The sequence below is a fragment of the Deinococcus aquaticus genome, assembly GCF_028622095.1.
Classification (GTDB): Bacteria; Deinococcota; Deinococci; order Deinococcales; family Deinococcaceae; genus Deinococcus; species Deinococcus aquaticus.
Genome location: NZ_CP115165.1, coordinates 2,619,053 through 2,675,362 on the forward strand (window position 1 = coordinate 2,619,053; position 56,310 = coordinate 2,675,362).

53 protein-coding genes, 1 tRNA gene and 1 pseudogene (2 of these 55 only partly in view) are annotated in these 56,310 nt (G+C 69.2%); 23 read left to right on the forward strand and 32 right to left on the reverse strand.

Features of this window, described 5'->3' with window-relative positions; all coding sequences use genetic code 11:
* The 6 genes and pseudogenes from M8445_RS12710 to M8445_RS18300 form a co-directional block, all read right to left on the reverse strand.
* Positions 1-730, reverse strand: partial view of a DegV family protein gene (locus tag M8445_RS12710; protein ID WP_273988161.1) — the 5' portion only. Its footprint begins 170 nt before the window's first position; the window shows 730 of its 900 coding nt (coding positions 1-730); the start codon lies at positions 728-730; its stop codon lies beyond the left edge, outside the window.
* A complete protein-coding gene (locus M8445_RS12715; RefSeq protein WP_273988163.1) occupies positions 727-1,611 on the reverse strand; it encodes an NAD(P)-dependent oxidoreductase in 885 nt (294 codons plus the stop codon). The genes M8445_RS12710 and M8445_RS12715 overlap by 4 nt, the downstream gene beginning before the upstream one ends.
* Before the next feature lie 130 nt (positions 1,612-1,741).
* Positions 1,742-2,299: a hypothetical protein gene (locus M8445_RS12720; protein WP_273988165.1), complete on the reverse strand. Its 558-nt coding sequence runs from the start codon at positions 2,297-2,299 to the stop codon at positions 1,742-1,744.
* Positions 2,300-2,339: 40 nt separating this feature from the next.
* Positions 2,340-3,284 (reverse strand): prohibitin family protein, encoded by a 945-nt coding sequence (locus M8445_RS12725; RefSeq protein ID WP_273988167.1) that lies wholly within the window; start codon positions 3,282-3,284, stop codon positions 2,340-2,342.
* Positions 3,285-3,329: 45 nt separating this feature from the next.
* Entirely contained in the window at positions 3,330-3,644 is a 315-nt protein-coding gene (locus M8445_RS12730; protein ID WP_337961623.1) for a YchJ family protein, read from the reverse strand.
* Positions 3,645-3,656: 12 nt separating this feature from the next.
* A pseudogene (locus M8445_RS18300) lies at positions 3,657-3,731 on the reverse strand (SEC-C metal-binding domain-containing protein); the annotation flags it as partial.
* Positions 3,732-4,004: 273 nt separating this feature from the next.
* Between M8445_RS18300 and M8445_RS12735 the strand changes: the two are divergent.
* From M8445_RS12735 to M8445_RS12760, 6 genes are all read left to right on the forward strand, one after another.
* Positions 4,005-4,811 (forward strand): TrmH family RNA methyltransferase, encoded by an 807-nt coding sequence (locus M8445_RS12735; RefSeq protein ID WP_273988169.1) that lies wholly within the window; start codon positions 4,005-4,007, stop codon positions 4,809-4,811.
* Positions 4,808-5,965: a hypothetical protein gene (locus tag M8445_RS12740; RefSeq protein WP_273988172.1), complete on the forward strand. Its 1,158-nt coding sequence runs from the start codon at positions 4,808-4,810 to the stop codon at positions 5,963-5,965. The genes M8445_RS12735 and M8445_RS12740 overlap by 4 nt, the downstream gene beginning before the upstream one ends.
* A gap of 166 nt (positions 5,966-6,131) precedes the next feature.
* Positions 6,132-6,305 carry a hypothetical protein gene (locus M8445_RS12745; protein WP_273988174.1) on the forward strand — a complete coding sequence of 58 codons (174 nt, stop codon included), beginning with the start codon at positions 6,132-6,134 and terminating at the stop codon, positions 6,303-6,305.
* A complete protein-coding gene (locus tag M8445_RS12750; protein WP_273988175.1) occupies positions 6,302-7,219 on the forward strand; it encodes an MBL fold metallo-hydrolase in 918 nt (305 codons plus the stop codon). Before M8445_RS12745 ends, M8445_RS12750 begins: the two co-directional genes overlap by 4 nt.
* The gene (purD, locus tag M8445_RS12755) at positions 7,219-8,466 is read left to right on the forward strand and encodes a phosphoribosylamine--glycine ligase (RefSeq protein WP_273988176.1); all 1,248 of its coding nucleotides are present in this window, start codon (positions 7,219-7,221) and stop codon (positions 8,464-8,466) included. The genes M8445_RS12750 and purD overlap by 1 nt, the downstream gene beginning before the upstream one ends.
* Before the next feature lie 49 nt (positions 8,467-8,515).
* Positions 8,516-8,597 (forward strand) — tRNA-Leu (locus M8445_RS12760).
* A gap of 301 nt (positions 8,598-8,898) precedes the next feature.
* On the opposite strand, the gene M8445_RS12765 is transcribed toward M8445_RS12760, so the two are convergent.
* From M8445_RS12765 to M8445_RS12775, 3 genes are all read right to left on the reverse strand, one after another.
* Positions 8,899-9,114 (reverse strand): hypothetical protein, encoded by a 216-nt coding sequence (locus M8445_RS12765; RefSeq protein ID WP_273988177.1) that lies wholly within the window; start codon positions 9,112-9,114, stop codon positions 8,899-8,901.
* A 420-nt stretch (positions 9,115-9,534) separates the two neighbouring features.
* Positions 9,535-10,317 carry an EAL domain-containing protein gene (locus tag M8445_RS12770; protein ID WP_273988178.1) on the reverse strand — a complete coding sequence of 261 codons (783 nt, stop codon included), beginning with the start codon at positions 10,315-10,317 and terminating at the stop codon, positions 9,535-9,537.
* Between the two features lie 195 nt (positions 10,318-10,512).
* A complete protein-coding gene (locus tag M8445_RS12775; RefSeq protein ID WP_273988179.1) occupies positions 10,513-10,914 on the reverse strand; it encodes an Hsp20/alpha crystallin family protein in 402 nt (133 codons plus the stop codon).
* A gap of 86 nt (positions 10,915-11,000) precedes the next feature.
* Between M8445_RS12775 and miaA the strand changes: the two genes are divergently transcribed.
* The 3 genes from miaA to M8445_RS12790 all read left to right on the forward strand — a co-directional run bounded on the left by miaA (position 11,001) and on the right by M8445_RS12790 (position 15,295).
* Complete coding sequence (gene miaA, locus M8445_RS12780) at positions 11,001-11,900, forward strand: tRNA (adenosine(37)-N6)-dimethylallyltransferase MiaA (RefSeq protein WP_273988182.1); 900 nt, start codon at positions 11,001-11,003, stop codon at positions 11,898-11,900.
* Positions 11,901-12,110: 210 nt separating this feature from the next.
* Positions 12,111-13,352, forward strand: coding sequence for a glucose-1-phosphate adenylyltransferase (gene glgC, locus M8445_RS12785; RefSeq protein ID WP_273988184.1), 1,242 nt, complete (start codon positions 12,111-12,113; stop codon positions 13,350-13,352).
* A gap of 164 nt (positions 13,353-13,516) precedes the next feature.
* A complete protein-coding gene (locus tag M8445_RS12790) occupies positions 13,517-15,295 on the forward strand; it encodes a WD40 repeat domain-containing protein (protein ID WP_273988185.1) in 1,779 nt (592 codons plus the stop codon).
* A gap of 141 nt (positions 15,296-15,436) precedes the next feature.
* Here M8445_RS12790 and M8445_RS12795 read toward each other — a convergent pair whose 3' ends face one another.
* Complete coding sequence (locus tag M8445_RS12795; protein WP_273988187.1) at positions 15,437-17,083, reverse strand: methylmalonyl-CoA mutase family protein; 1,647 nt, start codon at positions 17,081-17,083, stop codon at positions 15,437-15,439.
* A 151-nt stretch (positions 17,084-17,234) separates the two neighbouring features.
* Here M8445_RS12795 and M8445_RS12800 point away from each other — a divergent pair, with 151 nt between their 5' ends.
* Together M8445_RS12800 and typA are read left to right on the forward strand one after the other, a co-directional pair.
* Complete coding sequence (locus tag M8445_RS12800) at positions 17,235-18,188, forward strand: hypothetical protein (RefSeq protein WP_273988188.1); 954 nt, start codon at positions 17,235-17,237, stop codon at positions 18,186-18,188.
* Positions 18,189-18,411: 223 nt separating this feature from the next.
* Entirely contained in the window at positions 18,412-20,193 is a 1,782-nt protein-coding gene (gene typA / locus M8445_RS12805; protein WP_273988189.1) for a translational GTPase TypA, read from the forward strand.
* Between the two features lie 87 nt (positions 20,194-20,280).
* Here the strand turns inward: typA and M8445_RS12810 are convergent, their stop codons facing one another.
* Complete coding sequence (locus M8445_RS12810; RefSeq protein ID WP_273988190.1) at positions 20,281-21,039, reverse strand: class I SAM-dependent methyltransferase; 759 nt, start codon at positions 21,037-21,039, stop codon at positions 20,281-20,283.
* 103 nt (positions 21,040-21,142) lie between these two features.
* On the opposite strand from M8445_RS12810, the gene M8445_RS12815 reads away from it, so the two are divergent.
* Positions 21,143-21,673 (forward strand): GNAT family N-acetyltransferase, encoded by a 531-nt coding sequence (locus M8445_RS12815; RefSeq protein WP_273988191.1) that lies wholly within the window; start codon positions 21,143-21,145, stop codon positions 21,671-21,673.
* A gap of 36 nt (positions 21,674-21,709) precedes the next feature.
* Positions 21,710-22,606, forward strand: coding sequence for a hypothetical protein (locus tag M8445_RS12820; RefSeq protein WP_273990914.1), 897 nt, complete (start codon positions 21,710-21,712; stop codon positions 22,604-22,606).
* Between the two features lie 61 nt (positions 22,607-22,667).
* Here M8445_RS12820 and M8445_RS12825 read toward each other — a convergent pair whose 3' ends face one another.
* The 3 genes from M8445_RS12825 to M8445_RS12835 are packed head-to-tail and all read right to left on the reverse strand — an operon-like array spanning position 22,668 to position 26,427.
* Positions 22,668-24,881 (reverse strand): xanthine dehydrogenase family protein molybdopterin-binding subunit, encoded by a 2,214-nt coding sequence (locus tag M8445_RS12825; protein WP_273988194.1) that lies wholly within the window; start codon positions 24,879-24,881, stop codon positions 22,668-22,670.
* Positions 24,878-25,846 (reverse strand): FAD binding domain-containing protein, encoded by a 969-nt coding sequence (locus M8445_RS12830; protein ID WP_273988196.1) that lies wholly within the window; start codon positions 25,844-25,846, stop codon positions 24,878-24,880. Before M8445_RS12830 ends, M8445_RS12825 begins: the two co-directional genes overlap by 4 nt.
* Positions 25,843-26,427, reverse strand: a complete 585-nt coding sequence (locus M8445_RS12835) for a 2Fe-2S iron-sulfur cluster-binding protein (RefSeq protein WP_273988197.1) — start codon at positions 26,425-26,427, stop codon at positions 25,843-25,845. The genes M8445_RS12830 and M8445_RS12835 overlap by 4 nt, the downstream gene beginning before the upstream one ends.
* A 247-nt stretch (positions 26,428-26,674) precedes the next feature.
* Between M8445_RS12835 and recQ the strand changes: the two genes are divergently transcribed.
* Positions 26,675-28,936 (forward strand): DNA helicase RecQ, encoded by a 2,262-nt coding sequence (gene recQ, locus M8445_RS12840; protein WP_273988199.1) that lies wholly within the window; start codon positions 26,675-26,677, stop codon positions 28,934-28,936.
* Here the strand turns inward: recQ and M8445_RS12845 are convergent.
* The 6 genes from M8445_RS12845 to asnS form a co-directional block, all read right to left on the reverse strand.
* Complete coding sequence (locus M8445_RS12845; protein ID WP_380090379.1) at positions 28,923-29,186, reverse strand: DUF1622 domain-containing protein; 264 nt, start codon at positions 29,184-29,186, stop codon at positions 28,923-28,925. The genes recQ and M8445_RS12845 overlap by 14 nt on opposite strands.
* Entirely contained in the window at positions 29,183-30,229 is a 1,047-nt protein-coding gene (locus tag M8445_RS12850; protein ID WP_273988203.1) for a transposase, read from the reverse strand. The genes M8445_RS12845 and M8445_RS12850 overlap by 4 nt, the downstream gene beginning before the upstream one ends.
* A 2-nt stretch (positions 30,230-30,231) precedes the next feature.
* Positions 30,232-30,477 carry a hypothetical protein gene (locus tag M8445_RS12855; protein ID WP_273988205.1) on the reverse strand — a complete coding sequence of 82 codons (246 nt, stop codon included), beginning with the start codon at positions 30,475-30,477 and terminating at the stop codon, positions 30,232-30,234.
* A 108-nt stretch (positions 30,478-30,585) separates the two neighbouring features.
* Complete coding sequence (locus M8445_RS12860; RefSeq protein ID WP_273988206.1) at positions 30,586-31,380, reverse strand: Cof-type HAD-IIB family hydrolase; 795 nt, start codon at positions 31,378-31,380, stop codon at positions 30,586-30,588.
* Positions 31,381-31,474: 94 nt separating this feature from the next.
* Positions 31,475-32,377 (reverse strand): PhzF family phenazine biosynthesis isomerase, encoded by a 903-nt coding sequence (locus M8445_RS12865; protein ID WP_273988208.1) that lies wholly within the window; start codon positions 32,375-32,377, stop codon positions 31,475-31,477.
* Between the two features lie 226 nt (positions 32,378-32,603).
* Entirely contained in the window at positions 32,604-33,944 is a 1,341-nt protein-coding gene (asnS, locus tag M8445_RS12870; protein ID WP_273988211.1) for an asparagine--tRNA ligase, read from the reverse strand.
* Between the two features lie 38 nt (positions 33,945-33,982).
* On the opposite strand from asnS, the gene M8445_RS12875 reads away from it, so the two are divergent.
* The 3 genes from M8445_RS12875 to M8445_RS12885 all read left to right on the forward strand — a co-directional run bounded on the left by M8445_RS12875 (position 33,983) and on the right by M8445_RS12885 (position 38,234).
* The gene (locus M8445_RS12875) at positions 33,983-34,981 is read left to right on the forward strand and encodes a LacI family DNA-binding transcriptional regulator (protein ID WP_273988213.1); all 999 of its coding nucleotides are present in this window, start codon (positions 33,983-33,985) and stop codon (positions 34,979-34,981) included.
* A 245-nt stretch (positions 34,982-35,226) separates the two neighbouring features.
* Positions 35,227-36,696 carry a gluconokinase gene (locus tag M8445_RS12880; RefSeq protein ID WP_273988215.1) on the forward strand — a complete coding sequence of 490 codons (1,470 nt, stop codon included), beginning with the start codon at positions 35,227-35,229 and terminating at the stop codon, positions 36,694-36,696.
* 155 nt (positions 36,697-36,851) lie between these two features.
* Positions 36,852-38,234, forward strand: a complete 1,383-nt coding sequence (locus M8445_RS12885) for a GntP family permease (protein ID WP_273988216.1) — start codon at positions 36,852-36,854, stop codon at positions 38,232-38,234.
* Positions 38,235-38,480: 246 nt separating this feature from the next.
* Here the strand turns inward: M8445_RS12885 and tpiA are convergent, their stop codons facing one another.
* From tpiA to M8445_RS12905, 4 genes are all read right to left on the reverse strand, one after another.
* Positions 38,481-39,212 (reverse strand): triose-phosphate isomerase, encoded by a 732-nt coding sequence (gene tpiA, locus M8445_RS12890; protein ID WP_273988217.1) that lies wholly within the window; start codon positions 39,210-39,212, stop codon positions 38,481-38,483.
* A complete protein-coding gene (locus tag M8445_RS12895; protein ID WP_273988218.1) occupies positions 39,209-40,381 on the reverse strand; it encodes a phosphoglycerate kinase in 1,173 nt (390 codons plus the stop codon). The genes tpiA and M8445_RS12895 overlap by 4 nt, the downstream gene beginning before the upstream one ends.
* A gap of 101 nt (positions 40,382-40,482) precedes the next feature.
* Complete coding sequence (gene gap, locus M8445_RS12900; RefSeq protein ID WP_088247629.1) at positions 40,483-41,475, reverse strand: type I glyceraldehyde-3-phosphate dehydrogenase; 993 nt, start codon at positions 41,473-41,475, stop codon at positions 40,483-40,485.
* A gap of 345 nt (positions 41,476-41,820) precedes the next feature.
* Entirely contained in the window at positions 41,821-42,375 is a 555-nt protein-coding gene (locus M8445_RS12905; protein ID WP_273988220.1) for a YceI family protein, read from the reverse strand.
* Between the two features lie 122 nt (positions 42,376-42,497).
* On the opposite strand from M8445_RS12905, the gene M8445_RS12910 reads away from it, so the two are divergent.
* Positions 42,498-43,904 (forward strand): aspartate kinase, encoded by a 1,407-nt coding sequence (locus tag M8445_RS12910; RefSeq protein ID WP_273988222.1) that lies wholly within the window; start codon positions 42,498-42,500, stop codon positions 43,902-43,904.
* A 166-nt stretch (positions 43,905-44,070) separates the two neighbouring features.
* Here M8445_RS12910 and M8445_RS12915 read toward each other — a convergent pair whose 3' ends face one another.
* Entirely contained in the window at positions 44,071-44,775 is a 705-nt protein-coding gene (locus tag M8445_RS12915) for a phosphatase PAP2 family protein (RefSeq protein ID WP_273988223.1), read from the reverse strand.
* Between the two features lie 248 nt (positions 44,776-45,023).
* Between M8445_RS12915 and M8445_RS12920 the strand changes: the two genes are divergently transcribed.
* Entirely contained in the window at positions 45,024-45,221 is a 198-nt protein-coding gene (locus tag M8445_RS12920; RefSeq protein ID WP_273988224.1) for a hypothetical protein, read from the forward strand.
* A gap of 100 nt (positions 45,222-45,321) precedes the next feature.
* On the opposite strand, the gene uvrC is transcribed toward M8445_RS12920, so the two are convergent.
* Complete coding sequence (gene uvrC / locus M8445_RS12925) at positions 45,322-47,175, reverse strand: excinuclease ABC subunit UvrC (protein WP_273988226.1); 1,854 nt, start codon at positions 47,173-47,175, stop codon at positions 45,322-45,324.
* 140 nt (positions 47,176-47,315) lie between these two features.
* On the opposite strand from uvrC, the gene M8445_RS12930 reads away from it, so the two are divergent.
* The 3 genes from M8445_RS12930 to M8445_RS12940 all read left to right on the forward strand — a co-directional run bounded on the left by M8445_RS12930 (position 47,316) and on the right by M8445_RS12940 (position 49,406).
* Positions 47,316-47,729: an Rrf2 family transcriptional regulator gene (locus M8445_RS12930; protein ID WP_273988228.1), complete on the forward strand. Its 414-nt coding sequence runs from the start codon at positions 47,316-47,318 to the stop codon at positions 47,727-47,729.
* A 93-nt stretch (positions 47,730-47,822) separates the two neighbouring features.
* Entirely contained in the window at positions 47,823-48,695 is an 873-nt protein-coding gene (locus M8445_RS12935; protein ID WP_273988229.1) for an SDR family oxidoreductase, read from the forward strand.
* Positions 48,696-48,785: 90 nt separating this feature from the next.
* Entirely contained in the window at positions 48,786-49,406 is a 621-nt protein-coding gene (locus M8445_RS12940; protein WP_273988230.1) for a histidine phosphatase family protein, read from the forward strand.
* Positions 49,407-49,500: 94 nt separating this feature from the next.
* Here M8445_RS12940 and M8445_RS12945 read toward each other — a convergent pair whose 3' ends face one another.
* The 5 genes from M8445_RS12945 to M8445_RS12965 form a co-directional block, all read right to left on the reverse strand.
* Positions 49,501-50,709: a Gfo/Idh/MocA family protein gene (locus tag M8445_RS12945; protein WP_273988231.1), complete on the reverse strand. Its 1,209-nt coding sequence runs from the start codon at positions 50,707-50,709 to the stop codon at positions 49,501-49,503.
* The gene (locus tag M8445_RS12950; protein ID WP_273988233.1) at positions 50,706-51,740 is read right to left on the reverse strand and encodes a dipeptide epimerase; all 1,035 of its coding nucleotides are present in this window, start codon (positions 51,738-51,740) and stop codon (positions 50,706-50,708) included. Before M8445_RS12950 ends, M8445_RS12945 begins: the two co-directional genes overlap by 4 nt.
* On the reverse strand, positions 51,737-52,624 hold the full coding sequence (locus M8445_RS12955; RefSeq protein ID WP_337961596.1) for a C40 family peptidase: 888 nt from the start codon (positions 52,622-52,624) through the stop codon (positions 51,737-51,739). Before M8445_RS12955 ends, M8445_RS12950 begins: the two co-directional genes overlap by 4 nt.
* A 76-nt stretch (positions 52,625-52,700) precedes the next feature.
* Positions 52,701-53,729 (reverse strand): dipeptidase, encoded by a 1,029-nt coding sequence (locus M8445_RS12960; protein WP_273988234.1) that lies wholly within the window; start codon positions 53,727-53,729, stop codon positions 52,701-52,703.
* Positions 53,726-54,433 (reverse strand): HAD family hydrolase, encoded by a 708-nt coding sequence (locus M8445_RS12965; RefSeq protein WP_273988236.1) that lies wholly within the window; start codon positions 54,431-54,433, stop codon positions 53,726-53,728. The genes M8445_RS12960 and M8445_RS12965 overlap by 4 nt, the downstream gene beginning before the upstream one ends.
* 255 nt (positions 54,434-54,688) lie before the next feature.
* Here M8445_RS12965 and M8445_RS12970 point away from each other — a divergent pair, with 255 nt between their 5' ends.
* Positions 54,689-55,837, forward strand: a complete 1,149-nt coding sequence (locus M8445_RS12970) for an alanine--glyoxylate aminotransferase family protein (RefSeq protein ID WP_273988237.1) — start codon at positions 54,689-54,691, stop codon at positions 55,835-55,837.
* Between the two features lie 77 nt (positions 55,838-55,914).
* Here M8445_RS12970 and M8445_RS12975 read toward each other — a convergent pair whose 3' ends face one another.
* Positions 55,915-56,310 carry the 3' portion of a metallophosphoesterase family protein gene (locus tag M8445_RS12975; protein WP_273988239.1) on the reverse strand. 309 nt of this gene lie beyond the right edge of the window, so only the last 396 of its 705 coding nucleotides appear in the window; its start codon lies beyond the right edge, outside the window — the gene reads right to left on this strand; the stop codon is at positions 55,915-55,917.

Genomic DNA, 56,310 nt, shown 5'->3' on the forward strand with positions numbered 1-56,310 from the left:
GCAGGCCCACGCGCAGCGGCGTGCCCTCGCCGAAGCGGCGCGTGACCTGCGTGGCGACCGCCTCCATCCCGCCCCGGTACGAGCGGGCGCGGCCCACGTTCGTGTACGTGCCGCCCTGCTTGTCCACTGTCACCACGGGTTTGAGGTTCAGCAGGCCGCCCAGCGTGGCCTGCACCCGCCCGATCCGCCCTCCCCGGCGCAGGTACTCCAGCGTCTCGATCGTGAAGTACAGCTCGGTTTCCTCGTGCACGGCGCGCATCCACTCGCGGGCGGTCTCCAGCGTCTCGCTGCGCGCGGCCGCCGTGCCCGCCGCGTGCAGCTGGAAGGCCTGCGCGGCGCTGAGGGTGCCGCTGTCATGCAGGGTCAGGTTGAAGTCGTCGCCCAGCGCCTGACGGGCCTGCTCGGCGGCGTTCATGCTGCCGCTCAGGCCGGCGCTGATGGTCACGCCCAGCACGTCCCGTACGCCGGCGCGGCGCACGGCTTCCATCCAGTCCTGCGGGGTCGGCTGGCTGCTGGTCGGGTGGTTGGGGTTGCTTTCCAGCATCCGGAACAGGTCCGCGCGGCTGATCTCGTTCGTGCGGTAACTGGCGTCCCCGAACGTCACCGAGAACGGCGCGACCGGCACGTCGTTCAGCAGGGAAGGGTAGGCGTCCAGGCCGCCGTCCGTGACGATTCCGAAGCGGGGAGAGGCGCTCTGATTGGTGCCGGGGGTCATGCGTTCCTGTGTCATTTCAACTCCACGTCGTTCATCTGCTCGATCAGTTTCAGGGCGGCCGTGTGATCCTCGTCCTCGCCCACCACCCGTTCGGCGGCGCGCAGCAGGGCCGCCGTCTGGGCCAGCAGCGGCGCGCTGCCCCGCACCTCGCCCGTCAGGTCGGCGGCAATCCCGGCGTCCTTGGCCAGCAGGCCCAGCGCGAAGGTCGCCGGGAATTCGCGCGTCAGCACCCGCTGCCCGATCAGGTTCTGGCTGGCGTTGCTGCGCCCGCTGCTGGCGTTGATGACGTCCAGCGCCGCGCCCAGGTCCACGCCCGAGCGCGCCAGGACCGCCAGGCCCTCGCCGGTTGCCCACAGCGTGACGCCCAGCAGCGCGTTGTTGACGGCCTTCACCGCGAAGCCCGCGCCGCTCTGGCCGACATGCACGACCTTCCCGGCGAACGCCAGGTGCGGCCGCACCGCCTCCAGCGCTTCGGCGGGGCCGCCGACCATCACGGTCAGGGTGCCGGCCTGCGCGCCGGCCGTGCCGCCACTCACGGGCGCGTCCAGCAGCGTCACGCCCCGCGCGGTCAGCCGCTCACGCTGGGCGGGCGCGGCCTGCGGGTGCCCGCTGGTGCAGTCCACCCACACTGCGCCGCGTTTCAGGTGCGGCTCCATCGCGGTCAGGACCTCGCTGACCTCGGCGCTGGTGGGCAGGCAGGTGAAGATCACGTCTGCGCCCGCCGCTTCTTCCAGCGTCACGGCCCGGCTGCCGTGCGCCCGCGCGTGCGCCTGCGCTTTCGAGTCGGTGCGGTTCCAGACCAGTGCGGTCAGGCCGTGGGCCGCCGCGTACCGGGCGAGGTGGGCGGCCATCGGGTCGCCCATCGCCCCGAGACCCAGAAAAGCCAGTGTCGTCATACACGCAGGCTACGACCCCGCGCCGCTGCGGGCCGTCATTCTGAACCCGGTTCAATCTTGATCAGGTGCTCATGCAGCCCGCCCAACCCGCCTGCGTGGCTGGGTTACGCAGGCACCGGGCCGCCCGGAATCAGGGCTTCTGGCGCAGCCCGCTCCCGGCGTGCTCGCCTCCGAAGCGCTCCCGCAGAAAACGCCCCTGCGTCAGCAGGCGGTCGGCGGCCGCGTGATCGTGCCGCAGCGCCTCGCGCACACCGTCCTCCAGCAGCGTCAGTTGCTCGTCCAGCAGCACTTCCGGGGCCTGACCCTGGCGTTCCAGCGTCTGCCGGGCGGCGGGCGTCAGGTGCGCGTAGGCGCGCAGGGTATCTGGCAGGTAGGCGTCCCGCGTCTGCGCCAGCAGGAACGCCGTGCGCGTGTCGCCGCCCCCCGTCTTCAGGGCGTCCGTCACGCCCGACAGCAGCGCCCAGGCGCGCGTCCGGGCGGGTTCCGGCAGCGAGAGCAGTAGTGGCACCGTCAGGCCAGCGCCCGACTCCGGCTGCGCGGGCAACGCGGCGGCAGGGGAGGCCCCGGCCGCCAGTTCGCCGCGCCGCCCGGAGTCCTGTAGCGCCCGGCTTGCGGCGCGGTTCGTGGTGTTCACGTACACGACCGCCGCGACACCCGCGAAGATCACCATCAGAATCAGAACGACCATCATGCACAGGCTAACGCACGGGCGCCATCACAGGCGGCACTCATGGTTTTGCGGCGGCCTTGGCGGGCTGCGTGAGTGTCCCCACGTCCAGCAGGAAGTTCCCGGTGCTGGGCAGCATGACGGTCTGAATGCCGGGCGAGAGTTTCTCGGCGACCGTCAACTGAATCAGTTGCGGGTTCTCCCGTAGCGCCCGCCCGCGCAGCGACAGGGCCTCGGCCTCGCCGCGCGCCCGGGCGACCGACGCCTTGGCGGACCCCTCCGCCTCGACCACGGCCCGCTGGGCGCTGATGGTCGACTGTTGCAGGCGGTTGCGTTCCACGGCCACCTGCTGCTCGGCCGCCTGCTTCTGCTCGATGGCCTTGGCGATGCTGTCCGGAATGCGCAGCTCACGCAGCAGCACGCTGTCCAGGATCAGGTTGTTTCGCTCGAAAATCTTGCGGAGTTCCGTGGTGATGCTCGCCTCGACCTCCTGCCGCTTGGAGGAGATGATGTCGGCCGCGCCGAACTGCCCGATGGCGTCGCGGACCTTGCTGCGCACCTGCGGGCGGATCACGGTGCGCAGGTAATCCCGCCCGAGTTCCTTGTGCAGCGTGGCGGCCTTGCTGCGGTCCACCCGGAACTGCACGGTCACGTCCGCCGTGATGTCCAGCCCCTCCTTGCTGCGCGCCCGGATGGCTCCCTCGTCGCCGTCCTGCGTGGTGTGGGCCAGCGTGACCTCCTGAAGGCGGGCGTCGTACAGGTTCACGCGGTCCACGAACGGCACCAGCAGGTGAATGCCTTCCTGAAGCGGCCGCGACTTCACGCCGCTGAACGAACTGAACACCACGCCCACGTACCCGGCCGGAATGACCTTCACGCCCTGACTGACGATCACTGCCGCGACCAGCAGCCCCCCGACCACCAGCGCGGCCGGTCGCCCCGGCGGGCGAAGTGAAGTGCGCGGACGGTCGCGGGTCTCGGGGACGTTCACTCTGGGCTCAGTCATATCTCATGGTACGAGGCGACCCGCCGGGTCGTTCCCGCCCGCCCCTCAGGCCGGGTCGGCGTCGGCTGCGGCGGGGGTCACGCCGTCCACGTACACCCAGCGGCCGCCGAGCTGCGTGAACTCGCTGTTCTCCCGCAGCGTGTAGCGTTCCCCGTCCGGCAGGCGCAACTGCGCCGTGAACTCCACGTGATTCCCGGCCGAGCCCCGCACCCGCAGGCCCAGGTAGCGGGTACCGTCGCGCAGGTCCAGCGTGGCGGGCCGGGTGTCCGGGTGCCAGGTGTCCAGCACGTACGCGGCGTTACTCAACGCGTACGCCGAGTAGCGCGAGCGCATCAGCGCCTCGGGCGTGGGCGCGCGCATGCCCGCATGAAACGGCCCGCAGCAGTGCGCGTAACTTCGTCCGGACCCACACGGACAGGACTTGAACGGAGGGTACGCCAGCGCCATGCCCACAGGCTAGCGCGAAGTGGAGTCATACGGACGCCGTCCGTTTCGTTCACAACCCGCCAGGGCACCGGGTTGCCAACTCCACTCCCGAAGTCCGTTCTGCTCCTCCTCTGCGGGGCAGCTCTACGAGTCGCGTCCGCTCGGACCCAGCGGCTCTGCAAGCCGTTCAATCGGAGTCCGTCTCATCTATCCCGGGCGCCCGCCCGTGCCGCCCCCCCCATTCCCGACTGGCTTCCGGTGCAGCGTGGGTGCGGCGCGGCATAATGCCCGGTGATGACCAGGCCCGCACCGATCACCTCCCTTCAGAACAGCCATGTCAAGCGGCTGGTGCGCCTCCGTACCCGCCGCGAACGTGAACAGGAGGGCGTCATCCTGATCGAGGGCGCCCGCGAGATCGCCCGCGCCGCCGCGTCCGGCGTGCCCCTGACCACCCTGTTCACCTGCCCGGACCTGTTCAGCCCCGAAGCCGCGCAGGTCGCCCCCACCCTGACCAGCCTGCCGGAACTGGAGCTGTCCCGCGCCGCCTTCGAGAAGGTCAGCGGCCGCGAGAACCCGGACGGCCTGCTGGCCCTGGCCGCCACCCCCCGCGCCGCGCTGCCCGAACCCGGCGCCAACGCCGTGACCGTCGTGCTGCACGGCCTGGAGAAACCCGGCAACGTGGGCGCGATCCTGCGCACCGCCGACGCCGCCGGCGCGGACGCCGTGATCGTCCTCGGGCGGGGCGCGGACCCCTTCGGGCCGAACGTGATCCGCGCCTCGCAGGGCAGCGTGTTCACCCTGCCGGTCGCCGTGATGGACGAACAGGACGCCCAGGACTGGCTGGCCGCCCGCGCCTTCACGACCGTCGCCTGCACACCCGACGCGCCCCGCACCTACTGGGACGCCCCCCTGACCGGCCGGGTCGCGCTGCTGCTCGGCACCGAGCACGAGGGCCTACCCGCCCACTGGCGGGACACCGACCACTCGGTCAGCATTCCCATGAACGCCGCTCGCGGCGCGGACAGCCTGAACGTCGCCACCGCCGCCGCCCTGGTGCTGTTCGAGTGCGCCCGGCAGCGCCGCGCGGCGGTGAACGCATGACACCCGTCGCCTCCGACCCGTACCGCGACTGGCTGCGCCAGCGCCTCAGCGCCGAACTGGGCGTGCGCGAGGCCGACCTGGCCGTGCAGGGCGCCGTGCAGCGCCGCGGCTGGACCGCCGTGCGCGCCCTCGGCCCGCGCGACGTGATCGCCGTGCTGCAGGACGTGTACTCGCAGATGCGCGAGAACTTCGGGGACGCCCGCGCCGACAAGTGGCTCGAGGGCACCACCCTGGACCTCGCCAAGTTCGCCGAGTCCGTCCCGGTGCCCGCCCAGCCCACCGCGCCCGGCCCGATCGCCCCGGCGCCGTCGCCCATCAAGTGGGGACGCCGCGCGCACGACCTGCCGCTGCTGCTGGCCCGCTCGCACGCCGAGATCGCCAGCCGCAGCCTGGGCGCCATCCGCACCAACCCGGACCTGCTGAGCCTGGAACGCGCCGCCGAATGGGACGTGCAGGCCACGCAGGCCGAGGTCAGGCGCTGGGAGACCGAGGAGATGCTCAGCAAACTCCGCGCCGACCACGCCCGCATCGAGGTGGCCGATCAGGTCGCGGCGGCCGTCGCGCAGGGCGACCTGCTGCGCCTGACCGTCAAGGAACTCGAGGAAGCCAGCCGCAGCGGGCAGGTCGTCAGCCCGCAACTGGCGCACTCCCGCCTGATGGTCACGCAGACCCAGGCGTTCCTGGAAGCGTTCACGCCCCTGATCGACCTAGAGGACGCCGAAACGCCCCTGACCATGCTGGAACTCGACCTGGGCAACGCCCGCTACTCGCTGGGCGTGCCGCTGCACCCCAACGTGCTGCGCGCCCGCCACGCCCTGAACTACGCGCAGTGGCAGGCCGGAGAGGCCGGCGAGGCCAGCCCGCAGGTCATGCAGGCCCACCACAACCTGCACCTCGCGCAGGCCGAAGCGCAGGCGCAACTGGACGGCACCCTGAACGCCGCGCGCACCCACCAGGCCACCCTGCGGCAACTCGCCACGCAGGTCGAAACCCTGGAACGCCGCGCGCTGCAACTCACGCAGGTGGGCGGCGACCCCCTGAGCCTCGCCCGCGTCCGTCTCGAATGGCGGCAGGTGCGCACCGCCGCGCGCGTGCAGGCCCACCGCCTGGAGGAAGCCGTGCGCCTCCTCGAAGCCCTGGTCAGCGAGAACTGAACCGGACTCCGTCTGTTCTGCTCCTCCTCTGCGGGGCAGCTCTACGAGTCGCGTCCGTTCGGACCCAGCGGCTTTGCAAGCCGTTCAATCCGAGTCCGTATGACCCGGACCCGCTGCCCAGCCCACGGCCGCCCGGCCCCCGGGGGCAGCGGGTATTCTGCTGCGCATGGCACTCTGGCTTCTGTTTGGCGTGATTCTGCTCAGCGCTACCGGCATTCTCGCCCTGACCTTCGGTCCCCTGCGCGTGGCTGCGAACGTGCAGACCATCCGCATCATCGCGTACGTGCAGTACGTCTGCGCGCTGCTGCTGCTCGGCGCGCGCCTCAGCGGGAAGGCATGACGGACCTGAGCGTGCACGCGCTGGACCTGAACTTTCAGGACACGCCGGGCGTCATCGCGTCGTTCGTGTTCGACACCGGGGACGGCCTCGCGGTCGTGGATACCGGACCGACCAGCACCCTCGGCGCGCTGCGCGGCGGCCTGACCGGCATCGGGGCGACCCTGGCGGACGTGCGGCACATCCTGCTGACCCACATTCACTTCGATCACGCGGGGGCGGCCGGGACGGTCCTGAACCTCGTCCCGCAGGCCCACGCGTACGTTCACGCGCGCGGCGCGGCCCACCTGTCACGTCCGGAACGGCTGGTAGCCAGCGCCACGCAGATCTACGGCGACCAGATGGACCGCCTGTGGGGCGAGATGCAACCCATCGACCCCGCGCGCCTGACCGTGCTGGAAGGCGGCGAGACGCTACGCCTGGGCCACCTGGACGTGCAGGCCCTCGACACGCCCGGCCACGCCGTTCACCACCTGAGCTTCCACGCGGGCGAGCACCTGTTCGTCGGAGACGTGGGCGGCATCCGCCTGGACGCCGCGCAGACACCCCGCGCCCCCACCCCGCCACCAGACATCAACCTCGAAGCGTGGCGGGACTCTATCCGGATCCTGCGCGCCCTGGACGCCCGCACCCTGCATCTCGCGCACTACGGCAGCCACCCGAACACCCCCGCCCACTGGGACGACCTGCTGCGCAACATGGACACCGACGCTCAGCGCGTCGCCGCCGGACTGCAGGCTGGGCACGACCTGGACACCATCACCCGCACCTTCACCGAGGCCCTCATGAACGACCTGAGCCGCGAACACCCCGGCCTGCCCGCCCGCTACGACTTCGCCTGCCCCCCCTGGATGAGCGTGCAGGGCCTCGCGCGTTACTGGCAGCGCCGCGCCGCCCGCTCCGGAGGCGACCGCTGATGCGCGTGCTGGTCATCGGCGGCGGCGGCCGCGAACACGCCATCGCGCACGCCTGCGCCCGCCACGGCCACGAGGTCCTGTGCACCCCCGGCAACCCCGGCATCGCCGCGCACGCCCGCCTCATCGACAGCCCCCAGGACACCCCCACCCTGGCCCGCCTCGCGCAGCAGGAAGGCGCCGACCTCGTGATCGTCGGCCCCGAAGCGTACCTGGCCGCCGGCATGGTCGACGAGTGCGCCGCCCTGGGCATCCCCGCCTTCGGCCCCACCCGCGCCGCCAGCCGCCTCGAAGGGGACAAGGCCTGGAGTAAGGCGTTCATGCAGCGCCACGGCATCCCCACCGCCGCGCACCACGCCTTCAGCGACCTCCAGACCGCGCTGGACCACGCCGCGACCCTCACGCCCCCCATCGTCGTGAAGGACGCCGGACTGAAAGCCGGGAAGGGCGTCACCATCGCCCACACCCCCGAGCAGGCCCAGGCCGCCCTGCACGACATCTTCACCCAGCCGGGCGCGCAGGCCGTCACCGAGGACTTCATGACCGGCCAGGAAGTCACCATCCTCGCCCTGTGCAGCGGCACCCAGTACGCCCTGACCCCCCCCAGCCAGGACCACAAGACCATCCATGAAGGCGACACCGGCCCCATGACCGGCGGCATGGGCGTCATCTGCCCCTTCCCACTCGAACCCGGCCTGCTCGACGTGATCCGCCGCGACATCATCGAACCCACCCTGCGCGGCATGACCGAAGAAGGCCTGCCCTACACCGGCGTCCTGTACGCCGGCCTGATGCTCACCCCCACCGGGCCGAAAGTCGTGGAATTCAACGCCCGCTTCGGCGACCCCGAAGCCGAAACAGTCCTCCCACTCCTCACCAGCGACCTCGCCCAGCACGCCCTCGACGCCACGCGTGGCCAGCTTGATCCCACGCACGTCACCTTCAGCGAAGACGCCAGCGCCACCATCATCCTCGCCGCGCCCGGCTACCCCGCCGAACCCCAGAAAGACATCCCCATCACCCTCCCCGACCCCGGCCCGCACGGCATCATCCACCACGCCGGCACCCGCACCCAGAACGGCCAACTCCTCAGCAGCGGCGGCCGCGTCCTGGCCATCACCGCCACCGCCCCCACCCTGAACGCCGCCCTCGGCCGCGCCTACGCCCTCGCCGACCAGACCAACTTCCCCGGCGCGCAACTCCGGCGCGACATCGGCCGCCGCATCGGCGCGCACCCCGACCCCACCTGAACCCACGTTGACCACCGCCCCCCCACGCGCTACCATTCCCCACGCACCCGCCGGTGTGGCGGAATGGTAGACGCACTCGACTCAAAATCGAGCGGGAAACCGTAGGGGTTCGAGTCCCCTCACCGGCACCAATAGCAGAAAACCCCGTGTGAAACGGGGTTTTTTCGTTTCGTTGGTCACGTTGACGCCAGCATCACCCTCAAGGTCTACAGTCACGTCCTCACCAGCCAACGCCGTCGCGCCGCCACCGCCTGAACAGCCGACCTCTCAACTGGCCGCGCGACCCCCACCGCTGGCCGCGCGACCCCCACCGCCGTGCGGCCGGTCCTGCGAGTGGAACGAACCCTGACCGCCCCCCACCAGACCGGCTCCCTCAGTACCCAGAACGAAAAAACCCCGCCGAAGCGGGGCTGAACATGTCGCGCAGTGAACTTACTGCCCTTCTTCCAGAGCAGCCGTGTTGTACCGGTTCGAGAGAATGAAGAACGTCGGCGCCCACAGGCCCACGAAGATCCCATACCGTTCCCCGTGCGCTTTGCCGGCTTCGTCTTTGGCCTGCCCACCATGCGTGGCCCAGATGATGATTGATCCGATGATGGACGCGGCGCCGGCAACAAACAGGACATTCGAGATATTACGGTTGTTCATGGCTGGCCCTCCAAGGGTGCATGATCATGGGTCACGCCCGGCACTATGCCGCGCGCCCCCACCTGAATTTCAGTGTGCAAGGCCGCCCGCCCACAGTATGTGTCCAATCGTTCAGGATGAGCGGCCCGTATGCAAAAGCCCCACGCGACCGCGCCGCAGCAAGCCCAGACGCACACACCCACCCCAAGGCGTACCGCAACCCATACCGCAACCACCCACACCCACATGAAACATACGTCCAGTACAACAAATACGGACACGGGCAGAACGGAAAGGGGCACGGGCTCCCGGCTCAAAATCGAGCGGGAAACCGTAGGGGTTCGAGTTCCCTCACCGGCATCACCAGGAGAGAACCCTGTACTGAACGGGGTTTTTCGTTTCAGCTTGGAGTCCGTATCAGCCGCCCTCTGCTTTTCCTCGTTACTGTGCGGTTGCCTGTGCGTACGTTTCGTCCGGGACGGTCGGGAGGCATTCGAAACCGGGGTGCGCGAAGTAGTAGCCCTGCATGTGTGTGACGCCCAGTGCCAGGAGGCAGCGGGCTTCGTCGGCGCTTTCCACGCCTTCGGCGATCAGCAGGATGCCGACTCGGTCAGCGAACTGCGTGAGGTGACGGATCAGCTCTTCACGCCAGTGGTCTTCGTGGATGCCGCGCACGAGTTTCATGTCGATCTTGACGACGTCTGGGCGCAGGGCGAGCAGCAGTCCGGCGGTGGCGTGGCCGGCTCCGTAATCGTCGAGTGCAGTCTGGAAGCCGTGGCTGCGGTACGTTTCGATGATGGTGCGGACGTGCTGTTCGTCGGTGACGCTTTCGTGTTCGGTGATTTCGAACAGCAGGCGGTCGAGGGGAAACTGCGCGTCCTGGGCGGTGCGGAGCGTGGTGCGCAGGCAGGTGGCGGCCTCGTACACGGCGTTGGGCAGGAAGTTGATCGACAGTCGGGTGGTTCCGTGCTTGTGCAGGCCCAGTCGTGCGGCCGCGCGGATGGCGGTCACGCGGCACAGCTGATCGAAGTGGTAGTGCCCTTCGGGGGAGATCTGCTCGAACACCCAGGCGGCGGGCTGGCCCTGCGGTCCGCGGACCAGAGCCTCGTAGGCGTAGATTTCCCGGCTGGGAAGGTGAACGATGGGTTGAAAGGCCATGGCGATAGCCGGAATGCCCTGCTGCGGGGAGCGGCAGGAGTGGCAGGCGGCGGAATCGGGAACCATTCCGTACAGGCTACAGATCCTGCCTTCCTGAAAGATGACAGGAGGTCGTGCGGGGCGCGGGAATGAAGGAACGGTGACCTCCGCGCGGCGTGGGCAGGGCCGTCATGCGCTGCCTCGTGGGGGTTGCAGGGCGTCCGGCTGCACAGCCTTCACACGCCGCCTTGCAGATCCCCAACTTCACTCCCGAAGTCCGGATCAGTCGTGGTCGGCGGGTGCGTCCGTGGACTGCACGTTGATGGTCGGGTGGCGTTTCTCGAAGCGGACGCACAGCACGCCGCCCGCGAGGCTGGCCTGTCCGGTCTGCGGCAGCACGTCTTCCGGGAAGGTCAGGGTGCGGCGGAACAGTCCGGCGGGGCGTTCGCCGCGCAGCAGTCGGTGCGTCTCGTCGCGCTGTCCGGCGATGGTGACGCTGCCTTCCTCTTCGAGGAGTTCCAGGGTGTCGGGGTTCACGCCGGGCACGTCGAGGTACAGGATCAGGTGACTGTCGGCGTCGGCCCAGTCTGCGCTGGGGTTCCAGGGGCCGGTTCCGGTGAGGGTCTCGACTTCCTCGCGGAGGGTCATGAGGTGTTGCAGTCGCGCCAGCACGGGCTCGTTCATGTCCTTACGGTAGCATCCGCCTGCGCGGGTGGTCTGTGCGGCCGTTCCGGTCCAGCGCGTGGGGCGGGTCTGGTAGCATCCCGGTCGTGTCTTTCGTTCCGGTTCTGACGGCCCCCACGGCCAGCGGGAAATCCGCGCTGGCGCTGGCGCTGGCGCTGGAGTTCCCGCTGGAGATCATCTCGGCCGACGCGTTCACGGTGTACCGGGGGCTGGATATCGGCACGGCGAAGCCGTCCCCGGCCGAGCGGAACGCGGTTCCGCACCACCTGCTGGACGTGGTGGACGTGACCGGCGCGTTCGACGTGGCGCAGTTCGTGACGCTGGCCGAGGACGCCATCGCGGGTGTGCTGGCGCGCGGGCGGACACCGCTGGTGGTGGGCGGCACCGGCTTTTACCTCGCGGCCCTCACGCGCGGCCTGCCGCTCACGCCGCCCGGTGATTCTGCCGTCCGTGAGCAGGTCGAGGCGGACCTGTCCGCACGGGGTCTGGACGCCCTGCTGGTCGACATCCAGGCCCTGAATCCGGCCGAGGCGGCCCGCATGGAACGCAATCCGCGCCGGGTGGTGCGCGCGCTGGAAATTCACCGCCTGACCGGCCGCTTCCCCGGCGAGTTTGGGCGGCGTGCCCCCCGCTTCCAGTACGAGGTGACGGCCTTCACGCGCCCGCCCGCCGAACTGGAAGCGCGGATGCACGCGCGCGTGCAGGGCATGTTCGCGCAGGGCTGGGCGCAGGAGGCCGCGTGGCTGGCCGCGCAGATCAGCCCCGAGGGCACGCCGCGCCCGACCGTGTGGCAGGCCCTCGGGTACCGCGAGGCCCTGGCCGTCGCGCGCGGCCACCTGAGCGTGGAGGCGGCCGCCGCGCAGGTGGCCCTGGCGACCCGGCAGTACGCGAAGCGGCAGTTGACGTTCACGCGCACGCAACTGAACGCCCCGGCATTAAGCCCGGATGAAGCGGCGCGGCACCTCAGGTACCGGCTGGCCCACTAGGGTAGGCCCTGCCGGTCAGGCCGGTTCGGGCGGCCACCTCGGTCACGGCTCACGCTTGAACAGACGGTAAGCGCGCCCCTGCCAGCTTTGGCGGTACAGTAACGGCACAGCACACGGTTCCAGCGCGTTCCAGTTGTCCGGCACGTCGCCTTTGTGACGTGCCCGACCTGTTCACCTGTTTGGCCACCGGTTCTCTGGAGGGGGTATCGCATGAAACCACGTGTTCTCGGCATGATTCTCGCGGGCGGGCAGGGTTCCCGACTCGCTCCGCTGACTCAGAAGCGCAGCAAACCCGCCGTTCCCTTCGGCAGCAAGTACCGCATCATCGATTTCGCCATCAACAACTTCATCAACTCCGGCGTGTTCTCCGTGTACGTCCTCACGCAGTACAAGGCGCAGAGCCTCACCGAGCACATCCAGCGCGGCTGGCGTTTCGGGACGTTCCTCAGCGACTACTTCATCACCCTGGTGCCCGCGCAGATGTACCGCATCGAGGAACTCGGGCCCGTCTGGTACCGCGGTACCGCCGACGCCGTGTACCAGAACATGCACCTGATCGACAACTACGACGCCGATTACGTCGCGATCTTCAGTGGCGACCACATCTACAAGATGAACGTCGAGCACATGCTCCAGCGGCACATCGAAACCCGCGCGGACGTCACCATCGCCGCGTACCCCATGCCGCAGGATCAGGCCCATCAGTTCGGCGTGATGCACATCGACCCGAACTGGCGCGTCACGGACTTCCTGGAGAAACCCAAGGACCCGCCCAGCATCCCCGGCCAGCCCGGCACCAGCCTCACCAGCATGGGAAACTACATCTTCTCGCGCCGCGCGCTGGAAGAACTGCTCGAAACCAACATGGGCGGCGGCGAGAGCGGCTTCGACTTCGGCGGTGACGTCATCCCGCGCGCCCTGAACGACGGGTACAACGTCATGGCGTACGACTTCCACCGCAACCCCATCCCCGGTCAGGCCGGCCCGAACACCTACTGGCGCGACGTGGGCACCCTGGACGCCTACTACGAGGCGAACATGGACCTCGTGAGCATCAACCCGGAGTTCGACATCTACAACCCGGAATGGACCCTGCGCACCAGCAGCGAATTCTCCCCGCCCGCCAAGTTCGTGCATGAAAGCGACGGCCGCAAGGGGCAGGCCTTCAACACCATCATGGCCGGGGGCGCGATCATCAGCGGCGGCACCGTCCGGGACTCCATCCTGGCGCGCAACGTCCGCACGCACTCGTACTCCCTGGTTGAAAGCAGCGTGCTGTTCGAGGACGTCGAGGTCGGACGCCACGCGCACCTGCGCCGCTGCATCGTCGACAAGAACGTCACCATTCCGCCCGGCACGAAAATCGGCCTGGACGTCGACGAGGACCGCGCGCGCGGCTTCATCGTCACGGACAACGGCGTGGTCGTGGTCCCCAAGGGCTACACCTTCTGACACGGGCTCCGGTTGAATGGTTCGCTCAACCATTTCAACCCGGGCGTTTCCTCTGAACCCACCGCAGCACCGGGCGGCCCCTGCCACGCGCAGGCGGCCGCCCGATTCCGGTAGGCCCCCGCCGGGGTGTCCGGGTTCCGGCAGCATGCTCTAGACTTCGCGGCGTGAACCTCCGCCCCGCCACTGCGCTGTCCGTCCTGCTGGCCGCATCCGCGTCCGCCCTGACCCTGGGCTCCCCGCAGGGCCTGACCCTGAGCGGTCCGGTCACCGTGACCGGCGCGCGCCTGCTGCCGGGCGGCGTGGCCGTCTGCCTGGGGGCCCGCCTGGGGGTCCTGAGTGCTGCCGGTGCCCTGCAGCGCAGCATCCCGACCGGCGTGGACTGCGCGGGCCTGAGCGTCAGTCCCGACGGGACACTGGCCCTCACGACCACACTGGCAGGCGGCCAGGGGGCCGGCACTGTCAGTGTCTGGCGACTCGCGGACGGGCAGCGCACCGCGCAGGTCAGCGTCACGAACCTGACCGGCGCGGGCTTCAGCGGCGCCCGCAGCCTCCTGATCGGCAGCGCGGGCGGCACCGAGTCCCTCGACCTCAGCGGCGGCGCCCGCAGTTCCCTGAACGCCCAGGGCGTCACGTACCTGAGCACCTCGCCGGACGGCACGTACGCCGTCGTGGGCACGGGCCGCCGCGTGCAACTGATCGACGCGCGCACCGCCGCTCCCGTCTCCGGGCACATCTGCGACGACTCCTGCCCAGTCGGTGCGGTAGGGTTCAGCGCCGACGGCCGCAGCGCCGCCGTGCAGGCCGGCCGGCAACTGGTCGCCCTGCGCAGCAACTACCCCAGCACGATCGTCGCCCGGGACGCCGGGCAGGTCGCGGGTCTGCCCCTGCGGGACGGCACCGTCCTGACGCTCGAAGGAGTGCCCGGTGCGGGCGAACTGCAACGCCGCGACCTGCTCACGGGCCGCCGCGAGAAGACCCTGACCGTGCCCGGCGGCACCGTCCAGCCCACGCAGGTCACCGCCGACAACCAGATTCTCAGCCTGACGTCGGGCGGCCTGAGCCTCGGCACGGCCGAGCAGCCCGCCGCGCGCCGCATCGACCTGCCGGCCCGCGCCACAGGCGGCGGTACCGATCCCGTCACTGGCCGCCCGGCCGCCCTGCTGGGCGGCACCCTCAGCGTGGGCGGACAGGTCGCCGCGCGGCAGGTGTGGACCGTGCAGACCATGAACCGGGCCACGTGGCTCCTCGCAGCTGACGGCAACGGTGGCCTGAACCTCGCCCAGCTCGACGCGGGGAAGGTCCGCACCGTCGCCCCGGCAGGCAACGCCACGCACCTGAGCGTGAACCACTGGGGGAACGCGGCCGCCACCTGGAACGACGACCGCCTCAGCGTCGTCTCGCAGAAGACCGGGAAGGTCACGGCCACCCTCAACGTCCCCGGCCAGCTCGGCGCGGCCCGCATCACCCTGTCGCCCGACAGCGCCCGCGCGTTCATCCTCCCGGCGCAGGGAGAGGGGTTCGTGGCGCTGCTCGCCAATGGCAAACGCTTCGGATTGCCTACTGCCCCCGGCCGCCGCGCCGCCGACGTGCAGATCAGCGGCAAGGGCGTCCTGGCCTTCACCGCCCCCGACGGCACCACTGACCTGTACCAGCCGGGCAACCGCGTCCCGTACGCCACCCTCAGCGCAGCCCCGCCCGCCCAGACCCTCAGCCTCGCCCGTTTCAGCCCCGACAGCGCCCTGCTCGCCGTACCCGCCCGCGACGAACGCGGCTGGCGCGTGGACCTCGTGAACGCCACCACTGGCCGCGTGGACGCCCGCACGCCCGCCCTGGCCGACCCGCCCAGCTTCATCACCTGGGCTGCCGACAGCCGCGCCTTCACGCTCGGCGCAGGCCGCCTCGACCGCCTGGAGAGCGTCACGGTGTTCCCCCTGAACGACTGACACGGACTCCGTTGGAATGGCCGGCAAAGCCGTTCCATCCGGGCGGCGCGGGCAGGAGCGGGTCGGGGTTGAAAGTGAAGCCCACGGGATTGATCTCGCGTGGGCTTCACTGAAAAGCGGTCTCGTTGTCCTACGGCCGCTTTACACGATGGCAGGTTCGACGTACTCGCCGTACACGGTTTTCAGGATGTCCATCTGTTCGCCCAGCGTGACGTACGCGTGCGCGCATTCCAGGAAGGCGGGCATAGAGTTCGCACCCGTGATGGCGGTGTCGTGCAGGGCGTCCAGCGCAGCTTTCACGCGCGCGGGGTCGCGTTCGCGCCGCACCTGCGCCAGCCTGGCTTCCTGCACCCGCTCGACCTGCGGGTCGATCAGCTGGATGGGCACCTCGACGGCGTCCTGCACGAAGTCGTTTACACCCACAATGATGCGGTTTTTCGTCTCGACTTCGCGCTGGTAGCGGTACGCGGCTTCGGCCATTTCCAGCTGGAAGAACCCGCTGTCGATGCCGGCCTCCACGCCGCCCATCGCGCGGATCTGCTCGATGTACCCCATGGCGGCCGCCTCGATGTCGTTCGTGAGTTTCTCGACGTAGTAACTGCCGGCCAGGGGGTCCACGACGCCCGCCACGCCGGTCTCGTACGCGATGATCTGCTGGGTGCGCAGGGCGATGGTGGCGGCTTCCTCGGTCGGGAGGGCCAGCGCCTCGTCGAAGGCGTCGGTGTGCAGGCTCTGAGTGCCGCCCAGCACGGCGGCCAGCGCCTGAATGGCGACCCGCGCGATGTTGTTCAGGGGTTGCTGGGCGGGCAGGCTGACCCCGGCGGTCTGCGAGTGGGTGCGCAGCATCCAGCTTTTCGGGTTCTTCGCGCCGTAGTGGTGGCGCATCTGCCGCGCCCAGATGCGGCGCGCGGCGCGCAGCTTGGCGATTTCCTCGAAGAAGTCGTTGTGGATGTCCCAGAAGAAGCTGATGCGCGGTGCGAACTCGTCGATGTCCAGGCCGCGTTCCATGGCTTTCTCCACGTAGTGGAAGCCGTCGGCGAGCGTGAAGGCGAGTTCCTGCACGCCGGTCGCGCCCGCCTCGCGGATGTGGTACCCGGACACGCTGATGAAGTTCCATTTCGGGACGGTCCGGGGGCCCCACTCGAAGGTGTCGATGACCAGTTTCACGCTGGGGGCGGGCGGGTAGATGAATTCCTTCTGCGCGATGAATTCCTTCAGGATGTCGTTCTGGAGGGTGCCGCCCACCTGCCCGAGGTCCTTGCCCTGCTTCTGCGCGTTGGCGATGTACATGGCCCAGATGGCGTTGGCGGGGCTGTTGATGGTCATGGAGGTCGTGACCTGCGTGGGGTCGATGCCCTGGAACAGGATTTCCATGTCCGCGAGACTGCTGACGGCCACGCCGCACTTGCCGACCTCGCCCCGGCTGAAGGGGTGGTCGCTGTCGTAGCCCATCAGGGTGGGCAGGTCGAAGGCCGTGCTGAGGCCGGTCTGCCCGGCGCGCAGCAGCGCGTGAAAGCGTTCGTTGGTCTGTTCGGCGCTGCCGAAGCCCGCGAACATGCGCATGGTCCAGAGTTTGCCCCGGTACACGCTGGGCTGCACGCCGCGCGTGTACGGGTACTCGCCGGGGTAGCCCAGGTCCCGTTCGGCGTCCCAGTCCTTCAGGTCGTCGGCCGTGTAGATGGGTTCGGGCTCCATGTCCGATAGGTTCTTGAAGTTGTACTTGCGTTCCGGGAATTTCTGCGTGGCAGGGGCGTAGACGCTCTGCATCCACTCGTTCTTGCTTTTCATGGGGGGACCTCCGGGGGGCGGGGGAGAGGCTGGAACAAACGCTCGTTAGGTAGCCTTCAGGATAGCAGGCGTCCACCCACCCGACCTGCACGCGGCCGCCCCACCCATATGAGGCAGCGCGGACATCCGCCCGGCGCTACCGTGTCCGGCAGTGACGACTCCTGCTCCCCTGCCCAGCGCTGCCGACCTGCCCAGTGCCGCCGAACTGGCCGCCTTCACCCTCGCCGCACAGCACCCGGCCACGCACGGCTGGACCGACCCGGCCACCCGCCTGCGCCACCTGGCCGAAGACCACGAATTCGACCTGCAACTCGCCACCGACCTGGACCTCGCCGCGCAGCGCGCCGAATTCCTGAACGCCGGACCCGCTGCCCCCGCGTACCTGAACGCTTGGCAGGCGGTCGGGCCTGACCTGCACGCCATGCTCAGCATCCGCTTCGAGGGTCTGGACGTCACGAAACCCTTCGTGGACGTCAGTGTGACCAGCCGCCCCGTCACCCGCGCCGACCTTCCGGCACTGGCGGACGCGGCCCGCGTGTATGCCGCGTTCCACCCACCGCGCCTGCGCTTCTGGAGTGCCGCCCCCATGACCGACTGGACGGACCTCGAACCGGACCGGCGCGTGCTGGCCGCGCCCATCCACACCCTGCGCGATCACCCGGTCCCCGACGGGCTGACCCTGATCCCCACCACGACCACCGAACGCTACGCCGACGCGCAGGCCGCGTACGACGCCGTGGACGCCGACCACCCCCACCACCCCGAACAGGCCCGCCTGCTCAGCGTGGAGGACCTGCAGGAAACCATCGACGCCGGTACCATGTTCGGCGTCCACTGGCGCGGCGCGTGGGCCGGGTACGCCGGCACCCTGGCCCACCCCCAGCTGGGCCTGGACGCGCAGGTCGTGCAGGAACTCCTGCTCGCCCCGCAGGCACGCGGGCAGGGCCTCGGCGCGGCCCTGAGCACCCTGCTGGCCCGTCACCTGCCCGACCCGGCGCAAGTCCTGAGCGGCACCATTCACGGCCGCAACCGGGGCGCCCTGAGCGCCGCCACCCACGCCGGACGTCAGGACGTGGGCGGCTGGTGGTGGGCGCCGCTGCCCTGAAGGCCGCCCCGTCCCGCTCCGCCGCCCTGACCTGAGCTGACATGAGAACAACACCCTGCAGTTATGGTAAAATCCTGTTTTGGGTGTCCCGCCCACGGCGACAGTGCGGCGGGCGTTTTACGCACCACAGTTCATGCAGCAAGTTGCAGGGACGCTGCCGCCCCTCGCGCCCAGGCCCGCACAGGCCGGACGGCGTGGCTGGGCGGAAAAAGGACGGACAGTTATGGAATACAGGAACATCGCGATCATTGCACACGTCGACCACGGTAAAACCACCCTCGTGGACGCCCTGCTGCGCCAGACCCTGAAGCTCGGCCACGGCGAGGAAATCACCGAACGCGCCATGGACAGCAACGACCTTGAAAAAGAGCGCGGCATCACCATCCTCGCGAAGAACACAGCCGTCGAGTACAACGGCATCAAGATCAACATCGTCGACACCCCCGGCCACGCCGACTTCGGTGGGGAAGTCGAGCGCGTCCTCGGCATGGTCGACGGCGCCCTGGTCCTCGTGGACGCCGCCGAAGGCCCCATGCCCCAGACCCGCTTCGTGCTGCGCAAGGCCATCGAACTGGGCCTCAAGCCCATCGTGGTCGTCAACAAGATCGACCGCAACGACGCCCGCCCGGAAGAAGTCGTCAACCTGACCTTCGACCTGATGGCCGAACTCGGCGCGAACGACGACCAGCTGGACTTCCCGATCCTGTACGCCGTGGCCCGCGACGGCAAGGCCTACAAGGAACTCGACAAGCCCCAGGACGACATGCACGAACTGTTCGACATGGTCCTCGAGCACATCCCCGCCCCCAGCGTCGACGTCGATGCCCCCTTCCAGATGCTGGTCACCAACCTCGACTACAACGAGTACCTGGGCCGCATCGTTCTGGGACGCGTCAAGCGCGGCACCGTCAAGAAGGGCGAATTCGTCCAGCTGATGCACAAAGACGGCACCATGACCAAGAGCCGCATCGTGCAGCCCTTCACGCACATGGGCCTGCGCCGCATCGAAGCCGACGCCGTCAGCGCCGGTGACATCGTCGCCCTGGCCGGCATCGAAGACGCACAGATCGGTGAAACCGTCGCCGACCTCGCCGACCCCGAAGCGCTGCCCATCATCACCGTCGACGAACCCACCGTCAGCATGATCTTCCAGCCGAACACCAGCCCCTTCGCGGGCAAGGACGGCAAGTACGTCACCAGCCGCCACCTGAACGACCGCCTGAAGAAAGAAGTCATGACCAACGTGTCCCTGAAAGTCGAGGAAATCCGCCCCGACGAGTTCAAGGTCTCCGGTCGCGGCGAACTGCACCTGAGCATCCTGCTCGAAACCATGCGCCGCGAAGGCTACGAAGTGCAGGTCGGCGCGCCCCAGGTCATCATCCGCGACATCGACGGCGAGAAGCACGAACCCATCGAGCACCTCGTCCTCGACATGCCCGAGAACCTCTCCAGCGCCGTCATCGGCGTGCTGGGCAGCCGCAAGGGCCAGATGGTCAACATGGAACCCATGGGCACCCGCGTGCGCGTGGAATTCAAGATCCCCAGCCGCGCCCTGTTCGGCTTCCGTAACCAGTTCCTGAGCATGACCCAGGGCGAAGGCATCATGAGCCACATCTTCGACGGGTACGCCCCCTGGGCCGGCGAGATCAAGAGCCGCCAGAACGGCAGCCTCGTCTCCATGGAAGACGGCCCCGCCTTCGCGTACTCCATCTGGAAACTCCAGGACCGCGGCTCCTTCTTCATCGACGCCGGCGCGGAAGTGTACATCGGCATGATCGTCGGTGAGAACGCCCGCGAGCAAGACATGAACGTGAACGTCTGCAAGAACAAGAAGCTCACGAACGTCCGCTCCAGCGGCGCCGACGACGCCCTGACCCTGACGCCCATCCGCAAACTGAGCCTCGAAGACGCCCTCGAATACATCAGCGAAGACGAACTCGTGGAACTCACCCCCCACAACATCCGCCTGCGCAAGAAAGTCCTGAACCCCAGCCTGCGCAAGTAAGACTGGCAACCGGCAGACCGCGCCCCCTCCCGTTACGGAGGGGGCGCGGTTCGTGTTCCCATCCGGCACGCGCCGGAACGCCCCGGTCTACTCTGGAACGAGGACCGCCTGAAACGTCATGCACGACGCCCAGTCCGCCTGCGGGTGCCACGTTCCGGTGCCGGTGTCGAACATCCCGCCCGGCTCGGCCCGCGCCAGACGCAGCCCCGTGCCCGCCAGCAGTCGGCGCAGGTCGTCGGGGGAATAGCAGCGCAGCGACTGGCTGTGCCGCTGCCCGCTGGGGTCCACGTACGTGTCGGTCATGCGGCAAGCTGCACGGTCAAACCCGTACACCTGCGTGTAGGTGTCGGTGTGGCGGGTGTACCCGGCGTGACTGGCCCAGTACCACGGGGTGTAGATGTCCAGCAGCGCGTGCCCCTGGGGTGCCAGCCAGCCGGAGATCCGGGTCAGCAGTCGCCGCTGGTCGTCGTCGCTGCCAATGCCGAAGCCGTCCCAGTACGCGACCAGATCAAAGGGACCGCCCGGGGTGGCCGTGTAGAAGTCTCCCTGAACGGCGCTCAGGGTCACGCCCTGCTCGCGCGCCAGCCGCAGCATGTGGCTCACCCCCGCAGCCCGTAACTCCAGTGCCGTGACCGCGAACCCCTCGGCGGCGGCGCTCACGGCGAACTGACCGCCCCCGGCGCCGAGTTCCAGCAGCCGGGTCGCCTGCGGGTACTGCTCGCGCAGGCGCCGGGCCGCCTCGACATGTGTCGCGTGCGGCGGCGCAGAGTAACACCCGGTCAGGCGGTCCTGAAGGTCGTAGAAGGGAACGATCCACCCGGAGCCGGGCGGCGTTGAACTGGACATGGTTGACCTCCTGAAACGACCTGCATTCTGACCGGCTGTCGTCTGCCCGGTGATGCGCCGTCTGGCCTAGGCGGGCGGTCCGTGCGGGCGGTAGGGTCGGTGCATGCCCGACCTACCCACTGTCCGCCCTGCCACCCGCGCGGACGTTCCGGCCATCCTGGAGATCTACAATCACGCGGTGCTGCACACGACGGCCAGTTACGACCTGGAGCCGGTGAGTCTGGAATCGAGGCTGGCGTGGTTTGATCACAAGGTGCAGGATGGCTGGCCGGTACTGGTGACGGACCGTGCCGGAGTGGTGACGGGCTGGGCTACGTTCGGGCCGTTCCGGGAGAAACCGGGGTACCGGTTCACGGCCGAGCATTCCGTGTACGTCCGGGAGGACTGCCGGGGCGCTGGTCTGGGCCGGGCGCTGCTGCTGGCGTTGATCGCGCAGGCGCGGGAGCGGGGGCTGCACTCGCTGATCGGCGGCGTGGATGCCGGGAACGCCGGGAGCCTAGCGTTCCATGAGGGGCTGGGTTTCGGGCGGGTGGCGCACTTCCGGCAGGTGGGGTTCAAGTTCGGGCGGTGGCTGGACCTGGTGTTCCTGCAACTTCCACTGACGGGCGACGGTGCGGGCGCGGGTGTACCCTGAGTTCATGCTGGAAGTCATGAGGGGAGGGCGCACGTGATGGACCTGGGAGACCTGCTGGGGCCGCTGGGCTGGACGGTGCAGGTGGCGGCGGCGTTCGCCATTGCTTTCTTCGCCAGAACGGTGTTCTCGCCTGAAGGGAAGACGTTTGCGGGCGTGGCGCGCGCCTCGGCGGTGATCGCGCTGCTGGCGGTGCTGGGCGCGGCGTGGGTGGTTCACCCGGCGGCCGGGATGCTGCTGGGCTTCTTCGGTTCGCGGGCGTTCGGGAACTGGCGGGCGGCGCAGCCGGGGCTGGTGGCGGGCCTGCTGGCTGCCGTGGTGTTCATGGCCCTGGGGGCCGGGTGGTTGATCTACCCGCTGTTCTTCATGGGGCTGGGCTGGGCGGCATCAGGCGGGTTCGGGAAGCGGGAGCGTACGCCGGAGGTGGCGCGGCCGCCCGAGCTTCCGTCGCAGGTGCCCGGCGTGTCTCTTTCCAAGGCGGCACCTGCCAAGGCGGCGCCTGACGGTCGCCTGAGCGGGTACGTGCAGGACGACCGCCTGCCTGCCGACGCGCGCGCCCAGCTGGCAGCCCTGAACATCAGGACGCGTGAGGCGCTGGACCTGCTGCGCGGCCAGGGACAGCAGGGCAGCGAGGCCGAGTACCTCACCCGCGCCGTCCGCGAGGAGTACGCCCCGAACGCGGTCGAGGCTTACCTGAAGTTGCCCCGCACCCTGGCCGATACCGCGCCCCTGCAGGACGGCCGGACGGGCCGCGCGCTGCTGGTCGAGCAGCTGGAACTGCTGCTGGACGGCGTGCAGGACGTGCTGAACACGGCGCTCCAGTCGGGTGGGCAGGACCTCCTGACGCACGGGCGTTTCCTGCGGGACCGCTTTGCGAAGAGTGCCGTGAACCTCACTGATGACCTGCGCGTGCCCGCAGAGGTCAAGGTCCGCTGACCGTCAGGTCAGACCAGAACGCCCCCGCCTGAACTGACAGCGGGGGCGTTCCAGTGGTGTTTTATTCCTGTGCGTCCCAGCCGGCCAGGACCTTGTCGAGCGTGATGGGGAAGTCGCGGACGCGCACGCCCGTGGCGTTGTACACGGCGTTCGAGACGGCCGCGCCTACGCCGCTGATCCCGAGTTCCCCGAGGCCCTTGGCGCGCAGCGGGCTGGAGGCGTCGTCGAGCTCGTCGAGGAAGATCACGTCCATATCGGGAATGTCCGCGTGCACCGGCACGTGGTACTCGCCGAGGTCGTGGTTCACGAACAGGCCCAGGTCGTGGTCCACGTGCAGCTCCTCCATCAGCGCGGAGCCGATGCCCATGGTCATGCCGCCCAGGCACTGGCTGCGGGCCGTGATGGGGTTCAGGATGCGCCCGGCCCCGACGACGCTCAGCGCGCGGTTCACGCGGATCTCGGCGGTGTAGGCGTTCACGCGGACCTCCACGAAGTGCGCGCCGAAGCCCGCCTGCATGAACTGCTCGTCCAGGTCGCCGTACGTCATGCTGCCGGTGGCGCTCACGCCCTCTTTGCCGGCGAGTTCGCTCAGTTCGGTGCACTCGGCGCCCTGCCAGACCTTGCCGTTGCGGAACACGGCGTTCGCGTACGTGTACCCGGCCTTCCTCGCAAGGTCGCGGCGCAGTGCGTCGCTCGCGGCGTACACGCCCGCCGAGGCGCTGTTCGCGCCCCAGGAGCCGCCGGACCCGCTGGACTCGGGGTACTCGCTGTCACCGAGGCGCACCTGCACCTGCTCCAGCGTCACCCCGAGCATCTCGGCGGCCACCTGCCCGAGGATGGTGTAACTGCCGGTGCCGATGTCGGTCATCTGCGTCTCGACCGTGACGGTCCCGCCGGGTTCCAGTCGGATGGTCGCGCCGGACGGCTTGACGAGGTTCGTGCGGAACGCGGACGCCACGCCGTACCCGATGAACCACTCGCCGTCACGGCGTTCCTGCGGCGTGCGGGGGCGGTCGTCCCACCCGAAGGCCCTGGCGCCTGCCCGCAGAGCCTGCGCGAGCTTGCGGGACGAGAACGGCCGTTTCGGACCTTTCTCCGGGTCGAACTGCACGTCGTTCATCAGGCGCAACTCGACGGGGTCTACACCCAGTTTCTCGGCAAGTTCGTCCATCGCGCCCTCGATGGCGAGCATCCCCACGGCCTCGCCGGGGGCGCGCATGCTGGCGCCGGGCGGCAGGTCGAGTTCCGTCTTGCGCGTCTGGATCTGGCGGTGCTCGCCGGCGTACAGGTACTTCGTCTGCTCGCAGGCGGGTTCGGTGTCGCCGCCCGGCAGGTTCCCGGTCCAGGCCTCGTGCCCGACGGCCGCGAGGTTCCCGTTGCGGTCCGCGCCGAGCCGCACGCGCTGGATGGTCGCGGCGCGGTGCGAGGTGTTGTTGAAGATCAGCGGGCGTTGCAGGGTCGTCTTGACCGGGCGGCCCAGCACACGCGCGGCGGCGGCCGACAGCACCGCGTCCGAGAAGAACAGCAGTTTCGTGCCGAAGCCCCCACCCACGTAGGCGCTGATCACGCGGACGTTCTTCTGCGGCACCTTCAGCGTGAGCGCCAGCCCGCGCTTGACCCAGTGCACCACCTGATGCGCGGTGTACACGGTCAGCTGCTCGCCGTCCCAGTGCGCGATGGTCGCGTGCGGTTCCATCGGTGCCTGCGACTGATCCGGGGTGGTGAAGGTCAGGTCGACGGTCACCTCGGCCGCGTCGAAGGCCTTCTCGAAGTTCCCGACGACGCTGTCCACCGCGTCATCCGGTTCCTCGCCGCTGTCCACGGTGTCCGCCAGCGTGAACTGGCCGGACGTGACCTCGTACTCCACCTCGATCAGGCTGGCGGCGGCGCGCGCCTGCTCGAAGGTTTCCGCAACCACGAACGCGACCGCCTGATGGTAGTGCCGCACTTCCGGCCCGGCCAGTTGCGGCGAGGCGTCCTCCTGCTGCGGAACGGGCGTGTCCGACGCTCCCTGCGCGGGCATGTTCTCGTGCGTCAGGACCAGCAGCACGCCCGGCGCGGCCTCGGCGGCGGCCGTGTCGATGGACTTGATCTTCCCCCTGGCGATGCCAGCGCCAAGCACGAAGCCGTACGTGGGCGTCTCGGGCAGCTGGTACTCGTAGGCGTACGGGGCCTGTCCCGTGACCTTCAGCGGCCCCTCGATGCGGGTGTGTGGGCGCGTGACGACGCGTTCCTGATCGATGGGGTTGGGTGTGGCGGGCTGATCGAACTTCATTTCTCCTCCCCGGAGGCCTGCTCCAGCACGGCGGTCAGGGTGCGGCGCAGCAGCGGAACCTTGAAGGCGTTCTGTTCGGTGGGACGCGCGTCCGCGAAGGCTGCGTTGATCACGGCGCGGGCACGCGCGTCTGGTCCGGCAGCTGCTCCGGCCGTCTCGGCTTCCTCTACACGCCACGGGCGGGGGGCGACCCCGCCGAACGCGAAGCGGGATTCCCGGCCGTTCACGATCGCGGCGACCGACACCAGCGCGAACGCGTACGACGCCCGGTCGCGGACCTTGCGGTACACGTGCGTGCCGCCGACCGGAGCCGGCAGCGTGACGCCCGTGATCAGTTCACCCGCCTCCAGCGTGGTTTCCAGGTGCGGCGTGTCGCCCGGCAGGCGGTAGAAGTCGTCCAGGGCCAGGGCGCGCTCGGTGCCGTCCGCCTGCAGGGTGTTCACCCGGGCGTCCAGCACGCGCATCGCCACCGCCATGTCTGACGGGTGCTGCGCGATGCAGGCGTCCGATGTGCCGATCACGGCCAGCGGGCGGCTCAGGCCGGTCAGGGCCGCGCAGCCGCTGCCCGGCTCGCGCTTGTTGCACGGCAGGTTGGTGTCGTAGAAGTACGAGCAGCGCGCCCGTTGCAGCAGGTTCCCGCCGGTCGTGGCCTTGTTGCGGATCTGCCCGGACGCCCCGGCCACGATCGCGCGCGACAGCACACCGTACCCGGCCTTCACGCGCGGATCGCTGGCGAGGTCGGTGTTCGTGACGAGCGCGCCCACGCGCAGCCCGCCGTCCTCCGTTTCCGTGATGCCTTTCAGGTCCAGGCGGCTGATATCCACCAGATGCGAGGGACGTTCGATGTCCAGCTTCATCAGGTCCAGCAGGTTCGTGCCGCCCGCAATGAACTTTGCGCCCTCGGCCAGGGTCGCCCCGGCGGCCGCCTCGGGTGTGGTGGCCCGCTCGTACGTGAAGGCCCTCACTGTGCAGCCTCCTGCGTGGCGGCCCCATTCTGCGCGGCGTGCACCTCGCTGACGGCCGCGATGATGTTCGGGTACGCGGCGCAGCGGCAGATGTTCCCACTCAGTCGCTCGCGCAGTTCCTCGGCGCTGAAGCTCACGTCGTCCAGGTCGTCCGTGACGTGACTGGGCACGCCGCGCGCGATCTCGTCCAGCGTTCCCACCGACGAGCACAGCTGCCCCGGCGTGCAGTACCCGCACTGGTACCCGTCGTGCCGGATAAAGGCGTCCTGAAGCGGGTGCAGGGCGTCCGGCGTGCCCAGGCCCTCCACGGTCGTGACCTCCTGCCCGTCGTGCATGACGGCCAGCGTCAGGCAGCTCAGGACGCGCGTGCCGTCCACCAGCACGGTGCAGGCCCCGCACTGCCCGTGATCGCAGCCCTTCTTGGTGCCGGTCAGGTGCAGGTGCTCGCGCAGGGTGTCCAGCAGCGTCACGCGCGGGTCCAGCGTCAGGCTGTGTTCCTGCCCGTTGACGCTCAGGGTGACGCCCTGCGTGGAGGGTTGGTGGGGGTGGGGCGCAGGGGTGCGGGCGTTCGTCTGTGACATCGGTGGTCCTCCGGTGAAGCGGTGGCGGGGGAGAAGAGCGGAACGGACGGGGGCGCGTGGGCCCTGCGGGCTGTCCGTTCCGTGGGTGACATGAGAAACCCGGTTGATCGTTCGCGTTCCGTAAGATGCCCTGGAACGCCGCCGCGTGAACCTGACTTTGGTAAAACCAGTGTTAACCAATGGCGGCCCGGCCGCGCCCCCACACCCGTCAGTTACGTCCTGTGCGTAACGCGGTATGCTGGTGGGAATGTCTGCACCCGCCTCTACCCTCCCGACTGCCCACGACGCCGCCGCCCTGACCGTCCTCAAGAAGGTGTGGGGGTACGACGCCTTCCGGGGCGTGCAGGGCGACATCGTGCGCACCGTGGTAGAAGGCGGCAACGCCCTGGTCCTGATGCCCACCGGCGGCGGCAAGAGCCTGTGCTATCAGGTGCCCAGCCTGCTGCGCCCCGGCGTGGGCATCATCGTCTCGCCGCTGATCGCGCTGATGAAGGATCAGGTGGACACCCTGCGTGCCCTGGGTGTGCGGGCCGCGTTCCTGAACTCCACCCTGTCCCTGGACGGCGTGCGTGAGGTCGAATCGGCCCTGCTGTCCGGCGAGCTGGACCTGCTGTACGTCGCGCCGGAACGCCTGCTGCTGCCGCGCACGCTGGACCTGCTCGACCGCGCGCCCGTCGCGCTGTTCGCGGTGGACGAGGCGCACTGTGTCTCGCAGTGGGGTCACGACTTCCGGCCTGAGTACCAGGGCCTGGGCGTCCTGCCCGACCGGTATCCGCACATCCCGCGCCTCGCGCTGACCGCCACCGCCGACGACCGCACCCGCGCCGACATCCTCAGCGTGCTGCAACTGGGCGGCGCGCCGCAGTTCATCAGTTCCTTCGACCGCCCGAACATCCAGTACCGCGTGGCGAACAAGGAAGGCCCCAAGACGCAACTGCTGGACTTCATCACCGCCGAGCATCGGGGCGACGCCGGCATCGTGTACTGCCTGTCCCGCAAGAGCGTCGAGGAAACCGCCCGCTGGCTCCAGACGCAGGGCGTGGACGCCGTCGCGTACCACGCGGGCCTCCCTCCACGCGAACGCAACAGCGCCCAGGAACGCTTCCTGAACGAGGAAGGGCTGGTCGTGGTCGCCACCGTCGCCTTCGGCATGGGCATCGACAAACCCAACGTGCGCTTCGTGGCGCACTTGGACATCCCCAAGAGCATGGAAAGCTACTACCAGGAAACCGGCCGCGCCGGCCGCGACGGCCTGCCCAGCACCGCCTGGATGGTGTACGGCCTCGCGGACGTGGTGAACGTGCGCCGCATGCTGGCCTCCAGCGACGCGCCCGAGGAGGTCAAGCGCGTGGAATCCGCGAAACTCGACGCGCTGCTCACGTACTGCGAGGCCGCCACCTGCCGTAGGCAGGTGCTGCTGTCGTACTTCGGCGAGGACCTGCCGGCTCCCTGCGGGAACTGCGACACCTGCCTGAACCCGCCCAGCGTGCGCGACGCGACCCGCGAGGCGCAGATGGCGCTGTCCGCCGTGATCCGCACCGGCAACCGCTTCGGCGCGGCCCACCTGACCGACGTGCTGATGGGCCACGCCACCGAACGCATCGTGAGCCTCGGGCACCACCAGTTGCCCACCTTCGCGGTGGGGGCCGCGCACGACGAGAAGTACTGGCGGGGCCTGCTGCGGCAACTCGTCAGCCTGGGCTACCTCGCGGCCGGGGAGCACCACGGCCTGAGCGCCACCGGCAAGGCCCGCGCCATCCTGAAAGGCGAGCAGACCCTCGCGCTGCGCGAGGACACCCTGGCCCCCCGCCCCAGCAAACGCGACCGGGACCGCGCTAAAAGCGGGCCGGGCCGCGCACCCGTCGCCCCCGCCGACCAACCGCTGTTCGAGGCCCTGCGAGCCTGGAGGCTGGAACGCGCCCGCGCGCAGGGCGTCCCGCCGTACGTGGTGTTCACGGACGCCACCCTGAAAGCCGTGTGCGACCTGAAACCCACCAGTCACGCCCTGCTGGGCACCGTCAGCGGCGTCGGGCAGCGCAAACTCGCCGATTACGGCGACGAGGTCGTGCAGATCGTCCGCGATCACCTGACCGGCACGCCCGCCCCCCAGGCCACCCCGCAGGAGCGCGGCGTGCGCGAGAACAGCGCCGTGCTGGGCGTCCTGCGCGGCGCTGTCCCCAGTACTCCGCGCCCCAGTGCCCCGGTCCCCAGCGCCCCGGCCCTGCTGGATGCCCCGCCCACCGGGTCCGCCACAGCCCGCCCGGACCTCACGGACCGCGTGGCGGACGCCCTGCGCGACCTGCGCCGCGACCTGACCCGCGAGACCGGCCTGAGCGCCTACGTGGTCTTCACGAACGCCACGCTGGACGCCCTGGCCGCCCGCCAGCCGCAGTCGCCAGCAGAACTGACCGATATTCCCGGCCTGGGCCCCAAACGCATCGAGAACTACGGCGAGCGCATCGTGCAGGCCATCCGCAGCGTCACGGATAGCAGCGTCACGGGCGACTGACCGCGTCCTCCGCGCCTGCCTGCCGGGCGTGGTGTCCGTCGATCTCGCGTTGCAGGAAGTAGTTCAGCAGCGTGCGTAGCGTGGCAATGGCCGCCAGCTTCCCGATGTCGTCCCAGCTTGGGGCGATCGCGGTCCGCAGGATGTCGGCGGCCAGCGTGAACTCCAGCGCCACGGCCAGCCAGCGCGCCAGTTCCAGCCGCAGGCTCTCCTTCTGCCAAGAGTTTCCACTTCCCTGCTGATGTCGTGTCACGCGGCGTCAAGCAGGGGGCCGTCCTGCTCCATCCCGGTCAGGACGTACTTTTCGGCATTCTGAGCTGCCTGCCGTTGTGCGGCCCGCCACGTCATTCCCGGTACTTCCCTACGCACCCGTAACACCGCGTGAAAGGCCTCCACCACGCACCACACCCAGTTCTCCTGCGCCTGGATCGTCCGGCAATGACAGCGTCCCAGTCCCAGGTTCTGCTTGAAGAACCGGTGAATCACCTCAATTCCCCAGCGGGCCTTCCAGGCCCGCAGCAGTGAGCGAACCGTGACGTCACCACCAAACGTGCTGAACAGGAAAAACCGTGTCCACTCCCCGTGCACCTTGCGCCACACGATCAGGACATCGAACCCACCGACCTCACGGGTGACCGACAATCGACGGACACGCCACCCGAACTCCGCGTACAGGTGGCAGCGTTCTGGAGGGAACTGCCGACTCAGCGCACCGAGGGTGAGTCCCTCACCCTCGAACTGCACGGTCATATTGGCTTTGGCACGGATCAATACCGGAATCTGATGCTCGCGACTGAAGGTCACAGCCGCGTCCCGCCCGAACTCCCCATCCAGGAGGAGACCCGCCATGGGGACGCCCGCCGCGAGGCAATCCTGGACGACGTGGATCATTTCCTGAGTCGCTGTACGGTAAGGATAGCGCTCTGTATGCAGGGCCTGGGAAACCTTGAAGCGCTCCAGCAACGGAACTGGATCTTCACCGAACCTGACCAGGGCCGCGGAGGTGAACTGATGGCCCAGACGGGTCTGGGCCTGACCGCTGTAGTGGTAGTTCACGCCTTCCATCGTCCGTCCGGCGTGGGGCACCATGACGAAATCAATGGCCAGGAACGCGCCCTCCGGCGCGTTCCTGGCTCGACGCTTGAAGTCCTCCGTGGAGGCGAAGGAGTCCCGCGCCATCTCTTTGGAGATGGCACTTTTACACAGGGTGCTGTAGGGGATGAGGCCACTGAGGCTGGTGACCCGGTTCAGCTGAGCGGTGATGATGCTGTGCGGTAGGCTGGGGATGCGAGGCATAGTCACTTCGCATAAAGGCCCATGAGACCGGGGAATTTCAAGCCCCTGCCTCCTGGGCCTTCGTGCTGGTCGCTATTCCCTCGCCTGTGGAAACTCTTGTTCTGCACGTCCGGTGACCCGCTGGGCCGCACGAACGCCAGCAGCGCCCGCACCGCGCCCACCAGCGCCGCAAGGGCGATGATGATGGCCGCCGTCAGTTCCACACCCAGTGCCACGTACTCCGTCCAGACTTTCACCAGCTCAGGCATACGCCACAGCCTGCCACGGGCACGGGCAGCGGTGAACGGTGGATGGTTGATGGAACAGCCATGCGTTCTCCATCAACCATCCACCGTCAGCCATCAACCCTGCGTGCTTTACAGCGTCAGGGCCAGTTCGACCGCTTCGCGCAGGCCACCATCGTCCACGTGCGCCACGCGGTAGCGGCTGGCGGCCACGGCGGGCGGGTCGGCGTTCCCCATGGCGACCGGATGCCCGACGACGCGCATGGCTGACACGTCGTTCTCGCCGTCGCCGACCATCATCACGCGGTCCATGGGAACGCCGTAGTGCGCGGCGATGCGTTCGATGGCGCTGCCTTTGCTGACGCCGGCGCGGGTCACGCTGATGAACGACACGTCCGGCATGACCGGACTGCCCGCCGGATGCAGGTCCAGGCCCTCATGCGGTTCGTTCACGACCGCGTGCTCCTCGGTGCGCGGCACGACCCACTGCACGCGCACGACCGTCCCCTCCAGCGCCTCGGGCGGGCGGGCGTCATACGAGACGCCCAGCAGCGCCGCGTGCCGCTCGGCGTACTCGCCGGGGTGCGTGATCGCGAATTCCAGGTCCGTGTACACCTCCAGCAGCCTTCCCGTCTTGTGCGCCCGCCCGATCAGGCCCGGCAGTGCCTGCGGTGGGAACGGTTCGCTGAGGCTCTCGCCGCTGCTGACCTTCACGATGCTCGCGCCGTTCTGGAACACGTGCCAGCCGTCCGGATCCAGCCGCTCCGCGTACGCGCGGGCGTTCCCGATGGCGGGCCGTCCCGAGCACAGCGCGATGTGCACGCCCTTCTCGCGCGCGTCTGCCAGGGCGGCCCACACGTCGTCCCGAATCACGTTCCCGGTGCCGACCAGGGTGCCGTCCACATCTACACAGATCAATCCAAGCATCCGGGCACTATAGGCCCGGACCGTCAGGGCGAGGCTCGGCAGGGTGGACAGGTGGAGTGGACAGGTGCCCGGCGGGAACGGGGGAGAGGTCAGCTCAGCCGCGCACGCTGGGCTGACGGGGAGTCCAGTGCCCCTCGCGTTCCAGCGTGGCCTGCCCGCCCACGTGTACGGCGCTGACCTGCTCGCCCGTGAGCTCCAGTTCGACTTCGATCTCGCCGGGCGTGCCGAGTGCGTGCCCCTGGTAGATCATGCCGCACGCGCGGCCGTGCCGGACCGGCAGGCGGCCCTGGCTGGCCAGCAGGGCCATGAGTGCGCCGCCACTGCTGCCGGTGACGGGGTCCTCGGGAATGCCCAGTGCTGGGGCGAAATCCCGCGCGGCGAAGCGGTTGACGCCCATGGGTGCGTACGCGTAGATGCTGCCCACGTCCAGCGATTCGGTCAGTGCGTGAATGCGCGGGAAGTCCGGTTCCAGCCCGTCGAGGATCACGGCGTCCAGCAGGGGCACGAACACGCTCCACAGGCCGGTACTGGCCGCCGCCAGGGGCAGGCCCCGGTGAATCATGCGAGGGTCGATGCCCAGCGAGTCGGCCAGCTCGGCGCGCAGCGTGGCGGGTACCGCGCGGTACTGCGGCGTGGGCTGCTGCATCCACACGCGCCACGGTACTCCCGCCCGGCATTCCAGCCGCAGCGGGATCCGTCCGGCCAGCGTGTCCAGGGCCAGGGCCTCGCCGCTCCACAGGCCCGCCTGCGCCAGCGTGAGTCCCAGCGCGACGGTCGCGTGCCCGCAGAAATCGACCTCCTGGGTGGGCGTGAAGTAACGCACGCGCGCCAGTCCGTCCGCGTGCCCCAGCACGAATACGGTTTCCGGGGCGTCCAGCATGGCGGCCAGCGACTGCATGTCCTGCCGGGTCAGGTGTGCGGCGTCCAGCACCACGCCCGCACGGTTGCCGTGCCCAGGCGTGTCGGTGAAGGCACTCACCTCGCAATACGCGATCATGGGGGCAGTCTACCGCATCGGGCGGGACGTTCCGGGAGTCGGAGCGCGTCCGGGAGCGTCATGGTCGGCCTCCCTGATCGACTGAGGCAAACCAACAATTCTTTCACGATCCGGATTTATCGTGAATAGATTCACTTGCTTTGCTCCTGCCCACTACCATACACCGTCAACAGAGAGGGGCGGGGCAGGCCGTCTCCGGCTCACCCCGCCCCCACCCGACTGGTTTTCAGGGACGCATGCGGGTCAGCATGCGCGGGAACGGAATCGCCTCGCGGATGTGGTCGATGCCGGTGATCCACGCGATCACGCGCTCCAGGCCCATGCCGTACCCGGCGTGCGGCATGCTGCCCGTGCGGCGCAGGTCCAGGTACCACTCGAAGGCTTCCAGCGGCAGGCCCTCATGCTCGATGCGGGACTTGAGCAGGTCGTAGTCGTGAATGCGTTCGCTGCCGCCGATGATCTCGCCGTAGCCGTCCGGGGCGATCATGTCGTCGCACAGCGCCACACGCGGGTCCTCGGGGTCCGGCTGCATGTAGAACGCCTTGATGGCCGCCGGGTACTTCTCGATGATCACGGGCCGGTCGAAGTGATGCCCCAGGATCGTCTCGTGCGGCGCGCCCAGGTCGTCACCCCACTCGACGGGCTGCACGTCCTCCTGCACGTTCGGGGGCAGGTCGCGGTCCTCGATGTGCTGGCGCACGATGTCCAGCGCCTCGGTGTACGTGACGCGCGGGTAGTTGCCCTCCGCCGCCCCGGCCAGTTTGCTCACGTCGCGGCCCAGCAGGTCCAGTTCCGCGCGGCACTCGTCCAGTACGCGGCGCACGATGAAGCTCACCATGCGCTCCTGCAGGTTCATGTTCTCGGTGTGGTTGCTGGGCACCACCTCGGGTTCGATCATCCAGAATTCCAGCAGGTGACGCCTCGTCTTGCTCTTCTCGGCGCGGAAGGTCGGGCCGAAGGTGTACACCTTCCCGAACGCGAACGCGCCCGCCTCGGCGTGCAGCTGCCCGGTCTGGCTCAGGTACGCCTTGTCCTCGCCGAACAGGTCGATTTCGAACAGTTCCGTGGTGCCCTCGGCGGCGTTCGGCGTGAAGAACGGCGCGTCGAAGCGGATGAAGCCCTCACCGTGGAAGAAGTCCACGATGGCGCGCTGCACGCTGTCCCGGACTCTCATGATCGCCCACGGGCGGCGGTGACGCAGCCACACGTGCCGGTGATCCATCAGGAACTCGATGCCGTGCTCCTTGGGCGTGATGGGGTACTCGCCGTGGTTCTCGCTGATGGGGGAGAGGTCCCGCACGCTGAGTTCCACGCCGCCCGGCGCGCGGTCGTCCGCGCGGACCTCGCCGGTCACGGTAACCGCCTGTTCCTGCGTCAGGCGCTTGGCGAGTTCGAACACGTCCTCGGGCACGTCGGTCTTGAACACGGTCGCCTGCACGAACCCGCTGCCGTCCCGGAGTTTCAGGAACTGGATCTTGCCCTTGCCGCTCTTGTCCGTCAGCCACGCGTGCAGCGTGACCGTCTCGCCCACGTGGGCTTTCAGGTTCTGGATACTGGTTGAAGCCATGAGCGGAATTATACGGTCCGCGCGCTATGCTCCGGCGCATGAAGGGGGCCGGGAAAGGAGTGACGCTGGCCGACGTGGCCCGCGAGGCCGGCGTGAGCAGCATGACCGTCAGCCGCGCCCTGAACCGCCCGGACATCGTGACCGCGCCCATCCGGGAGCGCGTGCAGGCCGCCGTGGACGCCCTGGGGTACATCCCTAACCGTATGGCCGGCACCCTGGCCGGCGGCGGCCCCGTGCGCCTGCTGCCGATGGTGCTGCCGACCCTGCACCACAGCGTGTACGTGCCGTTCCTGGAAGGCGTGCAGCGCGGCCTGACCCAGCCCGGCTGGCAACTGGCAATCGACCTGACCGAGTACGACCCGCAGCGCGAGTGGCGCGCCGCCGAGCAGTTCCTGTCTCTGCGGCCCGACGTGATGGTCCTGGCCGGCACGGACCACGACCCGCGCGTGCTCCCCGCCCTGCGGCGCTTTGGCGTGCGCATCATCGAGGTCATGGACGCCCACCCGGACCCGGCGGACCTGCTGATCGGGTACGACCACGCGCAGGCCGGGACGATGGCGGCCCGGCACCTGATCGAACGCGGGTACCGGCACCTCGCGTACGCCAGTTGCCTGGGCGTCGGGGACGCCCGCAACGCCCGGCGCATGCAGGCCTTCCGCGCCGAGGCCGAACGCTGCGGCGTGCCCTGCGCCGCCGAGAACGTAGAGGAACCCTCCTCGTACGAGGTGGGCGTGACCCTGCTGCGCCGCCTGCTGACCCGCGAGCCCGGCGTGGACGCCATCTACTTCTCGAACGACGACGTGGCCGCCGGGGCGCTGTTCGAGTGCCTGCGCCAGGGCCTGAGCGTGCCAGGCCGCGTGGCGATCCTGGGTCACAACGACATGAGCATCTCCGCGCACGTGCACCCGGCCCTGAGTACGGTGGCCACGCCCCGCGAGGAGATCGGCGCGGAAGTCGCCCGCCGCCTGAACGCCCCCACCCTGAAGGGCGGCCTGGTCACCTTCCCCTGCGAGCTTCGCCCCCGCCAGACCACCTGAACGGAATTCCGTCCGGCTGGCAGAGGTCTGTGCTGCTTCCAAGGATGTCCGGCACAGAGGTACCGTCCTCCTGGCTGCTGGCAGGCGTGGTCCCATCAGGTGAACATGTCGTCTTGGACGTGGTTTATGCCCAACGCCTGACTGGAATTGAAGACTGTGTGCTTGACTTCCGGGGCAGCGCGGCCTAACGTTCGTTATCTTAATCGCACCACCCTGTTAGCGCTAACAGTAAGCGCCGGAGACCCATGTCAAATCCCACCCACCCCTCGTCCACCCAGCCGCTGGTGGTCGCCTTCGACCTCGGCACCACCGCCCTGAAAGCCGTGCTGTTCCACGGCCGCACCGAACGCCACCGCCTGCAATTCCCGTACCCACTGCACGCCGAACAGCCCGGACAGGCCACCCAGCGCCTCCCGGATCTGATGCAGGCCTTCACGCTGGCCCTGAGCGGGATGGAGGAGTACCTGACCCGCCACGACCTGACCCCGCAGGCCGCCGGATTCAGTAACGCCATGCACACCCTGACCCTGATTCGCAGCGGCGGTCCGTCCGACGTGTTCACCTTCGCGGACCTGCGCGCCAGCACCGGGGGCTACCCGGTCACGCACCTGCACGCGCAGACCGGCGTGCCCTGGCACCCCATGACGCCCGCCGTGAAACTCGCCGCGCTGCACGCCGCCGGGCAACTGACCGACGTGCAGCGCGTCAGCGGCGTGAAGGAAGAACTGCTGCTCCGCTTCTTCGGCGTGTACTGGACTGATCAGAGCACCGCCTCCGCCACCGGCCTGCTGGGACGCGGCGGCACGTACGACCCGCAGGCCCTCGCTCAGGCCGGCGTCACCGCCGCGCACCTGCCCACCGTGCACCCCATCGAGACTCCGCTGCCGCCCCTGCAACCCACCTACCGCACCCGCTACCCGCGCCTCGCCGCCGCCCACTGGGCCATCGGCGCCAGCGACGGCGTGACCGCCACCGAGGGCCTCGGCATCACCCGCCCCGACCAAGCGGCCCTGTCTGTCGGGACCAGCAGCGCCGTGCGGACCTTCACGCCCTGCCCCGCCGCCGACCCGCACGCGCACCTGTTCAGCTACCGCGCCGACCACGGCGGCCAGGAACGCTACCTGGTGGGCGGCCCCAGCAACAACGCGGGCATCGTCCTGAACTGGCTGCGCGACAATCTGAGCATCCCCCAGGACCTCGACGATCTGCTGCACGCCACCACCCCCGGCGCGCGCGGCCTGCTGTTCCTGCCCGCCCTGAGCGGCGAACGCGCCCCGCTGTGGGACCCGCACGTCAGCGGCAGCCTGCTGGGCCTGGGTCTGCACCACGGCCCGCACGACATCGCCCGCGCCGGCATGGAAGGCGTCGCCCTGCACCTCGCGTGGCTGTCCGACCTGCTCTCCAGCGGCACGCAACCCCTGCGCGAGTACCGCGCGACCGGCGGCCTGACCCGCTCCCGCGCGTGGCTGCGCGTCCTGGCGAACGCCCTGAACGCCCCCGTTCTCGTCCCCGACGGCGCCGACCTGTTCGAGGGCAGTGCCTTCGGCGCGGCCCTGATCGCCGCCCGTAGCGCCGGCCTGGACCTCCCACACGCCCTGACCTTCGACACCGTCGAACCCGACGCCGACGCCCCCCTGTACGCCACCCTTGGCCGGAAGTACCGGCACGCTGCCCTCGCCCTCCAGACCCTCACGCACGACCTGCGCGCCCTGTAAGACGGATTCCGTCTGTTTCGTTCACAACCCGGCACACCACCGGGTTGCCAACTCCACGCCCGGAACCCGCTTCTTTCCTACTCGCATCCGCTCGGACTGAACGGTTTATGCAAACCATTCAGTCGGAAGTCCATATAACGCACCCCCGGAGCCTCATGGATACCTTCGTTCAGACCCTGTCCGCCCCCACGCTGCTCGGCATTGCCGCCGCCGCCGTGGCCGCCCTGCTGTTCCTGATCATGGCACTGCGGCTGCACGCCTTCGTTGCCCTGATCCTCATCAGCCTGATCACCGCCTTCGCCACCGGCCTGCCCAACGGCGAGATCGTGAAGATCCTGACCGACGGGTTCGGCAGCACCCTCGGCAGCGTCGCCCTGCTCGTCGGTCTGGGCGCCATGCTCGGCCGCCTCGTGGAAACCAGCGGCGGCGCGAAAGTCCTGGCAGACACGCTGGTCACCCGCTTCGGCGAGCCGCGCGCCCCACTCGCGCTGGGCGTCGCCTCGCTGCTGTTCGGCTTCCCGATCTTCTTCGATGCCGGACTGATCGTCATGCTGCCCGTCGTGTTCGCCGTCGCCCGCCGCCTGAACCAGCCGGTCCTGCGCTTCGGCCTGCCCGCCGCCGGAGCGTTCTCGGTCATGCACGTGTTCGTCCCGCCGCACCCCGGCGCGGTTGCCGCCGCCGACCTGCTGAAGGCCGACATGGGCACCCTGATCGGCGTGGGCCTGCTGGTCGCGCTGCCCACCTGGTTCCTCGCCGCGTACCTGTTCGGCCTGTGGGCCGGGAAACGCTACCCGAACCCCGTCCCGGAACTCCTCAGCGGCGGCGCCATGAGTGTCGAACCGCCCAGCAACCCGCCCGGCGCGGGCACCGTGATCGCCACGCTGCTGCTGCCCCTGATCCTGATCTTCGGGAACACCGGCCTGAACGCCCTCGCGACCGCCGGCAGCCTCGACGCCGCCAACCCGGCCGTCGTCCTGATCCGCCTGTTCGGGAACACGCCCGTCGCCTTGCTGATCTCCGTCCTGGTCGCTGCCGTCGTCCTCGGCGCCCGCCGGGGCCGCGACGCCGTCACCATCGAGAAACTCCTCGACTCCTCGCTGGGGCCCATCGCTTCTGTCGTGCTGATCACCGGCGCGGGCGGCATGTTCGGCGCGGTCCTGCGCGCCAGCGGCATCGGCAACGCCGTGTCCGGCAGTCTCGCCGACCTGGGCGTGCCCGTCATCGCCGCCGCGTTCCTGATCGCCGCCCTCCTCCGCATCGCGCAGGGCAGCGCCACCGTCGCTCTCCTGACCGCCGCCGGCCTCATCCAGCCTGCCGTGGCCGCCGCCGGGTACGCAGGCACCGACGTGGCCGCCATCGTCATCGCCGCCGCCGCCGGCTCCGTCGTCGTGTCGCACGTCAACGACTCCGGCTTCTGGCTGGTGGGCCGCCTCCTGAACCTCGACATCCCCACCACCTTCAAGACCTGGACCGTGATGGAGACCCTGATCGGCGTGATCGGCTTCGCGCTCGCCGTGCTGATCTTCACCGTGTTGTAAGCGGGCCGTAGGCCGGGGTTGACCTGGGCGCAGGTGCCGCGCACACGCTGTTGACCATCCACCATCCACCATCCACCATCCACCATCCACCATCCACCATCCACCATCCACCATCCGCCATCCACCATCCGCCATCCACCATCCACCATCCGCCATCCGCCATCCGCCATCAACCATCAACCATCAACCATCAACAGGAGCAGCAGCCAGTTTCCCGGCCGCTGCTCCTGTCTGTCTTGCCCCCGCTTACTTCAGGGCGTCGTTCATGCCGATGACGTCGGCGACCTTGAGGCTCGCGCCGCCGACCAGGGCGCCGTTCACGTTGGGTTTGGCGCAGATGCTGGCGATGTTGTCGGGTTTGACGCTGCCGCCATACAGCACCTGGATGCGGTCGGCGTCGCTGCCGTAGCGGACGGTGAGGGCCTCGCGGATGGCGAGGGCGAGTTCCTCGGCGTCGTCGGCGGTGGCGGTCTTGCCGGTGCCGATGGCCCATACGGGTTCGTACGCGACGACCACGTCCGGGCCGACGCCTTCGAGGCTGCCTTCCAGTTGCGCGAGGGTGTAGGGCACGTGCTCGCCTTTCTCGCGCACGTCCAGGCCCTCGCCGACGCACACGATGGGCGTCAGGCCGTGCGCCTGCGCCTGCCGGGCCTTCGCGGCGACGGTGGCGTCGGTCTCGCCGTGGTATTCGCGGCGTTCGCTGTGGCCCACGACGGCGTAGCGGGCGCCCACGTCGGCGAGCATGGCGGCGCTGATCTCGCCGGTGTACGCGCCGGATTCGTGCGCGGACACGTCCTGCCCGCCGAAGGCCACGCCGGCCGGGAGGTTCGCGGCCAGGGCGGGCAGCATGATGGCGGGCGCCATGACGGCCAGTTGCGCCTCGCCGGGGGTCAGGCCTGCCGCGAGTTCCTGCGCCCAGGTCTGCGCTTCGCTGGGGGTCTTGTTCATCTTCCAGTTGAGTGCCAGCAGGTTCTTCATTTCATGGCCTCCACGCCGGGCAGCGCCTTGCCTTCGAGCAGTTCCAGGCTGGCGCCGCCGCCCGTGCTGATGTGCGACACGCGGTCCGCCTGTCCGCTCTTGTTGATGGCGCTGACGCTGTCGCCGCCGCCGATCACGCTGTACGTGCCTTCACCGAGGTCCGCGACCGCCTGGGCGATGGCGTTCGTGCCGCCCGCGAACTTCTCGAACTCGAACACGCCCATCGGGCCGTTCCAGAACACGGTCTTCGCGCCTGCCAGAGCCTGCGTGAACGCCTCGCGGCTGTCCGGGCCGATGTCCAGGCCTTCCCAGTCGTCGGGAATCTCGGCGGTGGGGACCACGCGGGTGTTCGCTTCGTTGCTGAAAGCGTCGGCGACCAGGGTGTCGGTGGGCAGCACGATCTTCTCGCCGTACTTGGCGAGCAGTTCGCGGGCCTTGTCGAGGAAGTCGTCCTCGTGGATGCTCTTGCCGATCTTGCCGCCCTGCGCCTTGACGAAGGTGTAGGCCATGCCGCCGCCGATCAGCATGCGGTCCACGGTGGGCAGCAGGTTCTCGATGACCAGCAGTTTGTCGCTGACCTTGGCGCCGCCGATGATCACCACGTACGGGTGCGCGGGGTTGTTCAGCAGTTTCCCGAGGGCCGTCACCTCGGCTTCCAGCAGCAGGCCGCCGGCGTGCGGCAGCAGGCCCGCCACGCCACTCACGCTACTGTGGGCGCGGTGCGCGCTGCCGAAGGCGTCCAGCACGAACGCGTCGCCCAGCCGCGCGAGGCGGGCGTTCAGGTCGGCGTCGTTCTTCTCCTCGCCGGCGCTGAACCGCACGTTCTCCAGCAGGGCCACGGCGCCTTCCGGCAGGGCCTGCACGGCGGCCAGGGTCTCGTCACTGTCGGCCGCGCCCGCAATGAACGTCACGGGCTGCCCCAGCACGCCTTCAAGCACGGGCGCGACGGGTTTCAGGGAGTACTTCTCCTCGGGGCCGTTCTTGGGGCGGCCAAAGTGGCTCATCAGGATCACGTTGCGGGCGCCGGCGTCCAGCAGCGCGCGGATGGTCGGCAGGCTGGCCGTGACGCGCGTGTCGTCCTGCACGACGCCGTCCTTGACCGGCACGTTGTAATCCACGCGCACCAGCACGCGCTTTCCGCTGACATTCAGTGAGTTCAGGTTCTGCATGATTCCTCCAGGGCAAAGGCAGGTGAAAAGGGCAGGCAAAAGTGATGGTTGATGGTCGACAGTCGGGAAACCATCAACCATCAACCATCACCGGGCGGTGTTCAGCCCTTGGCTTGCACGAGCTGGGTCAGGTCCGCGATGCGGTTGCTGTAGCCCCACTCGTTGTCGTACCAGCTGAAGAACTTCACGAGGCTGCCCATGGCCATGGTCAGGCCGCCGTCGATGATCGCGCTGTGCGGGTCGCCGACGATGTCCTGCAGGACGATGGGGTCCTCGGTGTAGCTGATGATGCCCTTGTGGCTGCCTTCGGCGGCCTTGCGGAACACGTCGTTGACTTCCTCGACCGTCACGTCGCGGCCCAGGATGACGACCACGTCGCTGATGCTGCCGACCGGGGTGGGCACGCGCAGGCTGGTGCCGTCGAACTTGCCTTTCAGGGCGGGGTACACCTGCGAGACGGCCTTGGCGGCGCCGGTGCTGGTGGGGATGATGTTCACGGCGGCGGCGCGGGCGCGGCGCAGGTCGCTGTGCGGCAGGTCCAGAACGCGCTGGTCGTTCGTGTAGGAGTGCACGGTGGTCATGATGGCCTTCTCGATGCCGAAGGCCTCGTCCAGCAGTTTCATGGGCGCGCCGAGGCTGTTGGTGGTGCAGCTGGCGTTGCTGATGATGTGGTGGCTGGCGGGGTCGTAGTCCTGCTCGTTGACGCCCAGCACGATGCTGATGTCCTCGTTCTTGGCGGGGGCGGTGATGATGACCTTCTTCGCGCCGCCCTCGAGGTGCTTGCCGGCGCCCTCGCGGGTGGTGAAGATGCCGGTGGATTCGATGACGATGTCCACGCCCATCTCGCCCCATTTGATGGCGGCGGGGTCGCGTTCGGCCAGCGCGTGGATCTTCTTGCCGTTCACGGTCAGGCTGTTGTCGTCGAATTCGACGGTGCCGCCGAAGCGTCCGGCGGTGCTGTCGTACTTCAGGAGGGTGGCGAGCGTCTTGTTGTCGGTGAGGTCGTTGATGGCGACCACTTCAACGCCGCGAGCTTCCAGAACACGGAACACCAGACGACCGATGCGGCCGAAGCCGTTAATCCCTACTTTCATGCTGTGCCTCCAGTCTTGAGGGCCACCCCCCACGTTTGGGGGCAGTCACCTCGCATGTCGCAGTGTAACCCGTCCTGTCAACACCTGACTTCGTGTCCTCTGCACACCAACGGATTGGTGAACCGAGTTCAAAAAGAATCGGGGCGGGAACAGGGCGTCCCAGCGCCCGTTCCTGCCCTTCCGGTTAAGCCCTCTCGGTCCACCAGTCGTCATACGGATTCCGTCTGTTTCGTTAACAACCCGGAAGGGCACCGGGTTGCCAACTCCACGCCCGAAATCCGTTTTGCTCCCACTCGCTCCGCTCGGATTGAATGGTTTTTGCAAACCATTCAATCGGAGTCCGTATCAGTTCGATCCCAGCACGAACGCCACGTCCACCGTGACGCTGTCTGCGCCGCCCTGGTACCGCACGTTGAAGTCGTACGGATTGAACTTGAACTGCGTGCTCACGTTCACCTTCCCGCCCTTCAGGGTCGCCTTGATGGGCGCGGTGATGGTCTTCGTGGTGCCCTTGACGGTCAGTTTGCCGGTGGCGGTGGTCGCCACGGTCTGCCCCTCGGTCAGTTTCCCGCCGGTCAGGGAGGTCAGTTCGAAGGTGGCGTTCGGGAACTGCGCCGTGCCCAGCGCCCCGGCCCCCTTGGCGTGGTTGTCGCGCAGCGTGATTCCGGTCTTCAGCGTCGAGACCGGCACCGTGACCGTGCCCTTCGTGGCCGCGAGGTCCTGCGGGTCCAGTGTGACGTTCGCCGTGACGCCCGTCATGGTGCCGGTCACGGGCACCACCGTGACCCGGTAGTTGAAGGTGGCTGTGCCGTCTGCTGCGCGGTACGTGGCAGCCTGCGCCGCTCCGGACAGGGTGGTGGCGAGCACGAGTGCTGGGAGCGGAAGCAGGTATTTGTTCACACAAGTAGTGTGTCCCACCGCCGTGAAGAACTGGTGAACGCCACCCCCGGCGTCCCTGAACGTTCACGCCCTGCTCAGACGCCTGCGGGCGGCCTGCGCGGCGGCGGGGCATACTTGCAGGCATGAACGAGTCGCTTCTGGTCATGAAATACGGCGGGACGAACATGCAGGACGCCCGCGCCGTCCGCCACAGCGCGTCCCTGGCGGCCCGCAGCATCCGCGAGGGCGTGAAGGTCGTGGTGGTCGTGTCGGCCATGGCCGGCGTCACCAACCAGCTCCTGAAACTCGCGGACGCCGCGCAGTCCGGCGACATCGCCAGCGCCAACGACGAGATCGCTGCCATGCGCACCCGGCACTTCACGGCCGCGCAGGAACTCGGCGCGGCCCCCGACAGCGACACCGTCCGCGAGATCCGCGAGATGCACGAGACACTCCGGCAGGCCGTGTACGGCGTGTACCTGCTGCGCGAACTGACGCCCCGCAGCCGCGACCTGATCGTCGCGTTCGGCGAGCGCCTCTCCGCGCCCCTGATGAAACTCGCCCTGGAACAGGACGGCCTGCGCGCCCATCACCTGTCCGGTGGCGAGGCGGGCATCGTGACCGATACGCACTTCGGGAACGCGCGCCCGCTGCCCGGCACGTACGAACGCATCAAGGACCGCCTCAGCGGCCTGCTGAGCGCCGGGGTCACGCCGGTCGTGGCGGGTTTCATGGGTGAGACCGAGAAGGGGGCCATCACGACCCTCGGGCGCGGCGGCACGGACTTCAGCGCCACCATCATCGGCAAGGCCCTGAGCGCCACGGAAGTCTGGGGCTGGAAGGACGTGGACGGCGTCATGAGCGCCGACCCGCGCGTCGTCGCGGACGCCCGCAACGTGGACGTCCTGAGTTACGGCGAGGTCATGGAACTCGCGTACTTCGGCGCGAAGGTCCTGCACCCCCTGGCCGTCACGCCCCTACAGGAGAGCGGCATTCCGCTGCGCCTGAAGAACTCCGCCGACCCGGACTTCGCGGGCACGCTGGTGCAGGCGCAGCCGCGCGACGAGGCCGGGCACCCCGTCAAGGCCGTGACCGCCATCCGCAACGTCAGCATCATCAACGTGAGCGGCGCGGGCGTGCTGGGCATCCCGGAAGTGATCGCCAGCGTATTCGATGCCATCGCCCGCGAGAACGTCACGCTGCTGATGGTCTCGCAGAGTTCCAGCATGAGCAACGTGTCGCTGGCCGTGCAGACCACCGACGCCGAGCGCACCCTGAACGCCCTGCGCGCCGGCGTGAGCCTGGAACTGAAGGTCGAGCAGCAGGACCACGTGGCGGTGCTGGCCATCGTGGGCAGCGGCATGCGAGGGCAGAAGGGCGTGTCGGCCCGCCTGTTCACGGCCCTGGCCGCCGTGGACGTGAACATCCTGATGATCTCGCAGGGCAGCAGCGAGCTGAACGTCAGCGTGGCCGTGGAAGCCGAGCATGTGGACGAGGCGACCCGCGCCGTGCACGCGGCCTTCAACCTGGGCAAACCCGTCAGCGCCTGAGCCGCACCACCGGGAGGCCTGGAGCAGCTGTGGAGTGCTGCTCTGGGTCTCTTGCTGTGTAGGAAGTGATGACCGGAGAACAAACAAACTATTCACGAGCAGACAAAATCGTGAATAATTTCACTTACTGCTTCCCAACGCCGTCATGTTAGGCCCACACCCCGCCTTACCGGGTGTCGCGTGGGCCGGCCGGTGAGCCGCGCAGCTGCGGCCAGCGCCGCGCCATGACCATGTACAGGCCCGCCACCCACGCGACACTGGCCGTGAAGCCCGCCAGCACGTCCGACGGGTAGTGCACGCCGAGGTAATTGCGGCTGGCTCCCACGGCCAGCGCCCACAGTAGACCAAACACTGCGACCGGCCACCCGGCCCGCGAGCGCCAGAACACCAGCGTGAGGGCAAAGCCGAACGCCGCGTTCGCCATGGCGTGCCCGCTGGGGAAACTGAACCCCGGTTCGCTCAGCACGGCCAGCAACTCATCGGGGCGGGGGCGCTGGAACACTACTTTTGCCGCGACATTCAGCAGGGTCGCGCCCGCCACGCCGGACACGAGAAACCAGCCGTGCGCCCGCCCACTGGCGCCACCCGCGCGGGCCAGCAGCCACGCCAGCAGGGCAGTCACGAACGGCAGGACCATCACACCGCCCAGCGTGGCCAGCGTCTCGGCCGCCTGGGTCAGGGCAGGGGTGCGCCGCTGCGCGTACCAGTCGAGTACCCCCTGATCCCACGAGAACCCGCCTTCACGGAACACCTCGTGCGTCAGGTGCGCGAACAGCCCGAAGGGAATCAGGACGCCCAGCAGCACCAGCAACAGGGACCGCCAGTGACTGCGCAGAAACGGCAGGAATTCACGCCGGGAATGAGGGAACATCCCATCATTACAGCCTGCCGCGCCGCTCCTGCGTCAGGCGGGTCGCTTGCTGCTTACTTAACGCTCGGGTACCCCGGATCAGGGGACGTGCTGGCCAGACGCAGTGCGGGCTAGGCGCAATGGCGCACTCCACGCTGCGCCAGTCGCCGCATGTGCCCCGGGGGGTGTGAGGCGCACCATGAGGGCGTCAGGGAACGCGCCAGTACGGGCCGCCAGTGGGGCGGCGGCGCACCTGCCCGGAGACACTCATGCAACACGTTCCCACCCATCCCGGCGCGGCCCGTGCCCAGGCCCTCCTGAACGAGGCCGCGCAGGCCCGGCAGGTCCGGCTCGCCCAGGCCGCCGCACGCGCCCAGGCTGACCGGCAGCCCACGCGCTCCCACCGCCTGACCTTCTTCCTGGTTGCTCTCCCGGCCGCGCTGCGCCGCCGCCTGCACCTCGCGTGAGCCCAGGCGACACCACGGGATCCGGATTCCGCTACAGATCAGCCTGCCCAGCAGACAGCGCCGCCCCCTGAACCGGGAGCGGCGTTTGCGTTGGGTAGCTTCAGCCGGTGATGGGCTGGCTGTTCGCCTCGCGCTGCGCGAGGAAGTCCTTGACGCTCTGCGCGGCGCGAATGGTCATGCCGGGCACGGCGGCGATCTGTTCGGTGGGTGCGCTGGCGAGGTCCTCGAGGCTGGTGAAGTGCTCCAGCAGCGCGTCCCGGCGTTTCTGCCCGATGCCCGGCAGATCGTCGAACACGCTGCGCAGCATGTCCTGGCCGCGCAGTTTGCGGTGGTACGTGACGGCGTAGTTGTGCACCTCGTCGCGCACGCCGATCAGCATCCGCAGGGCCGGGTGCGTGTGCGGCAGCAGCAGTTCGCGGTCCACGCCGACTTCCGTGCCGGTGTCCAGCCACCACTGCGCGCCGTACCGGCCGGGCAGGATCAGGCGTTCCTCGCGCTTGGCGAGGCCCACGACGGGCACGCGCACGTTCGCTTCCTTCAGGGCGTCCAGCGCGGCGTTCACCTGCCCGCGCCCCCCGTCGATCAGCAGCAGGTCCGGCAGCGGCAACTTATCCGAGAGGCTGCCCGTGAAGCGGCGCACGATGGTCTGTTTCATGCTGGTGTAGTCGTCCGGGTGATCCAGGCCGCGCACCTTGAAACGCCGGTGCTCACCCCGGCGGGCGCGGCCACCCTCGAACACGACCATGCCGGACACGATGTTCGTGCCGAACAGGTTGCTGTTGTCGTACCCCTCGATGCGCCACGGGCGGTCTCCGAGGGCCAGCACTTCCCGCAGGGCGTCCAGGCCCGGGTGGTCGCCGCGCCGTTCCAGCAGGGCCATCTCGGAGTCCAGGCCGTTCTGCGCGTTGCGCTGTGCCATGTCGATCAGGTCGACCTTGTCGCCGCGTTTGGGGGTGCGCATCTCGGTTCTGCGTCCGGCTTTCTCCGACAGGAATTCACTCCAGATGGGCGCGTCGTCGAAGTCGGCGGGCAGCAGGATCAGCGGGGGGACGTGCGTGGCCTGCGTGTAGTAGTCCTGCACGAACGCGGCGACGATCTCGCCGAGCGGGGCGTCCTCGGTGCCGGTCAGGAAGCGTTTGTCGCGGCCCACGACGCGTCCGCCGCGCATGCGGAACAGTTGCACCATGGCGTACTCGCCGGCCTGCGCGGCGCCCAGGAAGTCCAGGTCGGTCTCGTCACTGACGAAGGCGTGCTGTTCGGTGCCGAACAGTTTCTCGACGGCCTGCACGCGGTCGCGCACGCGGGCGGCCTGCTCGAAATCCTGCCCCCTGGCGGCGGCCTGCATGTCGATCTTCAGGCGTGCGATGACGGGCGCGGCGCGGCCCTCGAGCAGACTGGTCACGTCCTCGACGGTCCGGGCGTACTCGCCGGCGTCGGCGCGGTCCACGCAGGGGCCCAGGCAGCGGCCCATGTGGAAGTTCAGGCAGGGCCGCGCTTTCTTCTGCATGGGCAGGCCGCTGTTCTTGCGCAGGGGGAACATGGTGTCGATCAGGTTCTTCACGCGCCGCACGGCTGACGAGTCCGGGTACGGGCCGTAGTAACGCCCGCCGTCCTTGATGACGCGCCGCGTGACGATCAGCATCGGGTACGCCTCATTGGTGAGTTTCAGGAACGGGTAGTGCTTGTCGTCTTTCAGGGTGACGTTGTAGTGCGGGCGGTGCTGTTTGATCAGGTTCGCTTCCAGCACGAGGGCCTCGACCTCGTTGCGGGCCGTGATGAATTCCAGCGTGTCGGCCAGCGCCGTGAACTTGCCGCTCTTGCCGCCAGCCTTGAAGTGCTGTCCGACCCGGCTGCGCAGGTTCTTGGCCTTCCCGATGTAGATGGGCGTGCCGCCCCTGCGGAAGATGTACACGCCGGGTGTGGTGGGCAGCACGGGCAGGTCGTCTGGATGCACCTGCCCAGAATAGGGGAGAGGGCCGGCGTGTTCCGTGACGGGAGGCGCTGTCTGACCGTGTGCCGTGGCACGCACGGGCGCTTGACACCCGCCCCGGCCTGTCACTAGAATACTTACATGTCGAGAGAAGGGTGGGTCGCGTGAACAGCCAGTACGCCGTGGCTGTGCATGTGCTGTCCCTGATCAGTCAGTTTCCGGAGCACAGCAGTTCGGCCGACATGGCCCTGAGCGTCGGAACGAACCCGGTCGTGATCCGCACCGTGGCGGGGCAGTTGCGCCGCGCCGGGCTGATCTGCACGCGGCAGGGCGTGGCGGGCGCGAGCCTGACCCGCCCCGCCGCTCAGATCACCCTGCTGGACGTGTACCGCGCCGTGAACGGTGAGGACAGCGTGTTCCGCCTGCATGAGCGTCCGCACCCGAACTGTCCGGTCGGCGCGAATATCCAGGCGACCCTGGAGACCCGCTTCGGCCGTGCCCAGGCTGCCATGGAAGCCGAACTGGCCCGCACGACCCTGGCCGACGTGATGTCGGACCTCGTCTCGCGCGCCGGGTAGGGACCGACTGATTTTTTTTCTCCGACATGTCACCAAAACGCCTACAGGTTGCCCGCCCCCACTCCCCCCGCTGTTCCCCACAGGAGACCCACCATGATCGGAATCACTGCCGCCACCGGCCAGCTCGGCCAGCTCGTCATCCAGGCCCTTCTCGACCGGGGCGTGCCCGCCACGCAGGTCGTCGCGCTCGTCCGCAGCCCCGAGAAGGCCGCCGCACTCGCCGCGCAGGGCGTGCAGGTCCGCCACGCCGACTACCACCAGCCCGACACCCTGGGCACCGCCCTGCAGGGCGTCGAGAAGCTCCTGCTGATCTCCAGCAACGACTTCAACGACCGGGTCGGCCAGCACCGCAACGTCATCAACGCCGCCCGCGAGGCAGGCGTGAAACAGGTCGCGTACACCAGCATCCTGAACGCTGACACTGCCACCTTCGGACTGGCCGCCGACCATCAGGCCACCGAACAGATCCTGCGTGAATCCGGCCTGCCGTTCATCTTCCTGCGCAACGGCTGGTACACCGAGAACTACACCGGCAGCGCCGCGCAGGCCGTGCAGAATGGCGCGCTCCTCGGGGCGGCCGGAACCGGGAAACTGAACCTCGCCACGCGCCGCGACTACGCCGAGGCGGCCGCCGCCGTCCTCGCCACCGACGGGCACATCCCGCAGGGGCAGACCGGCCGCGCCTACGAACTCGCCGGGGATGAGAGCGTGACCATGAGCGACCTGGCGGCTGAGTACGCCCGCCAGAGCGGCCAACCCGTCGAGTACCGCGACCTGCCGCAGGCCGAGTACGCCGCGACCCTCCAGAGCTTCGGCGTTCCGGAAGGCTTCGCACACACCCTGGCCGACGTGGACGCGGGGATCGCCCGGGGCGAACTGTTCAGCGCCAGCCGCGACCTGACCACCCTGATTGGCCGCGCCACCACGCCGGTCAGCACCTCGGTCGCCGAGGCCCTGAGCGCCTGAACCCGGCGCGGCGCAAGCCGAACGGTACCCAGAGCAGGCCCACGGCAGATCTCGCGGCGGGCCTGTTCTGTGCCCGGTACACTGCCGGGCATGACAGGTACGGCGGCAGGTACGCGGGTGTGGATCATCCGGCACGGTGAAACCAGCGGGAACGAGGCGGGCATCCTGCGCGGCCCGGTCAGCGTGAACGACGAACTGAACGACACCGGGCACGCCCAGGCCCGCGCGCTGGCCGCCCATCTACTGCGCCAGCCAGCGCGTCCACAGACGGTGTACGCCAGCCGCTACCGGCGCGCTCAGCAGACAGCCGCGCCCCTCGCGGAAGCACTGGGCGTGCCGGTGCAGGTCCTGAACGGCGTGCACGAGGTGGACTGCGGTGACTGGGCCGGGCAGCCTTACTCGGCCCTGAATGCCCACCCGGAGAAGCTGCGCCTGCCAGGCGGCCGCCTGGGCTTTGCCGGAGGGGAGACCTTCGACGAGATTGCCGCCCGCTTCATGGCCGACGTGAACGCCCTGCCGGACGGCACGGACGCCGCACTCGTGTCGCATGGTGGGATCATCCGCATCGGGCTGGCCGCGCTGCTGGGCCTGAACATCGAGGACGTCTGGTCGGGCGGGCAACTGGTGCACGGGAACACCGACTACACGGTGTTGAGGCGGGCGAAGGATGGCTGGCAGGCTGAGCAGTTGGGAGTATCCGTCAGAGGATGAATTGCAATCTCAGTGCAAAAGGAAAATCAAACATCGTTTTCACGATCCATCGAAATCGTGAAACAATTCACTTACTAGATCAATCATAGACCCCCTACACAGTCGCCGTCTGCCCTGTCCGTCGGGATTCTTCGGCAGCGAACGCCATGCGGTGCGAGTCGAGCGATTCGGCCAGCGGGGTGGGTGGGGGAGATTGTCCGCGCAGGAAGGCCAGCCAGCCCTGCACGAGCCCCTGGTCGCCGCCGCCGTGGTTGCCGGTGGTGTCGACCGTCCAGCGTTCGCTGTGGCCGGTGCGGAAGTTGTGGAGTTCCAGTTCGCCGCGTTCCATGCGCGCGCGGAGTTCGCCGTGCGTGCCGAGGAGTTTGAGGGTGCGGGTGTTGTTGTGCGTGAAGGCGCTGACCGTGAGTTGCGCGGTGAGGCCGCTGCGGAAGGTGACGGTGACGGCCTGGTGGTCGGCGACGTTGTTGCGGCCCAGGTACACGCACTCGCCGTACGGGCCGCCTTGCAGGGCTTCTTCCAGGGTGTCGCCGCCAGCGGTGAGGACGGTAACGGGCCACGCGTGCGGGTCGCGGGCGCGGTAGATGCGCCGCGCGTCGAACGGGCAGTCGGTGATGGGGCAGGTGACGCAGCGGTCGGTCGCGCCGGGCGGGGCGTGTTCGGGCCGGAAGTGATGCAGGCCGCCCTCGCTGCTCACGCGCTGCGGGGCGCTGCCGGCCAGCGCGCGGAGCAGGTCGAGGTCGTGGCAGGCCTTGGCGAGCAGGAACGGCGCGGCGGGTGGACTGGCGCGCCAGTTGCCGCGCACGTACGAGTGCGCGTAATGCCAGTAGGCGACGTTCTCGGCGTGCTGAATGCCGACCAGTTGCCCGAGGTGGCCGGACGCGGCGACCTGCTGGACGGCCGTGAAGAACGCGGTGGTGCGCAGAACGTGGCAGACGGTGACAGTACCGGTCGAGGCGGCCTCGGCGGTCAGGAGCAGGTCGAGTTCGTGCGGGTGCAGGCAGACGGGTTTTTCCAGCAGGACGTCGTACCCGATTTGCAGGGCACGCAGGCAGGGTTGCACGTGATCGTTGTCGGGCGTGGCGATCACGACGGCGTCGGCCACGCGGCCCTGCGCGAGGAAGGCGTCCCAGTGCGTGAACTGCGCTTCGGGTGGCAGGCCATGGCGCGCGGCGACTTCCGCGAGGCGGGCGGGGCGCGGTTCGACGACGTGCGTGATCACCGCCCCCTGCGCGGCCAGATGCCGGGCGTACACGTCCGCGCCCCGGTTCCCGCAGCCGATGATCGCCACGCGCACGGGGTTCACGCGCGGCGCACGCCCCAGCCGGTGCCCTGCGGGCGGGTCAGGTGCCCGGCCTGCCACTCCAGTCCGGTGAACGGGTCGTCAGCCAGCAGGAGCGCGCCGTCCAGGTCGGCCCAGTCGCACGCTCCGGCGAGGTGCGCGGCGGCGGCGATGCCGAGGCTACTCTCGATCATGCAGCCCATCATGACCTGAAGGCCGTGCGCGCGGGCCAGCCGGAGCGCCGCGAGCGCCTGGAGGGGGCCGCCCAGCTTGGCGAGTTTCAGGTTCACGCCGTCGAACGCGCGGGCCAGGGCCGTCACGTCGGACACGTGGTGCAGGCTCTCGTCAGCCACGATGGGCACGGTCGAGACAGCCCGCAGCGCCGCGTGCCCGTCGAGGTCCCCGGCGGCCAGGGGTTGCTCCACGAATTCCACGCGGGCGGCGTCCAGCACGCCCAGCATCCGGCGGGCCTGCGTGCGCGTCCAGGCGGCGTTCGCGTCCACGCGCAGCGCGACGTGCGGGGCTTCCTCGCGCAGGGCTTCCAGGATCGCCTCGTCCCGATCAGTGCCAAGTTTGACCTTCAGGACGCCGTGCCCGCGGGCGGCGGCGTCACGCGCCTGGGCGCGCATGTCATCCAGCGCGGCGATGCTGACGGTGTAACTACTTTCCGGCAGCGGCGCGGGGCTCAGGCCCAGCAGCCTCCAGACGGGGACGCCCGCTGCCTGCGCGCACCATTCCACGGCCGCCATTTCCAGCGAGCACTTCACGCTGGGGTGGTCGTGCGGCATCCGCGCGGACAGTCGGGCGTGCAGGCCGTCCCAGTCCCACGGGTCGCTCAGGGCGTCCGCGAGCAGCGGCAGGACGGCCTCGACGGTGCCGCGCGTCTCGCCGTAGAAGGCGTTCGGGGCGGCCTCGCCCTGACCGGTCAGGCCCGCGTGCGTCAGCGTGACGATGGTGCGCGGGTACGTGCTGTGCGTCCAGCGGGCAATCCCGAACGGCTGCCGGGTGTGCAGGTCCAATGTCTCCCAGCTCAGGTGCGGCGCGGCGGCGGTCACGGCGCCCACCGCCCGAACCCGCTGACAGACACCGCAAGACGCCCGCCGTACTCGCCCTCGCCCAGCGTCTCGACGGTCACGCGCATGTGCGTGGCGTTCGCGTGCACCAGTCGCCGGTCGTCCAGCATCAGGCCCACGTGACCGGGGAAGAACACCAGATCGCCACGTTGCGCGTCCTGCACGGGCGTCAGGGCTGCCTGCTGCTGGTCCGCGTCACGCGGCAGGACCCGCCCGAACGCGCCGTACACCACCTGCGTCAGGCCCGAGCAGTCCAGCCCCCACGCGCTACGCCCGCCCCACAGGTACGGCGTTTCCAGGAACCGCAGCGCCAGTTCGGCCACGTCCACGTCCGGCCGGGCCGTCAGGGCCGCCTCCTGCACCCAGGCGTCCGCGCCGTCCGGCAGCAGCACCGGCACCCAGCGGCGGTGCTCCTCCTCGACGACCTCCCCGAACGCCCGTGTAAGACGCGCCCCCAGCGCCAGTTCCGTCAGGACCGGCCGGCTGATGCGCGGCCCCGCGAAGGCATGTGCCCGCAGCGCCGTGACCGTCAGCTCGCCATTCCCGGCCGGCCCGCGCGGCAGCAGCCCGTCCGCCCGCGCCCAGCCCAGGTACCCATCCTGCACGGTCCGCACGCGCGCCCAGCCGGTCCCGTCCTCCCACAGCAGGTCCAGCGGCTCGCCCGGCAGGGCCTCGCTCACCTGCGCCGAATCGGCGTCCGGGGTCGCACGCAGGCTCAGGCGCGAGCGGCCCGTCACGGCCCGCTGCGGCTGCACGAACCGCCACCCGGCCCCCTCCAGCTGGCCCCGCAGGGCCTCCTCGGCCATGCGCATGGCCGGATCGAACGCGTGCACACGCGCATCCAGAACGACATCAATGGGACTCACGCCCCACAGCCTACGGCCCCAACAGGCGCAACGGGGCGCAGGTGGTGCAGGCCAGTGGTGGAAGAAGGACTGATTCTTACAGGTGCGTGGTGAGCCAGCGTGCCCAGTTCCCCCACGCCACGCTCTGACGGACCCCGGCGGGCAGTTCATCCAGCAGGCGGGGCACGTGACCGTAGCGGTCGATACCGGCGGGCGTCTTCTCGGCCCCGAAACCTCCGTCCAGGTCGGTACCGAGGGCCACGCGGTCCCAGCCGATCAGGTCGGCGTAGTGGCGGGCGTGGTCGGCCAGCGCGGCCAGGGGTACGCGGTCCAGGCTGCCTTCCGGGAGCGGGCGGATGAAGCGGTTCAGGAGGACCAGTCCGATCACGCCGTCCGCGCTGGCGATGGCGCGGGCCATGTCGTCGGTCAGGTGGCGGTTGCCGGGCACCAGGGCGCGGCTGTTGGCGTGCGTGGCGATCATTCGCGGCCCGATCTGCGCGGCGTCCCAGAAGGCGTGATCGTCGAGGTGCGAGGCGTCCAGCGTGACGTTCAGGTCCCGCATGGCCGTCACGAGGTCCACTCCGGCGGGCGTGAGTGGTCCGGGCGCGTCGGTGCCTCCGGCGTAGCGGGTGCGGCCCCAGGCGGGCCCGATGACGCGCACGCCACGCTCGACCCAGAACGGCAGGTCATCCGCGTCCCGGATGGGGTCCGCGCCTTCCATCAGCAGGACCACGCCCAGCGGCGCGTCCAGCGTATTCAGGTGAGGCCTGTTCAGGTGCGCGGCGACCCTGGCGGCCGAGGTGAGCAGGGTCAGGTGCCCGGCGTCCTGCAGGCGGTGGTACTCGTCCAGTTGCGCCAGGGCCTGCGCGCGGGCGCCCGCGTGGTCGGTATACCCGCCAGGAGTGTCGGGGCTGGCAGGGAGGGCGAACAGCGTCCCGAAGCACACGCGGACCTGCGCTGCCCTCAGTTCCGGCAGCGTCACGGTGGCCGTCTGGTCCGGCACGGGGTCAGCGGCGCGCAGGGCGTCCAGCGCAAGGGTCAGGTCACGGCCGTCCAGGGCGTTCATGGCGAGGTCCAGGTGACCGTCGATCAGGAAGTGCGAGTTCAGGAAGTGCGCGTCGGTCATCGGGCGTCGGCGGTGGGGGAGGCGACGCCGATGCGGTCCACCAGTCTGGATACCCCGCCGAGGTCGTGCAGGGCGTCCGGGGTTTCGCCGCTCAGGTCGATCAGCGCGGCGTGCATGCCCAGGGCGAGGGCGGCGTCCACGTTCTCCTGCTTGTCGTCGATGAACAGCACCTCGGCGGCGTCCAGGCCCAGGGCGTTCAGGGCGTGCCGGTACGCGCCGGGCTCAGGTTTGTGAATGCCGACCGTGCAGGTGGCGACAGCCACGTCGATCAGGTCGTTCAGACCCAGGAATTCCAGGGTGCGGTCGATGCTGGGCAGGGTGTTGCTCAGCACGCCCAGGCGTAGGCCACGGGCGCGCAGGTCCCCGAGGATCTCGCGGGCGTTCGGGACGGGTTTCATGAACGCCTCGTACGGGTAACGTGCCGACAGTTGCTGCGCCTGAGTGTCTGTGAGGCCCAGCCGGGCGGCCAGTTCAGCGCTGTAGTCGTTCCAGAAGGTGTCCTCGTCGGCCTGGGTGCGCAGGTGCCACCACGTGAACGCGCGCTCCTGCCACTGCGCCTGCATGCCCGCTCCGACCTCGCGCGGGTCGAGTCCGAAAGCCTGGGCGGCCCACAGGGCGGCCTCGCGGTACACGCCGGGGTCGGTGTAGGCGATGGTGTCGTCCCGGTCGAACAGGACTGCGCGCAGCGGAGGCTGACTGGTCATGCCGATCATGCTAGACGCTGGCTGGCGGCAGAACGTGACGGTCTGCGGTGCAGGCGCGCACGTGATGTGCCGGTGAACGCGTCCGCTTGCCGGGGCTGGGCGGAACCCTGAATGGAAAACAGGTCTTCTGTGCGTTTAGCGCAATCGGAGTGCCTGAAAGTGAGATTTTAGCAATAATTGACCTGTATAGGATTTTTAGGGGCAGATGAGCGCAACAGGATTGCTAAACTCACGCTTCTACGCTAGGCTGACCGCATGTTCGAGGACCCCTACACCGAGCACGTCCTGCTGACGCCCGGCCCCACCCCCATCCACCCCCGCGCCCAGCAGGCCCTCATGCGACCCATGCTCGGCCACATGGACCCCGAAATCTTCGCGCTGAACACCGAAATCCAGGCGGACCTGCGCGCCATGTACGGCACGACCGACACCACCTTCACCGCCCTGCTCGCCGGAACCGGCAGCCTCGGCATGGAAGCCGGATTCGCCAACCTCGTCGAGAGTGGCGACGAGGTCCTCGTCTGCGCCAACGGTTCGTTCGGGCGGCGCATGGCCGACATGGCCGCCCGCTACGGCGCGAACGTCCGCCTCGTCACCGCCCCGCTCGGCGAGGCCATCAACCCCGACGACGTGGCCGCGCAGATGAACGGCGTGCAGATGGTCGCCGTCGTGCACGGCGAGACCAGCACCGGCGTCCTGAACCCCGTCCCGCAGATCGCGCAGATTGCCCGGCAGCACGGCGCACTCCTGACCGTGGACGCCGTCACGACCGCCGGGATGGAACCCTTCCACATGGCCGAGTGGGGCGTGGACTACGCCTACACCGGCGCGCAGAAGTGCCTCAGCGCCCCCCCCGGCCTGGCACCCGTCGCCATCAGCGACCGCGCCATGGCCCGCTACCACGCCCGCCGCACGCCCACCCCGCTGTGGTACTGCGATTTCGAGGGCCTGCGCGACTACTGGGAGCGCCACACCTACCACCACACCGTCCCCGTCAACCTGCACTACGCCCTGCACGCTGCCCTGCGCGCCGCGCTGGACGAGGGCATGCTGAACCGCAAGGCCCGCGTGCAACACGTCGGGCAGGCCATTCAGGCGGCGCTGGCCCCGCTGGGCTTCACGCCCTACGTGCAACGCCCGGAAGACCGCCTGCCCACCGTCCTCGCGTTGCGCCTCCCGGAGGGTTTCGACGACGCGGGCGTCCGCCGCGCCCTGCGGGAACGGCAGATCAGCGTCACGGGCGGCCTGGGCGCCACCGCCGGCCTGATCTGGCGACTGGGCCTGATGGGCGAGACGGCCCGCCCCGCCCCGTACCGCGCGCTGATGAACGCCCTGGAAGACCTGCTGGGCGTGCAGGGCCTCACCGAACGCTTCAACGACGCGCTGGAACCTGTTCCCGCCTGAATCCACAGAACACGGCATAAGGAAGGCGGGGCACCTTGTATGGGGTGCCCCGCCTTCTGTGTGGGTTGCCTCCCGCTTCAGCCCATGCGGCCGGTGCGGATCACGTCCGCGATCACGGGCGGCAGGTTCCACGCCATGATGTCAAACGCACTCGACGCGAAATCGTACGTGACCTTGTGCAGCGACACCTTCGGCTTGCGACCCACGCAATCCACGATCGCCACGTCCGCGCCCGGCTCGTGATTCAGGGTCAGGCCCACACTGCCGGGATCCACGAACGTCGTCTCACCGATCACCCGCACGAATGGCACGTGCGACCCACCCACGACCACCACCCGCGCGCCCAGCGTCTCGGCCAGCGCCTCCAGCTCACGCTCCTGCGCCATCAGGTCCAGACGCGCCTCCGGATCGTGCGGACTGCCGTGAAAGTACCGGACCCGCCCGATCGGCGTGGTGATCCGGCCGCCCGGCGG

Excerpts from the sequence above, each read along its gene's own strand:
- recQ (WP_273988199.1), top strand. The coding sequence starts at position 26,675 with ATGTCTGCACCCGCCTCTACCCTCCCGACTGCCCACGACGCCGCCGCC.
- purD (WP_273988176.1), top strand. The coding sequence starts at position 7,219 with ATGCGCGTGCTGGTCATCGGCGGCGGCGGCCGCGAACACGCCATCGCG.
- M8445_RS12835 (WP_273988197.1), bottom strand. The coding sequence starts at position 26,427 with ATGTCACAGACGAACGCCCGCACCCCTGCGCCCCACCCCCACCAACCC.
- M8445_RS12740 (WP_273988172.1), top strand. The coding sequence starts at position 4,808 with ATGACACCCGTCGCCTCCGACCCGTACCGCGACTGGCTGCGCCAGCGC.
- M8445_RS12860 (WP_273988206.1), bottom strand. The coding sequence starts at position 31,380 with ATGCTTGGATTGATCTGTGTAGATGTGGACGGCACCCTGGTCGGCACC.
- M8445_RS12795 (WP_273988187.1), bottom strand. The coding sequence starts at position 17,083 with ATGAAAAGCAAGAACGAGTGGATGCAGAGCGTCTACGCCCCTGCCACG.
- gap (WP_088247629.1), bottom strand. The coding sequence starts at position 41,475 with ATGAAAGTAGGGATTAACGGCTTCGGCCGCATCGGTCGTCTGGTGTTC.
- M8445_RS12765 (WP_273988177.1), bottom strand. The coding sequence starts at position 9,114 with ATGAACAACCGTAATATCTCGAATGTCCTGTTTGTTGCCGGCGCCGCG.
- M8445_RS12880 (WP_273988215.1), top strand. The coding sequence starts at position 35,227 with ATGTCAAATCCCACCCACCCCTCGTCCACCCAGCCGCTGGTGGTCGCC.
- M8445_RS12915 (WP_273988223.1), bottom strand. The coding sequence starts at position 44,775 with ATGTTCCCTCATTCCCGGCGTGAATTCCTGCCGTTTCTGCGCAGTCAC.
- M8445_RS12850 (WP_273988203.1), bottom strand. The coding sequence starts at position 30,229 with ATGCCTCGCATCCCCAGCCTACCGCACAGCATCATCACCGCTCAGCTG.
- M8445_RS12725 (WP_273988167.1), bottom strand. The coding sequence starts at position 3,284 with ATGACTGAGCCCAGAGTGAACGTCCCCGAGACCCGCGACCGTCCGCGC.
- M8445_RS12935 (WP_273988229.1), top strand. The coding sequence starts at position 47,823 with ATGATCGGAATCACTGCCGCCACCGGCCAGCTCGGCCAGCTCGTCATC.
- M8445_RS12815 (WP_273988191.1), top strand. The coding sequence starts at position 21,143 with ATGCCCGACCTACCCACTGTCCGCCCTGCCACCCGCGCGGACGTTCCG.
- M8445_RS12745 (WP_273988174.1), top strand. The coding sequence starts at position 6,132 with ATGGCACTCTGGCTTCTGTTTGGCGTGATTCTGCTCAGCGCTACCGGC.
- M8445_RS12885 (WP_273988216.1), top strand. The coding sequence starts at position 36,852 with ATGGATACCTTCGTTCAGACCCTGTCCGCCCCCACGCTGCTCGGCATT.
- typA (WP_273988189.1), top strand. The coding sequence starts at position 18,412 with ATGGAATACAGGAACATCGCGATCATTGCACACGTCGACCACGGTAAA.
- M8445_RS12715 (WP_273988163.1), bottom strand. The coding sequence starts at position 1,611 with ATGACGACACTGGCTTTTCTGGGTCTCGGGGCGATGGGCGACCCGATG.
- M8445_RS12940 (WP_273988230.1), top strand. The coding sequence starts at position 48,786 with ATGACAGGTACGGCGGCAGGTACGCGGGTGTGGATCATCCGGCACGGT.
- glgC (WP_273988184.1), top strand. The coding sequence starts at position 12,111 with ATGAAACCACGTGTTCTCGGCATGATTCTCGCGGGCGGGCAGGGTTCC.
- M8445_RS12855 (WP_273988205.1), bottom strand. The coding sequence starts at position 30,477 with ATGCCTGAGCTGGTGAAAGTCTGGACGGAGTACGTGGCACTGGGTGTG.
- M8445_RS12960 (WP_273988234.1), bottom strand. The coding sequence starts at position 53,729 with ATGACCGACGCGCACTTCCTGAACTCGCACTTCCTGATCGACGGTCAC.
- M8445_RS12820 (WP_273990914.1), top strand. The coding sequence starts at position 21,710 with ATGGACCTGGGAGACCTGCTGGGGCCGCTGGGCTGGACGGTGCAGGTG.
- M8445_RS12775 (WP_273988179.1), bottom strand. The coding sequence starts at position 10,914 with ATGAACGAGCCCGTGCTGGCGCGACTGCAACACCTCATGACCCTCCGC.
- M8445_RS12920 (WP_273988224.1), top strand. The coding sequence starts at position 45,024 with ATGCAACACGTTCCCACCCATCCCGGCGCGGCCCGTGCCCAGGCCCTC.
- asnS (WP_273988211.1), bottom strand. The coding sequence starts at position 33,944 with ATGGCTTCAACCAGTATCCAGAACCTGAAAGCCCACGTGGGCGAGACG.
- M8445_RS12730 (WP_337961623.1), bottom strand. The coding sequence starts at position 3,644 with ATGCGCGCGCCCACGCCCGAGGCGCTGATGCGCTCGCGCTACTCGGCG.
- M8445_RS12720 (WP_273988165.1), bottom strand. The coding sequence starts at position 2,299 with ATGGTCGTTCTGATTCTGATGGTGATCTTCGCGGGTGTCGCGGCGGTC.
- M8445_RS12875 (WP_273988213.1), top strand. The coding sequence starts at position 33,983 with ATGAAGGGGGCCGGGAAAGGAGTGACGCTGGCCGACGTGGCCCGCGAG.
- M8445_RS12965 (WP_273988236.1), bottom strand. The coding sequence starts at position 54,433 with ATGACCAGTCAGCCTCCGCTGCGCGCAGTCCTGTTCGACCGGGACGAC.
- M8445_RS12810 (WP_273988190.1), bottom strand. The coding sequence starts at position 21,039 with ATGTCCAGTTCAACGCCGCCCGGCTCCGGGTGGATCGTTCCCTTCTAC.
- M8445_RS12750 (WP_273988175.1), top strand. The coding sequence starts at position 6,302 with ATGACGGACCTGAGCGTGCACGCGCTGGACCTGAACTTTCAGGACACG.
- M8445_RS12865 (WP_273988208.1), bottom strand. The coding sequence starts at position 32,377 with ATGATCGCGTATTGCGAGGTGAGTGCCTTCACCGACACGCCTGGGCAC.
- tpiA (WP_273988217.1), bottom strand. The coding sequence starts at position 39,212 with ATGAAGAACCTGCTGGCACTCAACTGGAAGATGAACAAGACCCCCAGC.
- M8445_RS12770 (WP_273988178.1), bottom strand. The coding sequence starts at position 10,317 with ATGGTTCCCGATTCCGCCGCCTGCCACTCCTGCCGCTCCCCGCAGCAG.
- M8445_RS12970 (WP_273988237.1), top strand. The coding sequence starts at position 54,689 with ATGTTCGAGGACCCCTACACCGAGCACGTCCTGCTGACGCCCGGCCCC.
- M8445_RS12895 (WP_273988218.1), bottom strand. The coding sequence starts at position 40,381 with ATGCAGAACCTGAACTCACTGAATGTCAGCGGAAAGCGCGTGCTGGTG.
- M8445_RS12735 (WP_273988169.1), top strand. The coding sequence starts at position 4,005 with ATGACCAGGCCCGCACCGATCACCTCCCTTCAGAACAGCCATGTCAAG.
- M8445_RS12825 (WP_273988194.1), bottom strand. The coding sequence starts at position 24,881 with ATGAAGTTCGATCAGCCCGCCACACCCAACCCCATCGATCAGGAACGC.
- M8445_RS12910 (WP_273988222.1), top strand. The coding sequence starts at position 42,498 with ATGAACGAGTCGCTTCTGGTCATGAAATACGGCGGGACGAACATGCAG.